61 protein-coding genes (2 of these 61 cut by a window edge) are annotated in these 57,671 nt (G+C 40.4%); 55 read left to right on the top strand and 6 right to left on the bottom strand.

From position 1 onward, the window contains the following. The 8 genes from ACTQX6_RS05620 to ACTQX6_RS05585 all read left to right on the top strand — a co-directional run. Positions 1 to 1,298, top strand: partial view of a sodium/glutamate symporter gene (locus tag ACTQX6_RS05620; RefSeq protein ID WP_320802777.1) — the 3' portion only. The gene continues 25 nt to the left of window position 1, outside the view; only the last 1,298 of its 1,323 coding nucleotides appear in the window; its start codon lies off the left edge, out of view; it ends in the stop codon at positions 1,296 to 1,298. Positions 1,299 to 1,330: 32 nt separating this feature from the next. Beyond that, positions 1,331 to 1,597 carry an HPr family phosphocarrier protein gene (locus tag ACTQX6_RS05615; protein ID WP_294688553.1) on the top strand — a complete coding sequence of 89 codons (267 nt, stop codon included), beginning with the start codon at positions 1,331 to 1,333 and terminating at the stop codon, positions 1,595 to 1,597. A gap of 213 nt (positions 1,598 to 1,810) precedes the next feature. Further along, complete coding sequence (locus ACTQX6_RS05610; protein WP_022789301.1) at positions 1,811 to 2,491, top strand: 5-oxoproline transporter, DUF969 family subunit; 681 nt, start codon at positions 1,811 to 1,813, stop codon at positions 2,489 to 2,491. After that, the gene (locus tag ACTQX6_RS05605; protein WP_229035755.1) at positions 2,491 to 3,447 is read left to right on the top strand and encodes a DUF979 domain-containing protein; all 957 of its coding nucleotides are present in this window, start codon (positions 2,491 to 2,493) and stop codon (positions 3,445 to 3,447) included. The genes ACTQX6_RS05610 and ACTQX6_RS05605 overlap by 1 nt, the downstream gene beginning before the upstream one ends. Before the next feature lie 12 nt (positions 3,448 to 3,459). Next, on the top strand, positions 3,460 to 4,107 hold the full coding sequence (gene pcp / locus ACTQX6_RS05600; RefSeq protein WP_117445181.1) for a pyroglutamyl-peptidase I: 648 nt from the start codon (positions 3,460 to 3,462) through the stop codon (positions 4,105 to 4,107). Next, positions 4,104 to 4,580: a hypothetical protein gene (locus ACTQX6_RS05595; RefSeq protein WP_441657342.1), complete on the top strand. Its 477-nt coding sequence runs from the start codon at positions 4,104 to 4,106 to the stop codon at positions 4,578 to 4,580. Before pcp ends, ACTQX6_RS05595 begins: the two co-directional genes overlap by 4 nt. 1 nt (position 4,581) lies before the next feature. Next, entirely contained in the window at positions 4,582 to 5,025 is a 444-nt protein-coding gene (locus tag ACTQX6_RS05590) for a gamma-glutamylcyclotransferase family protein (protein ID WP_195223070.1), read from the top strand. A 100-nt stretch (positions 5,026 to 5,125) separates the two neighbouring features. Further along, positions 5,126 to 6,826 (top strand): phospho-sugar mutase, encoded by a 1,701-nt coding sequence (locus ACTQX6_RS05585; protein ID WP_414601311.1) that lies wholly within the window; start codon positions 5,126 to 5,128, stop codon positions 6,824 to 6,826. A gap of 28 nt (positions 6,827 to 6,854) precedes the next feature. Here the strand turns inward: ACTQX6_RS05585 and ACTQX6_RS05580 are convergent, their stop codons facing one another. Both ACTQX6_RS05580 and ACTQX6_RS05575 read right to left on the bottom strand, forming a co-directional pair. After that, the gene (locus tag ACTQX6_RS05580) at positions 6,855 to 8,018 is read right to left on the bottom strand and encodes an aminotransferase class I/II-fold pyridoxal phosphate-dependent enzyme (RefSeq protein WP_294687653.1); all 1,164 of its coding nucleotides are present in this window, start codon (positions 8,016 to 8,018) and stop codon (positions 6,855 to 6,857) included. Continuing rightward, entirely contained in the window at positions 8,015 to 8,509 is a 495-nt protein-coding gene (locus ACTQX6_RS05575) for an Lrp/AsnC family transcriptional regulator (RefSeq protein WP_117445185.1), read from the bottom strand. Before ACTQX6_RS05575 ends, ACTQX6_RS05580 begins: the two co-directional genes overlap by 4 nt. A gap of 215 nt (positions 8,510 to 8,724) precedes the next feature. Between ACTQX6_RS05575 and gap the strand changes: the two genes are divergently transcribed. Then, complete coding sequence (gene gap, locus ACTQX6_RS05570) at positions 8,725 to 9,738, top strand: type I glyceraldehyde-3-phosphate dehydrogenase (RefSeq protein ID WP_117445186.1); 1,014 nt, start codon at positions 8,725 to 8,727, stop codon at positions 9,736 to 9,738. A gap of 115 nt (positions 9,739 to 9,853) precedes the next feature. Here gap and ACTQX6_RS05565 read toward each other — a convergent pair whose 3' ends face one another. Together ACTQX6_RS05565 and ACTQX6_RS05560 are read right to left on the bottom strand one after the other, a co-directional pair. After that, positions 9,854 to 10,219: a hypothetical protein gene (locus ACTQX6_RS05565; protein WP_321035172.1), complete on the bottom strand. Its 366-nt coding sequence runs from the start codon at positions 10,217 to 10,219 to the stop codon at positions 9,854 to 9,856. 44 nt (positions 10,220 to 10,263) lie between these two features. After that, positions 10,264 to 10,653, bottom strand: coding sequence for a PD-(D/E)XK nuclease family transposase (locus ACTQX6_RS05560; protein WP_320870153.1), 390 nt, complete (start codon positions 10,651 to 10,653; stop codon positions 10,264 to 10,266). Between the two features lie 337 nt (positions 10,654 to 10,990). On the opposite strand from ACTQX6_RS05560, the gene ACTQX6_RS05555 reads away from it, so the two are divergent. The 37 genes from ACTQX6_RS05555 to ACTQX6_RS05375 all read left to right on the top strand — a co-directional run bounded on the left by ACTQX6_RS05555 (position 10,991) and on the right by ACTQX6_RS05375 (position 47,431). Further along, positions 10,991 to 11,149, top strand: coding sequence for a hypothetical protein (locus ACTQX6_RS05555; protein WP_022789312.1), 159 nt, complete (start codon positions 10,991 to 10,993; stop codon positions 11,147 to 11,149). A gap of 46 nt (positions 11,150 to 11,195) precedes the next feature. Continuing rightward, a complete protein-coding gene (cysS, locus tag ACTQX6_RS05550) occupies positions 11,196 to 12,527 on the top strand; it encodes a cysteine--tRNA ligase (protein ID WP_294688254.1) in 1,332 nt (443 codons plus the stop codon). Next, positions 12,527 to 12,913 (top strand): Mini-ribonuclease 3, encoded by a 387-nt coding sequence (locus tag ACTQX6_RS05545; protein ID WP_117445188.1) that lies wholly within the window; start codon positions 12,527 to 12,529, stop codon positions 12,911 to 12,913. Before cysS ends, ACTQX6_RS05545 begins: the two co-directional genes overlap by 1 nt. Continuing rightward, positions 12,910 to 13,623, top strand: a complete 714-nt coding sequence (gene rlmB, locus ACTQX6_RS05540) for a 23S rRNA (guanosine(2251)-2'-O)-methyltransferase RlmB (protein WP_294688249.1) — start codon at positions 12,910 to 12,912, stop codon at positions 13,621 to 13,623. The genes ACTQX6_RS05545 and rlmB overlap by 4 nt, the downstream gene beginning before the upstream one ends. Positions 13,624 to 13,649: 26 nt before the next feature. After that, positions 13,650 to 14,249, top strand: coding sequence for a sigma-70 family RNA polymerase sigma factor (locus tag ACTQX6_RS05535; protein ID WP_117445190.1), 600 nt, complete (start codon positions 13,650 to 13,652; stop codon positions 14,247 to 14,249). Positions 14,250 to 14,554: 305 nt separating this feature from the next. After that, the gene (locus tag ACTQX6_RS05530) at positions 14,555 to 16,258 is read left to right on the top strand and encodes an ABC transporter substrate-binding protein (RefSeq protein ID WP_294688246.1); all 1,704 of its coding nucleotides are present in this window, start codon (positions 14,555 to 14,557) and stop codon (positions 16,256 to 16,258) included. Between the two features lie 61 nt (positions 16,259 to 16,319). Continuing rightward, positions 16,320 to 17,303: an ABC transporter permease gene (locus tag ACTQX6_RS05525; protein WP_117445192.1), complete on the top strand. Its 984-nt coding sequence runs from the start codon at positions 16,320 to 16,322 to the stop codon at positions 17,301 to 17,303. A 10-nt stretch (positions 17,304 to 17,313) separates the two neighbouring features. After that, positions 17,314 to 18,225: an oligopeptide ABC transporter permease gene (opp4C, locus tag ACTQX6_RS05520; RefSeq protein WP_272007518.1), complete on the top strand. Its 912-nt coding sequence runs from the start codon at positions 17,314 to 17,316 to the stop codon at positions 18,223 to 18,225. 9 nt (positions 18,226 to 18,234) lie between these two features. Continuing rightward, positions 18,235 to 19,248: an ABC transporter ATP-binding protein gene (locus ACTQX6_RS05515; protein WP_168966501.1), complete on the top strand. Its 1,014-nt coding sequence runs from the start codon at positions 18,235 to 18,237 to the stop codon at positions 19,246 to 19,248. Next, on the top strand, positions 19,241 to 20,227 hold the full coding sequence (locus ACTQX6_RS05510; protein WP_294688237.1) for an ABC transporter ATP-binding protein: 987 nt from the start codon (positions 19,241 to 19,243) through the stop codon (positions 20,225 to 20,227). Before ACTQX6_RS05515 ends, ACTQX6_RS05510 begins: the two co-directional genes overlap by 8 nt. Next, entirely contained in the window at positions 20,224 to 20,412 is a 189-nt protein-coding gene (locus ACTQX6_RS05505) for a hypothetical protein (protein WP_117445196.1), read from the top strand. Before ACTQX6_RS05510 ends, ACTQX6_RS05505 begins: the two co-directional genes overlap by 4 nt. 12 nt (positions 20,413 to 20,424) lie before the next feature. Further along, a complete protein-coding gene (locus tag ACTQX6_RS05500; protein ID WP_168966506.1) occupies positions 20,425 to 22,125 on the top strand; it encodes a M3 family oligoendopeptidase in 1,701 nt (566 codons plus the stop codon). A gap of 4 nt (positions 22,126 to 22,129) precedes the next feature. Further along, positions 22,130 to 22,513 (top strand): VOC family protein, encoded by a 384-nt coding sequence (locus ACTQX6_RS05495; protein WP_195222014.1) that lies wholly within the window; start codon positions 22,130 to 22,132, stop codon positions 22,511 to 22,513. Positions 22,514 to 22,780: 267 nt separating this feature from the next. Continuing rightward, positions 22,781 to 22,930, top strand: a complete 150-nt coding sequence (gene rpmG, locus ACTQX6_RS05490) for a 50S ribosomal protein L33 (RefSeq protein WP_022789325.1) — start codon at positions 22,781 to 22,783, stop codon at positions 22,928 to 22,930. A 13-nt stretch (positions 22,931 to 22,943) separates the two neighbouring features. Next, entirely contained in the window at positions 22,944 to 23,147 is a 204-nt protein-coding gene (gene secE / locus ACTQX6_RS05485) for a preprotein translocase subunit SecE (RefSeq protein WP_022789326.1), read from the top strand. Between the two features lie 15 nt (positions 23,148 to 23,162). Then, entirely contained in the window at positions 23,163 to 23,711 is a 549-nt protein-coding gene (nusG, locus tag ACTQX6_RS05480; RefSeq protein ID WP_117445199.1) for a transcription termination/antitermination protein NusG, read from the top strand. 21 nt (positions 23,712 to 23,732) lie between these two features. Beyond that, the gene (locus tag ACTQX6_RS05475) at positions 23,733 to 24,515 is read left to right on the top strand and encodes an HAD-IIA family hydrolase (protein ID WP_117445200.1); all 783 of its coding nucleotides are present in this window, start codon (positions 23,733 to 23,735) and stop codon (positions 24,513 to 24,515) included. A 28-nt stretch (positions 24,516 to 24,543) separates the two neighbouring features. Then, positions 24,544 to 24,774, top strand: a complete 231-nt coding sequence (secG, locus tag ACTQX6_RS05470) for a preprotein translocase subunit SecG (protein ID WP_117445201.1) — start codon at positions 24,544 to 24,546, stop codon at positions 24,772 to 24,774. A 35-nt stretch (positions 24,775 to 24,809) separates the two neighbouring features. Next, positions 24,810 to 26,858: a ribonuclease R gene (gene rnr / locus ACTQX6_RS05465; protein WP_294688222.1), complete on the top strand. Its 2,049-nt coding sequence runs from the start codon at positions 24,810 to 24,812 to the stop codon at positions 26,856 to 26,858. A 93-nt stretch (positions 26,859 to 26,951) separates the two neighbouring features. Then, a complete protein-coding gene (locus ACTQX6_RS05460) occupies positions 26,952 to 27,485 on the top strand; it encodes a TIGR00730 family Rossman fold protein (RefSeq protein WP_168966512.1) in 534 nt (177 codons plus the stop codon). A gap of 225 nt (positions 27,486 to 27,710) precedes the next feature. Further along, positions 27,711 to 28,382, top strand: a complete 672-nt coding sequence (locus ACTQX6_RS05455; protein ID WP_022789949.1) for an ankyrin repeat domain-containing protein — start codon at positions 27,711 to 27,713, stop codon at positions 28,380 to 28,382. A gap of 12 nt (positions 28,383 to 28,394) precedes the next feature. Next, positions 28,395 to 30,470, top strand: a complete 2,076-nt coding sequence (fusA, locus tag ACTQX6_RS05450) for an elongation factor G (protein WP_294688218.1) — start codon at positions 28,395 to 28,397, stop codon at positions 30,468 to 30,470. A 65-nt stretch (positions 30,471 to 30,535) separates the two neighbouring features. After that, positions 30,536 to 32,287, top strand: a complete 1,752-nt coding sequence (locus tag ACTQX6_RS05445; RefSeq protein ID WP_294688216.1) for an ABC transporter ATP-binding protein — start codon at positions 30,536 to 30,538, stop codon at positions 32,285 to 32,287. Positions 32,288 to 32,347: 60 nt separating this feature from the next. Beyond that, complete coding sequence (locus tag ACTQX6_RS05440) at positions 32,348 to 33,313, top strand: GNAT family N-acetyltransferase (protein ID WP_294688215.1); 966 nt, start codon at positions 32,348 to 32,350, stop codon at positions 33,311 to 33,313. 1 nt (position 33,314) lies between these two features. Then, positions 33,315 to 34,445: an Mbeg1-like protein gene (locus ACTQX6_RS05435; RefSeq protein ID WP_441657343.1), complete on the top strand. Its 1,131-nt coding sequence runs from the start codon at positions 33,315 to 33,317 to the stop codon at positions 34,443 to 34,445. 200 nt (positions 34,446 to 34,645) lie between these two features. After that, on the top strand, positions 34,646 to 35,260 hold the full coding sequence (locus ACTQX6_RS05430; protein ID WP_272001101.1) for an ECF transporter S component: 615 nt from the start codon (positions 34,646 to 34,648) through the stop codon (positions 35,258 to 35,260). Between the two features lie 241 nt (positions 35,261 to 35,501). After that, positions 35,502 to 37,667: an ATP-dependent helicase gene (locus tag ACTQX6_RS05425; protein WP_294688209.1), complete on the top strand. Its 2,166-nt coding sequence runs from the start codon at positions 35,502 to 35,504 to the stop codon at positions 37,665 to 37,667. A gap of 17 nt (positions 37,668 to 37,684) precedes the next feature. After that, positions 37,685 to 39,685 (top strand): NAD-dependent DNA ligase LigA, encoded by a 2,001-nt coding sequence (gene ligA / locus ACTQX6_RS05420; RefSeq protein ID WP_294688206.1) that lies wholly within the window; start codon positions 37,685 to 37,687, stop codon positions 39,683 to 39,685. Continuing rightward, on the top strand, positions 39,666 to 40,742 hold the full coding sequence (locus ACTQX6_RS05415; RefSeq protein ID WP_294688204.1) for a CamS family sex pheromone protein: 1,077 nt from the start codon (positions 39,666 to 39,668) through the stop codon (positions 40,740 to 40,742). Before ligA ends, ACTQX6_RS05415 begins: the two co-directional genes overlap by 20 nt. A gap of 4 nt (positions 40,743 to 40,746) precedes the next feature. Continuing rightward, a complete protein-coding gene (gatC, locus tag ACTQX6_RS05410; RefSeq protein WP_117445254.1) occupies positions 40,747 to 41,028 on the top strand; it encodes an Asp-tRNA(Asn)/Glu-tRNA(Gln) amidotransferase subunit GatC in 282 nt (93 codons plus the stop codon). Beyond that, entirely contained in the window at positions 41,029 to 42,342 is a 1,314-nt protein-coding gene (locus ACTQX6_RS05405) for an amidase family protein (protein ID WP_320863146.1), read from the top strand. Next, the gene (gene gatB, locus ACTQX6_RS05400) at positions 42,335 to 43,741 is read left to right on the top strand and encodes an Asp-tRNA(Asn)/Glu-tRNA(Gln) amidotransferase subunit GatB (RefSeq protein WP_294688302.1); all 1,407 of its coding nucleotides are present in this window, start codon (positions 42,335 to 42,337) and stop codon (positions 43,739 to 43,741) included. Before ACTQX6_RS05405 ends, gatB begins: the two co-directional genes overlap by 8 nt. After that, a complete protein-coding gene (locus ACTQX6_RS05395; RefSeq protein ID WP_294688300.1) occupies positions 43,738 to 44,823 on the top strand; it encodes a hypothetical protein in 1,086 nt (361 codons plus the stop codon). The genes gatB and ACTQX6_RS05395 overlap by 4 nt, the downstream gene beginning before the upstream one ends. A gap of 74 nt (positions 44,824 to 44,897) precedes the next feature. Beyond that, positions 44,898 to 45,284, top strand: a complete 387-nt coding sequence (locus tag ACTQX6_RS05390; RefSeq protein ID WP_117445258.1) for a GntR family transcriptional regulator — start codon at positions 44,898 to 44,900, stop codon at positions 45,282 to 45,284. After that, complete coding sequence (locus tag ACTQX6_RS05385) at positions 45,272 to 46,123, top strand: ABC transporter ATP-binding protein (RefSeq protein ID WP_294688297.1); 852 nt, start codon at positions 45,272 to 45,274, stop codon at positions 46,121 to 46,123. Before ACTQX6_RS05390 ends, ACTQX6_RS05385 begins: the two co-directional genes overlap by 13 nt. Continuing rightward, a complete protein-coding gene (locus ACTQX6_RS05380; protein WP_272001114.1) occupies positions 46,120 to 46,782 on the top strand; it encodes an ABC-2 transporter permease in 663 nt (220 codons plus the stop codon). The genes ACTQX6_RS05385 and ACTQX6_RS05380 overlap by 4 nt, the downstream gene beginning before the upstream one ends. A gap of 67 nt (positions 46,783 to 46,849) precedes the next feature. Beyond that, positions 46,850 to 47,431: a hypothetical protein gene (locus ACTQX6_RS05375; protein ID WP_117445261.1), complete on the top strand. Its 582-nt coding sequence runs from the start codon at positions 46,850 to 46,852 to the stop codon at positions 47,429 to 47,431. 52 nt (positions 47,432 to 47,483) lie between these two features. On the opposite strand, the gene ACTQX6_RS05370 is transcribed toward ACTQX6_RS05375, so the two are convergent. Next, positions 47,484 to 48,713 (bottom strand): MFS transporter, encoded by a 1,230-nt coding sequence (locus tag ACTQX6_RS05370; RefSeq protein WP_272001116.1) that lies wholly within the window; start codon positions 48,711 to 48,713, stop codon positions 47,484 to 47,486. A gap of 192 nt (positions 48,714 to 48,905) precedes the next feature. Between ACTQX6_RS05370 and ACTQX6_RS05365 the strand changes: the two genes are divergently transcribed. After that, positions 48,906 to 51,821, top strand: coding sequence for an acyl-CoA dehydratase activase (locus ACTQX6_RS05365; RefSeq protein WP_441657344.1), 2,916 nt, complete (start codon positions 48,906 to 48,908; stop codon positions 51,819 to 51,821). Between the two features lies 1 nt (position 51,822). Further along, entirely contained in the window at positions 51,823 to 53,061 is a 1,239-nt protein-coding gene (locus tag ACTQX6_RS05360) for a 2-hydroxyacyl-CoA dehydratase (protein WP_117445264.1), read from the top strand. A 41-nt stretch (positions 53,062 to 53,102) separates the two neighbouring features. Here the strand turns inward: ACTQX6_RS05360 and ACTQX6_RS05355 are convergent, their stop codons facing one another. Beyond that, positions 53,103 to 53,777 (bottom strand): GTP pyrophosphokinase, encoded by a 675-nt coding sequence (locus ACTQX6_RS05355; protein WP_195221992.1) that lies wholly within the window; start codon positions 53,775 to 53,777, stop codon positions 53,103 to 53,105. Positions 53,778 to 53,883: 106 nt separating this feature from the next. Here ACTQX6_RS05355 and ACTQX6_RS05350 point away from each other — a divergent pair, with 106 nt between their 5' ends. The 7 genes from ACTQX6_RS05350 to ACTQX6_RS05320 form a co-directional block, all read left to right on the top strand. Then, complete coding sequence (locus ACTQX6_RS05350) at positions 53,884 to 54,369, top strand: hypothetical protein (protein WP_272006781.1); 486 nt, start codon at positions 53,884 to 53,886, stop codon at positions 54,367 to 54,369. An 87-nt stretch (positions 54,370 to 54,456) separates the two neighbouring features. Continuing rightward, positions 54,457 to 55,623: a DUF975 family protein gene (locus ACTQX6_RS05345; RefSeq protein ID WP_441657345.1), complete on the top strand. Its 1,167-nt coding sequence runs from the start codon at positions 54,457 to 54,459 to the stop codon at positions 55,621 to 55,623. 10 nt (positions 55,624 to 55,633) lie between these two features. Further along, entirely contained in the window at positions 55,634 to 55,960 is a 327-nt protein-coding gene (locus ACTQX6_RS05340; RefSeq protein ID WP_272001126.1) for a DMT family transporter, read from the top strand. Between the two features lie 119 nt (positions 55,961 to 56,079). Next, a complete protein-coding gene (rpsF, locus tag ACTQX6_RS05335; protein ID WP_022789972.1) occupies positions 56,080 to 56,373 on the top strand; it encodes a 30S ribosomal protein S6 in 294 nt (97 codons plus the stop codon). Between the two features lie 14 nt (positions 56,374 to 56,387). Then, positions 56,388 to 56,879 (top strand): single-stranded DNA-binding protein, encoded by a 492-nt coding sequence (gene ssb / locus ACTQX6_RS05330; protein WP_117445269.1) that lies wholly within the window; start codon positions 56,388 to 56,390, stop codon positions 56,877 to 56,879. A gap of 17 nt (positions 56,880 to 56,896) precedes the next feature. Continuing rightward, positions 56,897 to 57,127 (top strand): 30S ribosomal protein S18, encoded by a 231-nt coding sequence (rpsR, locus tag ACTQX6_RS05325; protein ID WP_003864783.1) that lies wholly within the window; start codon positions 56,897 to 56,899, stop codon positions 57,125 to 57,127. Positions 57,128 to 57,181: 54 nt separating this feature from the next. After that, positions 57,182 to 57,671, top strand: the 5' portion of a protein-coding gene (locus tag ACTQX6_RS05320) for an energy-coupled thiamine transporter ThiT (RefSeq protein WP_205141892.1). Its footprint extends 374 nt past the window's final position; only the first 490 of its 864 coding nucleotides appear in the window; the start codon lies at positions 57,182 to 57,184; its stop codon lies beyond the right edge, outside the window.

Below are 57,671 nucleotides of genomic sequence, written 5' to 3'. Positions count from 1 at the left end.
ATTTTTGTTGGGGAAGTTTCCTTTTATTGTTGGGGTTGTTATTACGTTCAAAAATACGTTTTTTACAACGATTTTTTATACCAGTTTCTGTAATCGCTGGAATTACTGGTCTTCTATTGGGACCCAATGTATTAGGACAATTTTGCCCTTACTATATTCATTGGTCTAAACATGTGAGTGAATATGCGAACCCATTGTTGGCTATATTGTTTATTACCCAATTCCTCGATCTTCATTTTAATAAGAAGATGATAAAAAAGTGCTTGTCTGTTTTTAGTATATCGACAGTTGTAATTGCATCACAAATTTTGATTGCGATGACATTTGTAAAACTATTTCATATTTATGATGGAATTAGCCTATTACCATTTTCAGGATTCTTTGGTGCCCATGGATTGCCGGGTACGGTAGCTGGTGTTTTTCAAAAAGTAGGATATTGGGATTATAATGAAGCGTTTTCAGTAGGAAACTCTTTTGCAACATTTGGAATGTTATGGGGTATCTTTATTGGAATTATCTTAATTAATATTGGAGTTCGTTGCTTATGGTTAGTTGGTGGTAAAGCCGGGAATCTTAGCGAAGAAGAAATGACTGGAATTTTACATGAAAGAAATCGTGGTACTTTTATGAAAAGTTTAACGGCTTCCGTTGCCACCGATTCACTTGCAATCCATGTGGCAATTGTTGGCATCACTCTTTTATTAGGATACGGTTTATTAGATATCATGCATAAAGTTGAGTTATTCTCTACCTTTGCCATCACGATTCCTGCTATGTTTGTTGCATTGTTATTTGGAATCATACTTCGTAAAACTCCACTAGCATCGTTTGTAGATGGTGAAAGTTTGGAACATATCGGATCGACAGCTTTAGAATTTCTAATTGCAATTAGTGTTGCAACTACAGATTTAGTAGTAGTGGTGCAATATATTGTACCTATTCTTGTAATTTCAGTCATTGCTTTATCTATTACAACATTCTTCGTTTTGTTTTTATCCAAAAAATGGATTAAAGATAATTGGTTTGAAAATGCTATGGTTATGTTAGGGTCCTGGTCGGGTTCAACTGCTACCGGAATGATGCTTTTACATGTAGTAGATCCGGATCTTCGATCCGATGCAGCTCGAAATTTAATTGCTGCTACACCTTTTTGGCAATTATCTACACAATCATTTTATTTGACAATTGCACCTTATATAGTCATAACGGCTGCTGGATTTAATCATTTAATGCTAGGTACATTCGTATTGTTTGTCGGTTTTATGCTATTTGGAATAGTCGTAAATAGAAAATCATGATGATGTTTTAAAATCAAATTGGAGGTTAGGATATGAAAAAAGATATAGTTCACATTATTCATATATTAGGATTGCAAGCTCGCCCAGCTGTATCCTTAGTCAATAATTCGGCAAAATATAAAAGTGAATGTAATCTATTATATAAGGGTCGGGAAGCAAATATGAAATCAATTATGGATATTATGTCTTTAAAAATTCCTACACAATCAGATGTCACAATCAGCTGCTCTGGTGAAGACGAAGAAGAAGCAATTGCTGCTATCGAAGAAGTACTTCGCGCACAGAAAATCATTGCTTAATGTATAAAAAAGCCGAAAGGCTTTTTTTTGCCCTTTCTTAGAAGTTTTTATCAAATTGATAATCTTTACATTTATACAAAATTCAATATGTGTACATAAATTGAAATATTATTAAAATTGTATTATAAATTGAAAATATTTTTCAGAAGGGTATAATAAAACTATATTTTGTGGAAATCTTCGCAGAGTGAATAATAAGGAGGGAGAAACTTTATGGAGATTTTGAAATTGCTCGGAATCTTGATCGTAGTAGTTGGTTTTATCTTAAAGCTCGACTCCATACTGATCATTATGGTTGCGGCCATCGTGACAGCACTTGTTTCCGGCATTGATGTTGTTACATTCTTACAGACACTGGGATCCAGTTTTGTATCCAATCGAAGCATGTGTACATTTATCATCGTGCTTGTCTTGACAGGAACTTTGGAACGAAATGGTCTGAAACAGGCAGCGGCCGATTTAATGGCAAAATTTAAAAATGCATCGGCTGGTCTGATCATCGGTATATATGGCATCATTCGTCTGATTTTTGGAGCATTTAATATCAGTGTTGGTGGTGCTGCCAGTTTTATTCGCCCAATCGTAATGCCAATGGCGCAAGCTATCGTGGAAAAAGACGGACATCCGATTGCGGAAGAATACTTGGAACAATTAAAAGGAATGTCGTCTGCCATGGATAATGTGGCATGGTTCTTTGGTCAGGTATTGTTTGTAGGTACAAGTGGTATGTTGTTAGTTCAATCTACATTGGCAGATTTGGGCTATCAGGTTGAATTGATCGATTTGGCCAGTGTTCAGATTCCGGTGGCCTTGATCGCAACGGCATGCGCTATCGTTTACTATTTCTTGAAAGACAAGAAACTGGCTAAGAAATATGCAGGAGGTGCTAAATAATGACAAATCCTATTGAATATTTCATGAGTGCCGAAATTACCATGTCGGATAAACTTTTGGAGATCATGTACTTTGTGATCGGTTTGATTGCTATTTACGTGGCTATTCGAAATTTGAAGGATAAAACGAATGATAAGCGGTATGGTACGTTTGCTTTCTGGTTTTTACTAGGCTTAATGTTTGTGATTGGAAAATGGATTCCGCCGATGTACACGGGAATCTTGATGTTCTTGATGGTTTTAAGCCCAATCTTAAAACAAGTGAAAGCTGGTTCTGAACCAAGTCCTACGGTAGAGGAAATGACAAGAAACTATAACAAGATTGGTTTCAAAGTCTTTATTCCTGCCGTATCTATTGGTGCTTTTGCCTTAATTGCTGCATTGTTTACGAAGATTTCTCCATTGTTTGGTATGGGTGTCGGCGTTGTAGTCGGTATCATCTTATTGATGATCTTCTCAAAAGACAACAAACCTTCTGTTTTCTTGAATGACGGGCGAAGAATGTTGGATATCGTTGGACCTCTAAGTATGTTGCCGACCTTATTAGCTGCCTTAGGTGCTGTCTTTACGACTGCCGGTGTCGGTGATGTAATTTCTAATATTGTATCGAATATCATTCCGGAAGGTAATGTTGCGATCGGCATCATTGTATATGCTGTAGGTATGGCTTTATTTACTATGGTTATGGGAAATGCGTTTGCGGCCATCACCGTTATGACAGTGGGAATCGGCGCACCGTTTGTATTGGCACATGGTGCAGATCCGGTTATCATCGGATCGTTGGCATTGACTTGTGGATACTGCGGAACATTGTGTACACCGATGGCGGCCAACTTTAATATCGTTCCAGTCGCGGTACTGGAGATGAAGGATGACTACGGGGTTATTAAAAACCAGGTTGTCATTGCCGGAATCATGCTTGTTGTTCAGATTATTATGATGATCGTATTATCATAAGGAGTAAAAGTGATGAAAAAGATTTTGATTACAGGTTTTGATCCATTTGGTGGTGAAAGTATCAATCCGGCTTTTGAAGCGGTTAAACTTTTGCCGGATGCAATTGCCGGGGCACAGGTGATCAAATTGGAAGTGCCGACCGTATTTGGTAAGGGGCCACAAAAAACGATCGATGCGATCGAAGAATATAAACCGGATTATGTCCTTTGTATTGGACAGGCTGGCGGTCGTTCCCAATTAACACCGGAATTTGTCGGTATCAACTATGTGCAGGCACGTATTCCGGATAATGAAGGAAATCAGCCGATGAACCAACCTTTGGTTGAAGGGGCTCCTCAGGCTTACTTTGCGACAATACCGGTTCATGCGATGGTAGAAAAAATCAAGGCCAGTGGCATTCCGGCTACTGTTTCTTATACAGCCGGTACATATGTATGTAACGCGATGTTGTATTGTGTCATGCATGCTCTTTATACAAAATATCCGAATGTTAAGGGTGGATTCATGCATGTGCCTTTTGCGACAGAGCAAACGGTCAATCAGCCGGCCGGTACACCGGGAATGAATTTAAAAGATATTGCCAAAGGAATTCAGGCAGCTGTAGAAGCTATTCTGGAAAATGAAGAGGATATCCAGGTCGTAGGAGGAGAAACTCATTGATCTTTGAGCCTGTTACATTGGAAAAAGACTGCTGGATCAGTGGTATAGAAAAAAAGACAAGTCCAGATACATTATATGAAGACTTACCCGTACTTTCCAAAGAATTTGCGAAGATCAAGCCATCGATAAAAAATCCAATCCGACCGCTGATAACTTGTGTTGCGACCGGAAAGGCGAAAATTTTCATGGGTGATTTTGTGGAGCGAAAGGATCCTAACTTTGCATCGATTTCGATAAAAAAAGGACAGCTTTTGGTCAAGGTCAAAGTTTCGTTTCGTTTCCAGGCTTTCTTACCGGCAAAAGTGGCCGGTATTCGCAAGAAGTTTTATCAGAACTGGTTACCGGAAAGTGGTTATGTTTCATCACAATGGCAGGATTTAGAGGTTTATCATTATCGACGTCGTTATTTTCGAAAGTCTCGTAAAATGGTCATGGAGCTTTGGTTTTTATTAGAAAATAAGAAGGAAGATTGAATTGAAAGAACAAGGATTTTTAAAGCTTGCCTATGCGGCTTATGGAAGCAATCTTCATCTAAAACAGATGGAAGTGCGTTGTCCCGATGCAGAATGTATAGGGAAGGGATATCTTGAAGATTATCAGCTGGTATTTGGAAAACGAGGATTTCTGGATGTAGTACCTTGCCAGGGGAAAAGAGTACAAGTTGGTTTATTCAAAGTGACGGATACAGATCTTCAGGCATTGGATGAATACGAGGAATATCCGGAGCTATATGATCGTATTACCGTTTCAATCCAAACAGAATCAAAAGAGCAGGTTCAGGCTTTTGTCTACAAGATGAATCCTTATGATTCGATGGAAAAACCAACAGAAACGTATTGGACTACAATCAATGAAGGGTATGACAATTTTTCCTTTGATAAGAAAGATTTAGAGGATGCCTTATCGAAAATCGACTAAGAGGTCAAAAGACCTCTTTTTCTTTATATCGTCATGAAAACGATATCATTTTAAAGAAAAAATGATATAATAAATCTAGATTTTAGGAGGATTATTGTTTATGTCTATTGTTGAAGAAAGATATGAAAAATGGGTCAGTCACCCTAATTTGGATCCACGTTATAAAGACGAATTGAATAATATGGATGCCCAGGAAAAAAATGATGCCTTTTATACGCTGATTGAATTTGGGACAGCCGGCATGCGTGGCTTATTAGGACCTGGAACGAATCGTATCAACATTCACACGATCCGAAAAGCAACACAGGGATATGCCAACTACATCAAAAAAGCCGGAGAAGCTGCCTGCAAAGCCGGTATTGCCATTGGGTATGACAACCGCCATATGTCAAAAGAATTTGCCTTTGACTGTGCTGATTTGTTGGCAAAGAATAATATCGCATCCTACGTGTTTGAATCTCTTCGTCCAACACCGGAATTAAGTTTTGCGGTACGTCATCTTCATTGTTTTGGCGGCATCATGATCACAGCCAGTCACAATCCAAAGGAATATAACGGATATAAACTCTATGACGATAAAGGATGTCAGTTAGTTCCGGCTTTGGCAGGTCAGGTCATTGATGAGGTTAACGCAATTGAAGATGAATTAGCCATCGATGCCAATTGCACAGACAAACAAAAGAAACTGGTTACTGTAATTGGTAAAGAAGTGGATGAGGAATACTATAAAAATGTATTAAGTATTCAATTGAATCCGGATGTGAAAAAAGATATCAAAATCGTATTCTCTCCAGAACATGGTACAGCAAATATTCCTGTTCAGGAAGTGTATAAACGGGCAGGCTATACATGCATTCCGGTCGTAGAACAATGTACACCGGATCCAGATTTCTCAAATACGCCGACACCAAATCCGGAACAGCCGGGTGCGTATGAACTGGCTTTAAAATATGCCAGAGAAAACGATGCCGATGTGATTTTGGTTTGTGATCCGGATGCCGATCGTATGGGTGTTGGGGTAAAACACAATGGAGACTATGTTGTCTTAACCGGAAACCAGTCTGGCTCAGTTGAAATCGAATATATTTGTTCACAGTTAAAAGAAAAGGGTTTGATGCCGGAAAATCCAGTGATGTTCAATACGGTTGTCACAAGTGATCTTGGTGAAAAGGTTGCGGCTGATTATGGTGTGGAAACCGAAAAGACATTGACCGGATTTAAATTTATTGGGGAAAAAGTTGCCAAATACGAAGTAACTCATGAAAAGAATTATGTCTTTGGATATGAAGAATCGTATGGTTCTTTGATCAAACCATTTGTTCGTGATAAAGATGCACCGCAGGCTTGTTTGATGTTGGCGGAAGCAGCCAGCTTCTATAAGCAGCAGGGAAAAGATCTGGTAGATGTACTTGACAGCTTGTATGAACGTCATGGAACATATGAAGAAAGTCAGGTTGCCTTGACATTGTCAGGGGAAGTCGGTGCCAATCGTATCAAAGAAATTCTTGCGGATTTAAGAAAAGAGGCGCCAACTGAAATCAATGGTTCAAAGGTCGTTCGCAGTGAGGACTATAAAGAATGTACGATCAGGGAAGGTGACATGGTAACAGAATTGACCGGATTTACAAAATCGGATGTTTTGAAATATTATCTGGAAGATGGAAGCTGGATTGCCGTACGTCCAAGTGGTACAGAACCTAAGTGCAAATTCTATTATTGTATCAAAGGAAATTCCAAAGAGGATGCACATGAAAAAACAGTGGCCTACCAGCAGGCTATGAAGGAACTGACAAACAGCTAATGAAAAAGGATCGCAGATTGCGGTCCTTTTACTTTGTCAGATTGTTTAAGAAACGTTCGATTCGATCACAGGCTTCTTTGATATGATCGATACTGTAGGCATAGGAGATACGAATAAATCCTTCTCCATGCTTGCCAAACGCATTGCCGGGAACGCAGGCGACTTTTTCCTGATCCAGCAGTTTTTCACAGAATTCATCGCTGGTCAATCCCGTTTTCTGAATGTTCGGGAAGACATAGAATGTGCCATGAGGCATATTGGTTTTTAACCCCATCCGATTGAGCCGATTGACCAAAAGATTTCTTCGATTCATATAATCTTTTTTCATGGTCAATACATCTTCCAGGCCGTGCTGTAATGCTTCAATGGCTGCATATTGAGCCTGGGTAGGAGCAGACATGATCACATATTGATGGATCTTGGTCATCGCATCACTGACTTCGGCATTGGATAACACATAACCAAGTCGCCAGCCTGTCATCGCAAAAGCTTTTGAAAAGCCATTGATGACAAGGATCTGATCTTTTACTTCATCAAATTGTGCCAACGAAGCAAATTCCTGATCAAAGCTCAGCTCGGCATAAATTTCATCGCTGATGACATAAATGCCGCTTTCTTTTATGATCGGAACGATCTTTTCATAATCCTCTTTGGTCATGACACCGCCGGTTGGATTGCTGGGATAGTTGATGATCATGGCTTTTGTTTTATCCGTGATAGCTTGTTGCAAAACATCCGGCATCAATTTAAATTCATGTTCTTCCTTTAATTCAATGGGAACAGGAATTCCGCCGGCCATTTCAATCGTAGGTGCATAGGCAACATAGTTAGGATCCAGAACGATGACTTCATCGCCCGGTTCTACCAAAGCGCGCATGGCCAGATCAATGGCTTCACTGCCGCCCACGGTCACAAGCGTTTCCTTTTTTGGATCATAGCTTTGATGATAACGAACCTTATGAAATTCACAGATCGCCTGGCGCAGTTCAAGAAGACCGCGATTGGCTGTATAGTGTGTTTTTCCGGTGGACATTGAATGAATGGCGTTTTCACAGATATGCCATGGGGTATCGAAATCCGGTTCTCCCACACCTAAAGAGATGACACCATGCATTGTGTTGGCTAAATCAAAAAATTTACGGATACCGCTGGGTTTAATTCTTTTAACAGTAGAGTTGATTGGCTTTCTCATGGGGTAACCACCAATCTAGGCTCTGAAGTTTCCGGTTCATCCTGCATCAAAAGACCGCTTTGTTTATATTGTTTTAGGACAAACAGTGTTTTGGTCGAAAGAACATTTTCCACACAGGCGATCTTATCAGAAACAAATCGGGCGACTTCAAACATGGTCTTTCCACAGACCAGACAAAGAAAATCGCAGTCACCGCTTAACAGATACATGGTTTCTACTTCCGGGTATTTGGCAATCAACAAAGCGGTCTTATCATAACCTTGATTACGTTGTGGCGTACAGTTGACTTCGATGTAAGCCATGACTTTTTGATCACGTAATGCTTTATTATAATTAATGACTGTATGATATCCGCAGATGATCTTTTCGTTTTCCAGTTTTTGAATTTCCGCTTCTACAGCATCCTTGTCTTCATTTAAAATATCGGCAAGATCCTGACTGGTCAGTCGGGCATTGTTCTCTAACAAGTCTAAAATGGCTGGCTGATTCATAAGCATTCCTCCTTAGTTATAAACCTTATTTTAGCACAGACCTTATTTTAGCACAGAATCATGAGGTTGTCTTTCAAGAATTGAAAGGGATTGAAACAAAAAGAAAACGATATGAAAAATGTGGTAAAATGATGGGAATTGACAGGCGCATACATTGACAAAAAAAGGTTTTGTTTCTATAATGATGTTGTTAATTTAAAGGAGGATTTACTGATATGACAGTAAAAGTTGCAATCAACGGTTTTGGACGTATCGGACGTTTAGCATTCCGTCAGATGTTCGGTGCCGAAGGGTACGATGTTGTTGCTATCAACGATTTAACCAGCCCTAAAATGTTAGCTCATCTATTGAAATATGACTCTACTCAGGGTACATATGAAAAAGCTGACACTGTAAGTGCTGGTGAAAACTCTATCACTGTTGATGGAAAAGAAATCACAATCTATGCAGAAGCAGATGCTTCTAAATTGCCTTGGGGTGACCTGGGTGTAGATGTTGTTTTGGAATGTACAGGATTCTATACTTCTAAAGCAAAAGCTGAAGCTCATATCAAAGCAGGAGCTCGTAAAGTTGTTATCTCTGCTCCAGCTGGAAATGACCTTCCAACAATCGTTTACAACGTAAACCATGAAACTTTGAAACCAGAAGACACAGTTATTTCTGCTGCAAGCTGTACAACAAACTGCTTGGCACCAATGGCTGCTGCTTTGAACAAATTGGCACCAATCGAATCAGGAATCATGACTACAGTTCATGCTTACACTGGTGACCAGATGACTTTGGATGGTCCTCAGCGTAAAGGTGACTTACGTCGTAGCCGTGCTGCTGCCGTAAACATCGTTCCTAACTCTACAGGTGCTGCCAAAGCTATCGGTTTGGTAATCCCTGAATTGAACGGAAAACTGATCGGTTCTGCTCAGCGTGTTCCTACTCCTACAGGATCTACTACAATCTTAGTAGCTGTTGTTAAAGGGAAAGTTACAGTTGACGAAATCAATGCTGCTATGAAAGCTGCTGCTACTGAATCTTTCGGATATACTGAAGAACAGTTAGTATCTAGCGACATCATCGGTATGCGTTACGGATCATTGTTTGATGCTACTCAGACTATGGCTCATGAAATGGAAAACGGAGATACTCAGGTACAGGTTGTATCTTGGTATGACAACGAAAACTCTTACACAAGCCAGATGGTTCGTACAATCAAATACTTCTCTGAATTAGGATAAGATTTGAATTAGTCGTAAAGAGATTCTTTTTGGAATCTCTTTTTTTTATGAAACGATAAAAAAAGCAGGACAATGACAAGAGTTAAACATGCATTTCCTGCTTTTTGATTATCTTCTAGATCGTTTGTAAGAGTTTCTGGATCTCTTTTACGGGCTTTTGTAAGACTTTTGAAATTTCCTCAATAGACATCGATTGTGATAAAGTCTGAATTACTTGTTTTTGTCCTTCAAGAATGCCTTCTTCACGGCCTTTCTCTTTTGCCCGTTTGATTCGTGCATTTTCCATTCGAATGCTGTCATTGATACTCAACTGTTCGAATTCTTCATTGAGCTGATCGATCCATTCCTGGCTCATATACTTGATGATCTTGTCTGCCATGGCGATTCCTTCTTCCTGCTTGATTACTTCTTTGATTATAGACTGTTTTCCTTCGTCTTCAAAGTATTTCAGAAAGAAACTCCACTTTTCAAGTAAGCTCATGTCTTTTACATCCATCAAAGGAACTTTGGGAAGCTGAACAAAGATCAGCTTAACTGTCCGGCATATTTTAAAGCCTGTCCTTTACAGTTTCTTTGTTCAAACTGTTCCACCAGATCTTCATATTCCGGAGAAATGATAAAACCCGTGATCACGATTTGATAAACAGGATGAAAATTCGAATAGGGTTCTCCTTCCTTGAGTACTTGTCTGGATGCTAAGCGAATCTCATAATAGAACATGCGATAAAAGAATTCTTCTGGATCGTAAACCACCTGCATTTCGATATTGGCCAGACGACCATCATCAAAAGAGACAAGAAGATCCATGCGGGGATGTTTCTGATGGGCAATCTCGGAAGTCAGTTCACTGTTCATAACTCTGACAGAAGAAACCGGCTGTTTGAGAATGGAACGGAGCAGGGAACAAAGTGCGATCTGGCTTTCTTTCGTATCGGAGCAAAGACGGATTTAAAAGCCATGTCGTGTTTTAAATTCAATTTCGATGGCATAGAAACCTCCATTCTATCGGCTATCAAAACAAAACAGTAAAAGAAGGCAGGTAAATACAGATTTCACATACTAGCAATAATAGCCTCACTATTAGATACGAAATAAATCAGAAAAACTATTAAAAAAATTTTAATGATGAGTTTATGTACATATCCTTTAAGTTTTCTATCATTTTATAAAGTCATGCTGAAGTTTTATCGTGCCTTTCTTGAAATATCATGGGAAGTAAGGTATCCTAGATATACATTAGAAGGTGAAAGTTATGCCATTAAAAGAACGGTTGACAAATGATGATCGAGACGAATTAAGCGAAGGTGTAGATGATCTGGATGCAGCATATATCCAGATGTTGAAAGATCAGGGAATTGATGCCGATCTGGTCAAACAGTTTCGTGATTTGAGTCTTGAGACAAAAGATTAACACAACATAGACCCTGTCTATGTTTTTTTAGAAAGGAATGATGGAAATGAATTTATATAGCAGCTATACCCAGAAAATCGAAGAATTAAAGCCTATCGAGCCTGGAAAGGTTTCCATGTATGTCTGTGGACCAACTGTATATAATGAGCCGCATGTGGGGAATGCCCGGCCTATTGTCGTGTTTGATACGTTGAAAAAAGCACTGGAATTACAGGGCTTGGATGTTATGTATGTGAGCAACTATACAGATGTTGATGACAAGATCATCAAGACTGCTTTGGAACAAAATGTGAGTGAAAAAGAAATTACAGATAAATATATTGAAGCGTATAATCGTGTACGTAAAAATCTGCATGCGGATCTGCCGGATGTAGCACCGCGGGTTACGGAAACGATGGATCAAATCATTGCGTTCATTCAGAAGCTGATCGAGAATGGTGCGGCTTATCAGGTTGATGGTGATGTGTATTTCCGTGTAAGCAGTGATAAAACCTATGGAGAATTATCGCATCAGAAAATGGAAGATCTGATGGTCGGTGCTCGTATTGATGAAAATGAGAAAAAAGAAAATCCTTTGGATTTTACATTATGGAAAGAAACAGAGCAGGGAATTCAATGGGATTCTCCATGGTCAAAGGGACGTCCGGGATGGCATACGGAGTGTGTTGTCATGATTCATAACGTATTTAAAAAAGCGTTGATCGATATCCATGGCGGTGGTCTGGATCTTAAATTCCCGCATCACGAAAATGAAATGGCACAATGTCAGATGTGCTCTCATACGCATTTAGCAAATATGTGGGTACATAATGGTATGATCAATATTCAAAATGAGAAGATGTCAAAATCGCTGGGAAATGTCTGGTGGGCCAAAGATCTGATTGAAGCGCATGGGGGCAATACCATTCGCTGGATGATGATCTCGGTACACTATCGTTCACCATTAAATCTAAATGAAGAAGCAATCTCTTCTTCCCAAAAAGAATTGAATAAGATTTATACAGCATATAAACAAGCTTGTGTGCAGTTGCAGCTGCAGAATGTAGAAACCGATGCGGTCGATGAAGAAAGCTTGAAGGCTTTTGTAGATGCTTTAAATGATGATCTAAATACGCCAAATGCGATTTCTGTCGTTCATGAAGTAATCAAAAAGATCAACCAGGCATTGCGTGCCCGTCCTTTTGATGGACAAAAGGTCGCAGCCTTAAAAAATGCACTGGAAAAGATGTTGTGGGTATTAGGAATTGAATTAGATTCTATCGTACTGGATGAACAGGATAAAGAAACGTATGCCGCATGGCGAAATGCGGTCAAAGCAAAAGATTTTGAAACTGCCGATGTATATCGTGCTAAATTACAGGAAAAAGGAATCTTGTAATGGAGATCGTAACGCATAATGCGACCAGTCTTGCCTGGATGGGAGATGCCTTAATGACATTAAGAGTTCGTAAGCATCTGCTTGATAAAGGCTATCAAAAGGCAGACATTCTACAAAAAAAGAGTGCTCGTTTGTGCAGCGCTAAAGGACAGGCTGTTATTTTGGATAGGCTGATGCAGGAGGATTTCTTTACCGAAGAGGAAAAACAGATCCTTCATCGAGGAAGAAATGCGAACATTCATTCAAAGGCTAAAAATGCGGATGGACAGACGTATCTAAAAGCAACAGCACTGGAAGCTTTATTGGGCTATCTATATTTATATGATCACCATCAGCGCCTGGCGCAGTGTTTGGATCAAATTGTTGAAAAAGGAGATTCTCTATGATCGTTTATGGAAAGAATGTGTTTACACAGTTGGAAGAAAATCCGGATTCAATCTTAAAAATATATGTGCAAAAAGGGCTTCGTGATAAACGTTTTTTACAGCGCGTAGAACAGCTAAATAAAAAAATGACAGTTGTATCTCGTGATCAGCTGGATGCCTTGACTAAAGGTGCCAGGCATAATGGAATCGTAGTGGAAGTTAAGGAAATACCGACATACGATCTCAAACACATCTTAAATAAGTCCAAACAGCCCGGCTTGATCGTGGCTTTGGATGGCATACAGGATCCCCACAATTTAGGAGCTATTTTACGCAGTTGTGATTGTACCGGTGTTGATGGAGTGATTCTTTGCAAGCACAACAGCGTGGGCTTAACACCATCGGCTATCAAGGCCAGTACAGGAGCGGCTTATACGATTCCGGTCTGCACGGTAACCAATTTAAAAAATGCTCTGCAGGAATGTAAAGAAAACGGGTATTGGGTCGTAGGCAGTGATATGGATCAAGCTCGTGATTATCGTCAGGGTATCTATGATGTACCTCTGGTTCTGGTCATTGGCTCGGAAGGCAAAGGTATTTCCAATCTGGTTAAGAAACAATGTGACTACATGGTTAAATTACCCATGGAAGGAAAAATTTCTTCTTTAAATGCCAGTGTGGCCTGTGCTGTACTCTTGTACCAGATTCATAGTGCCAGACATTCTCTGTAATTTCTTTTTGCTCTGGAAAGGGCGAAATGAGAAGAAAAAATGTCAATTTCTGGATTTATTTGTTTTTCATAAAAGATGAAGAAGCATTTAGCTATCTTCGTAAACATTATCGAGCAATGGTCAACACGATCATTTGTCATGCGAATGTCAGTCGCGATGGCCATCAGCTCAATCGATGGGATATGTTAGCCATTGCCGATACCATCCTGTTAAAATGCCTATATTGGTTTCAAATACGAAGACAGCGTAATTTTACATCATTTTACAAGCAAGTCTTGTTGAATGAGTTTAAAGATACCTACCGCATAAGCTATCGAAACAGAATGCCGGAATATTACCAACATGTTTATTTGGATTCCAAGGTCAATGAAGAAACAAGGGATTATTATGTGGAACAAACCTATGTTTCGCAAGATCCTACGCACGAAGTGGTCATAGGATCCATTATGGCAAAAAATTATCTGGATCAAGTTTTAGCGCAATTGAATCCTATGCAAAAAAAGATCCTTTCCTTACGAATCAAAGGGTATAGAAGAATTGATATTTGTCGTCAATTAAAAATTTCACCACAACGACATGATTATGCGGTACGTAAGATAAAAAAATGTTTACAGGAAATACTCTAAGAATTCCATGACAGGAATTCTTTTTATTTGAAAATGTTTTCTGAAAAATTTTTACAATTTTGACTAGATAATAAAATGAATATGAACTATAATTTAACTATGAATTGAAAATAAGTTTATTTTTTACACATTATTTGACTTGTTTTCAATTTTAATCTTTTATGGATCTGAGAGCTGAAACAGAACAGTGATAAAGTGCGATCTCATTTCTTTTGGATCGGCTTGCGGAACCATACAAATGGATACAGCATGGATTTGTGCCATACCTCTGGTTTTTGACATGCTAATCATTCAAGGAGGAAGTTATGAGAAAAAGAAGAATGATCGCTGGTTTAGCATCTATTGCTATGGCAACGACATTGGTTGCCTGCTCTTCCGGTTCTTCAGACAAAAGCAACACGCTGACGGTCGGTGTTAATCAGGAATTAAATGGGGTGTTTAGCCCGGCCTACTACAGTAGTAGTTATGATGGTTATGCAATTGACTTGGTATATGAACCGTTATTAGGTTATAACGCAGACAATGAGCTTGTGCCGCAGTTGGCTCAGGATATGCCGGAAGTCAGTGATGATGGATTAACGTATACTTTTAAGATTCGTGAAGGAGCTAAGTTCTCCGACGGAACCCCGGTTACCAGCAAGGATGTTAAATACAGCTTTACTCTTTTAGCCGATCCCAGCTATACCGGACGTTTTGCAATCAATGCAGAAAATATCGTAGGATATAAAGAATATAATCAGGGCGATGCCGAAGAGCTGAGCGGTATTGAAACACCGGATGATGAAACAGTTATCTTCCATGCGGCTGAACCACGTATCGACAATTTAGTTACTTTTGGAAATAATATGAAAGTCATGAGTGCAAGTCAGTTCGATTATAAAAAAGGTGATACCAGCGAAATCGAATCCAGCACCAGTGAAATGTTAGGAACTGGACCATATAAATTGAATTCTTATGATAAATCTTCCGGCGCTTCTTTTGTACGTAATGAAAATTATGAAGCAAAAGACGGTGAATACTCCATTGACAAAGTCATCATCAAGACAACGGATGTGCAGACCGAAGTTGACGAGTTAAAATCTGGAAGCGTAGATTTATTACCGCAAACAATCGAACAACAGAAAATCGGTACAGTATCCAAGGAAGATGATTTGACATATAATTCTTACTTCCGTGCAGGTGAAGGATATATCGCATTCAACGCTGTCGATGGTCATACAACGGCCGACAATGCGGTTCGTCAGGCTTTGTCATATGCGACCGATCGTCAATCGTTTGTCGATAGCTACTTTAAATTTGAAGATGCTTCGGATGAAGTTGTAGAAAATACAAAATTAGGTTATGTACCGCAAGTATTCTGGAATCCGGTATCAGAAAACTTAGGTGAATATGTACGTGGTGAAAAACCATTAGATGGATTAACGGTTTATAACTTTGATACCGAAAAGGCAAAAGCTGTTTTGGATGCCGCCGGATGGAAAGTCGGAGAAGATGGCTATCGTTATAAAGATGGAACGAAATTGGAAGTGAAGTGGATGCTGTCAAAAGACAACTCGGTATTGGAGACACTGATTCCAATGGTACAGAAATCCTGGAAAGAAATTGGAGTCGATTTAAAACAGACAACCGTTGATTTCAATACTTTGATCGATACGGTTCAAAATCCTGAAAAATCTTCAGAATGGGATGTCTTCTTTATGGCTATTGGTTATACCGGTCTATCCGATGGCGATGCCAACAGTAACTATGGAAATACACCGGATAATTATCCGCAGATCCATGATGCGCAGTTAGATGAGTATCTGCGTAAAGGTATGTACACGAACGATGCGGAAACTTCAAAAGAAAACTATTTAAAAGCGATGGAAAGAGCTTCTGAAGTAGATGCCTATTTGCCGATCTACGGAAATCAGTATTTTGATCTTTACAATAAACGTGTAAAGAATTTGAAAACGTCCTCCGTACATAGCTGGGCACAGGCAATGGATCAGGCCAGTCTTGAAAATTAATGCAAAAGGAAGAGCAAGCCTTTCGACTTGCTCTTCTATTTATACGTAAGGAGGCAGTCAAATGATTAAATATATACTCAAGCGACTCTTGGTCTTATTACCGGTTTTACTGGTCATCTCCATTGTGATCTTTGGCACGATAAAGGCTATGCCAGGGGATGAAGTGACCGCTTATTTTGGAGCCGGTTCCAGAGCTACCGAAGAACAACGTGAACAAGTTCGTGAAAGATTGGGTTTAGATAAAAGCTTGCCGGAGCAATATGTACGCTGGCTTGGTCGAGTGGTAACCGGCGATTTGGGAAATTCCGTTTCCCTGAAAAAACCGGTAGCGGATGTCATTGGTCCTTATGTGTGGAACACCTTTTATCTAAACGCACTCTCGTTGATTATCGCATTACTGTTCGCAATTCCTATAGGCATACGACAGGCCGTTAAAAAAGGGTCTTTTTTTGATAATTTCTGGTCTGTATTTTCCTTGTTGGGAATTTCCGTACCTACATTCTTTTTCGCTATGCTTCTGATTTTCTTTGTCGGTAATAATGTTCCGGGCATGCCGATTAACGGTATGTATGATCCGATGTTGAAATCCTTTGGATATTCCTCTGTCTTTCAAATGATCGGAGATGTGGCTGTTCATTCCATTTTACCGGTTACGGTACTTGCCTTCAGTAACTTCGCAACTTTCTCTCGTTATGTAAGAAATTCTATGGTTGAAGTCATCAATATGGATTATATCCGTACTGCCAGGTCCAAAGGATTGAAAGAAAAAGTTGTGATTTATCGCCATGCCTTTAAAAATGCGCGTATTCCATTAGTAACATTGTTGGGATTGTACATTCCTTCTCTGTTTTCAGGTGCTGTTATTCTGGAAACGGTATTTGTCTGGCCGGGCATTGGAAAAATCTTGATCGATTCAATCAATAATCGTGATACTTCATTGGCAATGGCCTGTTTGATCTTTAGTGCTTTATTGATGGTCTTGGGAAATTTATTAGCCGATATCGCATATTCCTTTGTCGATCCAAGAATCAAAGTAGAGGATTAGAGGTGTTGATATGAAGAAAAAACAAAATATCGTTTTAGAAAATGGGGAACATATCGATGTCGTTGGTCCTTGGACCCTGGCATGGCGTCGTTTTAAGGCGAATCGTATCGCAATGATCGGACTAATCATCTTCTTAGTGATCTTGGTTTCAGTGATCGTGATTCCTATTGTTATGGGAATCGATGTCAATGATTATGATTTGTCAAATTCGAATTTGGCGCCCAGTGCACAACATTTATTAGGAACGGATAAACAGGGACGCGATGTATTTTTCCGCTTATTCCTGGGTGGAAGAATTTCAATCTTTGTCGGTGTCCTGGCGGCTGCTTTTACAGTGATCTTAGGTTCGATTGTCGGAGGTGTTGCCGGATTCTATGGAGGACGTATCGATAACTTTTTGATGCGTTTTACCGAAGTGGTTTACTCCTTGCCATTTATTCCCATGATTTTGGTAGTTTCTTCTATCATGCTGTGGGTTCCGCAGGAGCAGAAGCTTTTGGTTGTTGCCTTGATCATCGGTGCCCTTTCCTGGCCGGGATTGGCAAGGCTTGTCCGAGGACAGATTTTGACCTTGCGTGAGCAGGAGTTTATGCAGGCATGTGAAGCTTTAGGCTTTTCGGATTTCTCAAAGATCTTTAAACATTTGATGCCAAACGTATTTTCTTTGATTATTGTCAATGCGACTTTAGGGATGGCCAGTGCCATCTTGACAGAAGCCGGACTTTCCTTTTTAGGAATGGGTGTGCAGGCACCGACACCAAGCTGGGGAAATTTGATGAATCTGGCAAGAGAGTCACAGATCTTTTTAAATTATCCATGGCAATGGGCACCGGCCGGAATCATGTGTCTTTTGACGGTCGTTTCCATTAACTTGATCGGAGAAGGAATTCGAGACGCCTTTGATCCAAAGGCATTGCGATAGGAGGTCTGTATGTCAGTAAACAAAAAAGTTTTAAAAGTAGAAGATCTTCGTATCTACTTCCATACAAAAAATGGGGATGCCAAGGCGGTAGATGGCAATCATTTTACCATGTATGAAAATGAAACACTTGCGATTGTCGGAGAATCCGGATGTGGAAAATCGGTTACGGCCATGTCGGTTTTAGGACTGGTGGATAAACCGGGAGAGATCATGCCGGGTTCTAAGATCGTTTATACCGGAAATGTACAGGATGATGCGGCCGGCCTTGATCTGGCACACGCCAGTGATGAGCAGATTCGGGAGATTCGCGGAAACGAGATTTCCATGATCTTTCAAGAGCCAATGTCTTCTTTAAATCCGGTAATCACCGTCGGTGATCAAATTATTGAAAACATTACCACACATGAAGATGTCGATGCCAAAACAGCACGGGATCGTGCCATCGAGCTTTTAAATGAGGTTGGTATCAGTCGTCCGGAAAAAGTGGTCGATAACTATCCGTTCCAGCTATCCGGTGGTATGTGTCAGCGTGTCATGATTGCGATGGCTTTATCGTGTAAACCAAAGCTATTGATTGCCGATGAGCCAACGACCGCTCTTGACGTCACAATTCAGGCACAAATTTTATCTTTGATGAATCGCTTAAAAGAAAAAACCGGAACTTCTATTATGTTGATCACGCATGATCTAGGTGTTGTGGCCCAGGTGGCTGATCATGTCAATGTCATGTATGCCGGTAAGGTGGTAGAAAGTGCACCGGTCAATGAACTGTTTGAAAATCCCAAACATCCTTATACGATCGGTTTGATGAAATCGATGCCAAGTCTGGCGGATAAGGAAGAGCGTTTATCCACAATTGAAGGCTCGGTTCCGAATTCTTTGTATTTACCGAAGGGTTGTTATTTTGCGGATCGTTGTCCTTTTGCCATGGAGAAGTGTAAAGAAGGACAGCCTAGTGATACAAAGATCAAGAGTCGCCATCATGTATGGTGCTTCTTACATGAGGAGGAAGATCATGCCTGAACGTAAGAAAATTTTAGAAGTTAAAAATTTAAAGAAATATTTTCCCATCAAAAAAGGAAAGTACAAAGAAGGTCAACCGGCTGTCAAAGCGGTAGATGATATTACCTTTGATCTGTACGAAGGTGAAACACTTGGCCTGGTTGGAGAATCCGGCTGTGGGAAATCAACCTTAGGGCGTACCATCTTACGGCTGTATGAGCCTACCGGTGGAAAGGTTATGTTTCGAGAAGAAGATATCTCTAAAAAGAATAAAAAAGAGATGCGTAAGCTGCGTGAAGAGATGCAGATCATCTTTCAGGACCCGTATTCATCATTAAACCCACGCATGAATGTGTTTAATATCCTGGCGGAACCTTTGTTGGCGCATGGCATCTTTAAACGAGGACCGGAGCTGGAAACCTATGTCAAAGACTTGATGGATCGATGTGGTCTTCCAAGCTATTATTGTTACCGGTATCCGCATCAGTTTTCCGGCGGACAAAGACAACGTATTGGTATTGCACGCTCTCTGGCATTGAATCCAAGCTTTGTGGTTTGTGATGAGCCGGTCAGTGCTCTGGATGTATCCATACAGTCACAGATCATCAACCTGATGAAAGACATGCAGGAAGAAAAGAAGATTTCTTATATCTTTATCAGTCATGATCTCTCGGTTGTAAAGCATATTTCCGATCGTGTCGGTGTCATGTATTTAGGCTCCATGGTAGAACTGGCTGATAAAGAAGTGCTGTATCAAAATCCGCAACATCCTTATACAAAGGCTTTGATTGCGGCTATTCCGATTCCAGATCCTAAAAAGCGAAAAGAATTAAGTGTTATTCAAGGTGAAATTCCAAGCAATGTCAATATTCCGACAGGTTGTAAATTTCATCCACGATGTCCTTTTGCCAAGGATATCTGTAAACAAAAGGAACCGGAGTATCGAGAAATTCAAAAGAATCATTTCGTGCGTTGTCATTTTGCGGGTGAGTTTGAATGAATGGACGTGAACGCCTCCGTTCGATCTTCAAAAAGAAAGAAATAAAGCCGGATGCCTATACGGATCTGGAAAAGGGAGACAGACTGGCTTTATTCATTGCCGCTTTTAGTGTATTTGGACCTATTCTTTTGATTGGAATAGGAATTCTGGCCTTATTTATATGGGGCTGGAATGCTTTTTTTTAAAAAGGAGGAGCTATGCAGTTTAAAGATTATACATATCAACATATAGATGCGCCCTTATTACAGAAACAATTATCGGACCTTGCCCTTGCGATTCAAGAGTCCAAAACTATAGAACAGGTACAAGATTGTATCAAAAAAGTTGATGAAATTCGCCGGTTTGTGACCACACAAGTTTCTCTGGTGGAAATACGACATACCATCGATACCAAAAATGATTTCTATACCAAAGAACAGGAGTTTTTGGATTCCGTATTACCGGAATTGGAGAAAGATTATGAAAAGATAAACCGTGCGCTTTTAGACAGTGCATTTTTGGCTGATTTAAAACAGGCTTTGCCGGAAACCTTCTTTCTTCAAAAGGAAATGGATATCAAAGCCTTTGATCCTGTCATTGTAGAAGATATGCAGGAAGAAAATCGTTTGATGACAAAATATCAGGCTTTGATCGCCAGTGCAGAGATTCCGTTTGATGGCAAGGTTTATAATTTATCCAGTTTGGAAGTTAAGACTAATTCTTCCGATCGCCAAGTGCGTAAACGTGCATTACAGGCTTATTGGAACTGGTTTGAACAACATGAAGAACAAGTCGCAGAGATTTTTGATCAGATGATCAAAGTTCGTACACGTATGGCACAAAAGATGGGCTATGAGAACTTTATCGAACTAGGCTATGCTCGTATGCGTCGTTATGATTACGATCAAAAAGATGTGGCTAACTATCGTAAACAGGTTTTAAAGGATGTTGTTCCTTTATGCAGTACATTGTATCAGCGCCAACAAAAGCGCTTAGGCTATGATACATTACATGCCTGGGATGAAAAGGTAGAATTTGTGCAGGGGAATCCAACACCTAAGTACGATCGTGCCGAGTTAGTCAAAAGAGCTCAAAAGATGTATCATGAATTATCGAAAGAAACCGGTGTTTTCTTTGACTTTATGGTTGAACATGATCTATTGGATCTTGACAGTAAACCGGGTAAGGCAGCCGGTGGTTATTGTACGTTTATGCCGGATTACAGAAGTCCGTTTATCTTTGCAAACTTCAACCAGACACAACATGATGCCGAAGTGTTAACCCATGAAGCCGGTCATGCCTATCAAATTTTTGAATCGCGAGATATTTATCCAGGCGATTGTGTATGGCCAACTTATGAATCTTGTGAGATTCACTCCATGTCCATGGAATTCTTTACGCATCCGTGGATGAACAGCTTCTTTGAAGAAGATACAAAACGCTATTATTACTCACATATGGCCGGCAGTCTTAAATTCCTGCCCTATGGTGTTTTAGTGGATCATTTCCAACATGAAGTCTATGCGCATCCACAGATGAGTCATAAAGAGCGCATGGATACATGGCGTCGTCTTGAAAAAGAGTATCTGCCACATAAAAACTATGAAGAAGTCGATATACTGGAAAGAGGTGGCTGGTGGATGCGACAGGCCCATATCTTTATGTCACCGTTCTATTACATCGATTATACATTGGCCCAGGTTTGTGCCATGCAGTTTTGGGCACGTATGGAAAACAAGGATCCAAAAGCCTTTGAAGACTACCAGCACATTTGTAAGATCGGTGGAACGCTGCCATTTAGAAAGATCGTAAAAGAAGCCGGTTTGATCGTTCCATTTGAAGAAGGTTGTTTAGCACAAGTGACAAGCTCTGTTTCGCAATGGTTAGATGCAATAAGCGAAGAAGATCTGGCAGCCTGATACGATGCACCACATTGAAATCTATGTTGGCAATTTAGAAAAAACAAGAGCCTTTTACAGCTGGTTATTAAGTATATTAGGCTTTACGTTATTTCAAGATTGGCCACAAGGCTTTTCTTATGCGAAAGATGGCTTTTATTTAGTTTTTGTACAAACACGTGAGAAATATCTTTCAAATGGATACAATCGTTGTCATATTGGACTAAATCATCTGGCCTTTTCCTGTGAGGATAAAGACAAGATCGATCGAATTCGCGAACAATTGATTGTAAAAGGTATAACCCTTTTGTATGATGAAAAATATCCATATGCCGGAGGAATGGATCATTATGCTGTATATTTTGAAGATCCGGATCGTATTAAGTTAGAAATCGCATATCAAAAATAAGGATATAAGATTAACTCCCGCTTGTTAGTGGGAGTGATTTTGTCTGGCAATGGAATACCAGTTTTACAGAATCAAAAGGAAGACTTATGTTTTGATGTTTTTCAACTTCTTAGAGTTGTTCTTAGTGCATAAAAATTATGATTCATTTTCTATGTTTGGTGATAGAATATGGCAGAATTGGATAGAAAATCTAAAAAAAGCACAGTTTCATTTGACTAATGTAGAGAATAAGTGTTAAATTGAATAAGCTGTGGGAGTGTGATTTTTATGGCGGATAAAGTAATTTTAACGTGTAGTGAATGTCTGTCCAGAAATTATGTGACGACAAAGAACAAAAAGACGAATACCCAGCGTTTAGAGGTTAAAAAGTATTGTCCAAAATGTGGTAAACATACTTTACATAAAGAAACAAAGTAGGAAAGGGATCGTTATGGCAAAAGAAAAGAAAGAAAAAAAAGAAAGAACATATTCTCCCAAAGGAATCTGGCGTGAATTAAAACAGGTGGAGTGGCCGGGCTTTAAAGGCTTGATGAAATCCAGTGGGTTGGTCATTCTGTTTACTTTATTATTTGGATTCTATTTCTTTATTTGTGAACTCGTTGCCAGCGGTCTTTTAAAGGTTATCGTTGGATAGTTTAGGAGGGACATCATGGCAGAAGAGTTGAAAAAAGAGTGGTATGTCGTAAATACCTATGCGGGACAGGAAAACCGTGTAAAGGAAAACCTGGAACGTCGTATCAGCACAATGGGCTTGGAAGATTATTTATTCCAGATCGTTGTGGCGGAAGAAAAGGAAATCGAGTATAAAAACGGAAAACCGGTAGAAAAGACAAGAAACTTGTTTTCCGGTTATCTGTTAGTGCAGATGATCATGACTGATGAAGCATGGTATGTTGTACGAAATACACCGGGTGTTACCGGATTTATCGGATCTTCCGGAAAGGGAGCTAAGCCTTTCCCGGTTGCTCAGGAGGAAGTCGATTCCGTGCTTCGTCGTTTAGGTCGTAAAGATATCAACATTCAGGTTGATTTTGGTATTGGTGATACGGTAGAAATCTTAAACGGGGCTTTCAAAAACTCAGAGGGAGTTGTGGAAGCCATGGATGAAGAAAAACAGGAAGCAACCGTATTGTTGATTCTGTTTGGACGTGAAACACCGACAGAAATTCCTTATATGGATTTAAAGAAAGTCGACTAGACTTTCTTTTTTTGGAGGCTTATGAAAACATTACTCTTTGATTTAGATGGAACGATGTACCGGGGCACACAGATCATTGAAAGTGCCAAAACGTTTTTGGAACATTGTCAAAAACAGAACATTCCATATCTGTTTTTGACCAATAATTCGATGCGTACCCGCGAAGAAAACGTTATTCACATGGAGAATATGGGCTATACGGGTATTTCTCCAGATCAGTTTTATAACAGTGCTATGGCCAGTGTGCAGTATGTTCGTTCTCATTATTCAGGAAATACGGCTTACTATATCGGCAAGGAAGGTATGAAACAAGCCTTGTTGGATGAAGGGTTTACAATCACAGATCAAAATCCGGATTTTGTCTTTGTCGGACTGAATAAAGACGCTGATTATGCACAGTATTCCAAAGCACTGCAGTTGTTATTGAATGGAGCAAAGCTGATTGGCACCAATCAAGATCGTATCTTGGCAAAACCCGGTGGTTTTGAAATGGGCAATGGCAGCATCGTAGCCATGTTTGAATATGCATCTTCGCAGAAAAGTCCGAATATCGCAAAGCCACATACGCCAATCTTAGAACTTTGTCTTTCACACTTTCATTTGAAAAAGGAAGATGTGATTTTGATCGGAGACAATTTGGAAACGGATATTTTACTGGGGAAAAATGCGAATGTACAGACGATTTTTGTACAGACGGGTGTTCATACACAAAAAGATGTGGAAAGGCTGAATATTCATCCGGACATCATTGTTCGTGATCTATTGGACTGTTTGGACTTTTCTTTTGATTCGTTTATGTTATAATGAGTCTTGATAAGGAAGAGTGGATAAAATGGAAGATTTTTTAAATGTAATTTTAATGGTACTTTCGGGTATCATCATAATACTTGTACTGCTGCAGAGCGGAAAATCCGATGGATTGAGTGCTGCTTTTACCGGAAGTGGTGATTTGAACTTGTTTGCAGTACAAAAGGAACGCGGACCTGAGAAAGTCATCTCTCGTGCTACTTTGATTTGCGGAATTTTGTATTTCGTACTTGTAATCGCATTACAGATCGTTTAATAAAGGCCGTAAGGTCTTTTTTTGGTGGTGATAAAATGAAAGATCGAATCTTAGAATGTTTTGAAAAGAAAAGACAATGGACAATAAAGGATTTGGAACGAAAGCTGAAATGCCAATCCTCAAAGGATTTTACACAATTGATTCAGGCATTGAATGCACTGGAAGAACAACAGATCCTTTGTAATAACCACAGTGTGTATTTTTATATTGATCAAAAAGAATTTGTAGTTGGAAAAGTAAAAGATCTATCAAAGTATGAATTTATGGTTTCTAATGGAGAAGAGAAGGTGTATGTACCGAAAAAATATGGACGAAATGCTTTTGATAAAGATGAAGTCTTAGTGCATTGTACAAAAAAGAAAAATGAAATCATTCATATTTATTCGCGGGGCATCACAAAAGTAACCGGCACCTTCTATCGAAGAAAAGGACAGTTTGTCTTTTACAGTGATGTGGATCTGCATACGTCTTTTCAAATTCAGAATTTAGATGAATTTAATATTGAACATCGTATGAAGGCTCTGGTTTTGATCACCAAATACACCGATCCCTTACAGTGTCGTATTGAAAAGTTATTAGGATATGAATATGAAAAAGGAATGGATATCACTTCTATCCTTTCAGCCAATAATGTTCGTCAGCATTTTTCTGATAAAGTATTGGCCCAGGCCGATGCTATGCCAAAAGAAGTGCAGGAAGCAGAACTGCAGGGACGAAGCGATTTTCGTGATTTGATGACAGTAACAATCGATGGTGATGATGCCAAAGACTTTGATGATGCGATCTCGATAGAAAAGACACAACAGGGGTATCGCCTGTATGTTCATATTGCGGATGTATCTCATTATGTAAAGGAAGGCAGTCCTATCGATCAGGAGGCTTTTGCCCGTTCTACCAGTATTTACGTGGCAGATCGTGTTGTACCGATGTTGCCGTTTGCCTTAAGTAATGGTATTTGTTCACTCAATCCCAATGTAGATCGCTGTACGTTGAGTTGTGTCATGGATATTGATTTTTCCGGACGCTGTCTGCATCATGAGATTGTCCCAAGTCTGATTCATTCCAATCGTCGTTGTACCTATTCCAAGGTCAATCGGTTTTTACAGGGCGATGCTCAGGCGCAAAAGGAGTATGAAGAGATTCAGGAGCTTTTGTATGCGTTTGAAGCCTGCGCCAAGCTGTTACAGGCACGTTCACACGATCGCGGAACGATTGATTTTAACACCAAAGAACCAAGACTGATCCTGGATGAAGAAGGGAAATGTATCGATGTACAATGCAGAGAGCGTGGCTTTGCCGAGCAGATGATTGAAGAGGCTATGATCCTGGCCAATGTTTGTGTGGCACATACATTAAATACTTGTGAAATTCCGGGTATCTATCGAGTCCATGAAACACCGGACCCCAAAAAAGTTTCGCATTTGACCATGTTGGCCCACTCATTGGGAATTCGAACCTCATTTTATCCAGATTCTGTCACGACCAAGGATATGCAGCAGTTTTTGGAGTCGATTCAAGATCCTGCCCTTTGCGATGTATTAAGCTATGTAGCTTTAAGAGCGATGCAGAAGGCAAGATATGATGCCAACTGTCTGGGACACTTCGGCTTATCTTTAAGCGAATATTGTCATTTTACTTCGCCGATTCGCCGCTATGCGGATCTGGTCGTACACCGGATGTTGCGTAAATATCTATTCTTACAGAATAAACAAGATAAGAATACGGATCTTGCGAAATGTGAACGACAGGCATTCTATATTTCCGGAAAAGAAAAAGATGCCGTGAATGTGGAGCGGCAGGTCAACGACTATAAACGTGCGGAATATATGGAAGATAAAATCGGTCAAATATTTAAAGGGAACATTGTCAGTGTGCATAACTTTGGATTTTTTGTGGAATTACCAAATACGGTAGAGGGACTGGTACCGATTCATTCTTTGGATGACTATTTTGATTTTGATGAAGTCGCCTCACGCCTGGTTTCTCAAAATCGAAAGAAAATATATACAATCGGACAAAAAGTTAAAGTGGTTTGTGAATCTGTGGATAAACTGAAAGGTCAGGTTAGTTTTGTGTTAAAGTAAAGGCTGTGCTCGTCACAGTCTTTTTTTAGAAGTATGCAAGGATACTTTTATGATGCATCATGTTATAGTAGAAGCAGGCAAGGAGGAAGTATTATGAATATTGCCGTTTATTTAGGTTCCAGTACAGGGAAAGATCCAAAGTATTCTGCATTGACTCGATCTATTGGACAATGGATCTGTAAACATCAAAATACATTGGTTTATGGTGCCGGCAGCAAAGGCCAGATGGGATTGTTGGCGGATACAGTCTATCAGGGAAAAGGCAGAATCATCGGTGTGATGCCAAGATTTTTATTAAAGATAGAAAAGCTGTATGCACATCTAGATGAAGAATATATGGTGGATACCATGTCACAGAGAAAACAGAAGATGATCGATTTGGCGCAGGGATTTATTGCCTTACCGGGCGGTCCGGGGACGTTAGAGGAAATTACCGAAATCATTTCTCTGGTTCGTTTAGATCAGTTACCTTATCCTTGTGTGCTCTATAATCTGGATGGCTATTATGACACCTTGAAACAGCAGATGGATGTTATGATCCAAGAAGGATTTTTAGATGAGGAAGGAATCAAAAACGTACATTTTGTCACCAGCCTGGAAGAGCTGGATGCCTTATTTGGCTACTAAGTGGCTTACTTGGTCATAGAATTGGCTTTCTTGGCTCTTGATTTGTCATTTATAGGGATTTTGATATAATCCAATCAAGCAAAGGAAGTGGTGAAGATGACAAAAGTTAGCGTTGTTACAAGCGGAAATGGAATTTCACACTTCTTTTATAGAGGATAAAACTGGGATGGGTGCATTCCAGTTTTTCTGTATTTGATCAAATCATAATAGAAGGAGGAACTTACAATGGATCAGAATTTCAACAAGGTATTTTGGGATGCATGCGCAAATGGTGATTTCCCGATGGTATGTGGGCAGATCAAGGCAGGAGCCGATGTCAACTATCAAAATGGAGATGGAAGAACCGCTTTGATGCGTGCGGCTAAGCGAGATCGTAAGGATGTCGTACAAGTTTTAATTGATAATGGAGCCGATGTCAATTTAGTGGATAATAAAGGAAAAACAGCTTTGATGGGGGCTGCGAAAAAAGGAAACAAAACAATTTGTAAGGCCTTATTAGATGCCGGAGCTGATGTCAATGCCAAAGATGACAGAGGACGTACCGCATTGATGCGTGCCGCTTTATTAGGCCAGGATCGCTGTGTGCAGGTTTTATTGGATGCCGGTGCGGATATCAACGCACAGGATGAAGTAGGACGTACAGCTTTGATGGAAGCCTGCATCGCCTTTAAACGAGATACGATCTCTATTTTATTGGAAAGAAATGCCAATGTGAATTTATTTGATAATAACGGATGTACGGCACTGATGCGTGCTGCTTATGGAGGATACCCAAGCCTTGTTGAAAAATTGTTATCCTATGGTGCTGATAAAGATATGCAGGACAAACAGGGGAATACAGCTTTAGATTACGTCAGAGAACACTGTCGCGCTCAATTGGAGCCGATCTTACGATAGGAGGATTGGACCATGCGAGATTATTTAAGTTCAGAAGTACGCAACGTCAGCGTAATCGGACATAGTGGTGCCGGTAAGACCAGTGTTTTGGAAGCTATGTTGTATTACACCAAAGCGACCGACCGTTTTGGAAAGACCAGCGATGGCAGCAGTATGATCGACTTTGATGCCGAGGAAATCAAACGTGGCATTTCTGTCTATTCATCCATCGTTCCAATCGAATGGGAAGACTGTAAGATCAATTTCATCGATACACCGGGGTATTTGGATTTTGTCGGTGAAAAACAAGCCGGTTTTGCGGTAGGTGACAGCTGCCTGATCGTAGCTAATGCCAAAGATGTATTGGAGTCCGGAACCAAATTAGCTTTTAAACAGGCAAGAGAAGCGAAAAAACCAACGATTTTCTTTATCAATAAACTGGATGAAGAAAATACAAGCTTTAACGATGCTTATACTTTACTTCATGAAGAGTTTGGAAAATCGATCATTCCCTTTGAAGTACCGATCGTAGAAAACGGAGAAGTTGTCGGTTCTGTCAACATCATCAAAAATAAAGCCTGGTATTATAAAGGCGAACATGCCGGAAGCGATACACCGCAGCCGGTTCCGGAAGACATGAAGGATGAAATCAGCATGTACAAAGATCAGATTGCCGAAGCCGTTGCGATGGGCGATGATGATCTGATGGAAAAATTCTTCTCCGGAGAAGAATTCAGCGATGCGGAACTGACAAAGGGTGTTCGTATCGGTGTACGCAATGGAGAGATTTGTCCGGTTTTCTCCGGAAGTGCCATTCAATCCATCGGTATCCAGCGTTTGATGGACTTGATTATTTCCTATTTCCCAACGTATTCGGAGAAAGGAATGTACACAGCTACAACACCAAATGGAGTGAAGGTCGAATTGTTGACATCAGAAACCGAAACATTGACAGCACAGGTCTTTAAAACCATCGTTGACCCATTTGTAGGACGTATTTCTTACTTGAAAGTATTAAGTGGTGTTTTGAATTCCGATTCTACACTTGTCAATGCCAATAACGGAAAACCGGAAAAAATTAGTTCGATCTATATCATTAAAGGAAAGCACCAGACGGCTGCCGGTAAGCTGTTTACCGGAGATATCGGAGCTTTGGTTAAACTGCAGAATACCAAGACAAACGATACCCTTTGTGAAAAAGGTAAGCTGCTGATGGCTGATCCGATTGAATTTGATGAACCAATGTTTGGGCAGGCTATCTTCCCGAAAACAAAGAATGACGAAGATAAGCTTTCCAATGGCTTGGCTCGTTTAGTCGAAGAAGATCCGACATTTAAGGTCATCAATAATACGGAAACCAAGGAAACCGTCGTATATGGCATCGGAGATCAGCATTTGGACGTGATCTTAAATAAATTGAAAAATAAATACAAAGCCGAAGTCACTTTGGCCGATCCAAAGGTTATGTATCGTGAAACCATCACTAAGAGCGCAACCGGTGAAGGTCGTCATAAAAAACAATCCGGTGGGCATGGGCAATTTGGGCATGTATTTGTCGATTTTGCGCCAAATCCGGATGTAGAAGAAATGGAATTTAATGAAAAAGTCTTCGGTGGTGCTGTACCGAAACAATACTTCCCGGCGGTTGAAAATGGATTAAGAGAATGTTGTGAAGAGGGAAGCCTGGCCGGTTATAAAATGGTCAACATCAAGACAACTTTGACGGATGGTAAATACCATGATGTCGATTCCAGTGAAATGGCCTTTAAATTAGCCGCAAGACTTGCCTTTAAGGATGCGATGACAAAGTGCCATCCGATTCTTCTAGAACCGATCATGAATGTTGTCGTGACGGTACCGGATGAATATACCGGAACTGTTATCGGTGATTTGAATAAACGTCGTGGTGCCATTATGGGTATGACACCGGAAGATGGCGATCAGATCATTGAAGCACAGGTTCCAATGGCAGAAATGGCCAGATATTCCATTGAACTTAGAAGCATGACACAAGGTCTGGGTAAATATACGATGGAAATGGATCGTTATGATCCGGTACCGGAGCCACAGGCCAGTCGTATCGTTCAGGCCAGCAAAAAAGAGGATTAGTGGGAAGCCGTGCAAAACGGCTTCTTTTTTCGTGTGGTTCTGTTATAATGATTCCCGGTGATGCTATGAAAACTTTTAAACATTTTATCGGCTATTATAAGCCTTATAAATTTGTCTTCTTTTTTGATTTATTCTGTGCTTTAACAATTTCTTTGATTGATTTGGCTTTCCCATTGATCTTAAACTACTGCACAGATACGATGTTTATTCAAAAAAGCGTGGAGATTTTACAGGGACTCATCTGGTTGCTTGCCGGACTGTTGGTTCTCTATGTGATTCGTGCTTTGTGTCGCTATTATGTGTCCGCCCAAGGACACATCATGGGGGCTCACATGGAAAGAGATATGCGAAAAGAGTTGTTTGATCAGTACCAGAGACTTTCTTTTTCCTATTATGATAAGCACAATACCGGGATCATGATGTCAAGAGTCGTCAGTGACTTATTTGATATTTGTGAATTCGCTCATCATGGACCGGAAAATTTGTTTATTTCTTTGATCAAGATCATCGGCTCCTTTGTGATTTTGTCTTTGATCTACTGGCCTTTGGCTCTGTTGTTGTTTATCGTGACTTTGATCATGCTTATCTTTAGCTATACACAAAACAAATCCATGCGGGCAACTTTTATGGATAACCGAAGAAAGATCGGTGATGTCAATGCTGCATTACAAGACAGCCTGGCCGGGATTCGTGTTGTACAATCTTTTACCAATGAGGATATTGAACGAGAAAAATTTGCCCATTCCAATAATGAGTTTTTAGCTTCCAAGAAACGAAACTATCGTGTGATGGGAACGTATTACGGCATGAATAATTTCTTTCAGGGTTTATTGTATGTGACCGTCTTGGTCGGTGGAGGTTACTTTGTGGCTATGGGAAATTTAAGCCCCTTAACGCTGGCCACCTTTGCACTGTATGTCAATATCTTTGTGGCACCGATCGATATTTTGATCGAATTTACCGAGATGCTTCAAAAAGGATTTTCTGGATTTAAACGTTTTGAAGAAGTGATGAAAGAAGTGCCGGACATTCAGGATGCCAAGAATGCGCATCCTTTAGAGAATGTACATGGTGATATTTCTTTTAAAGATGTTTCTTTTACCTACAACAAGGAAGAATCTGTATTAGAACATGTAAATCTGGATATCCCGGCCGGAAAGAAAGTGGCTTTAGTCGGACCTAGCGGTTCCGGGAAGACGACCTTGTGTTCTTTGATTCCTCGCTTTTATGATGTGCAAAGTGGCCAGATTCTGGTCGATGGACAAGATGTGCGAGATCTGCGGGTAAAGAGTTTAAGACAGGCTATTGGTTTGGTGCAGCAGGATGTCTATCTGTTTACCGGAACGATTGAACAAAATATCGCATACGGAAAACCAGATGCGACACCAGAAGAAATTATAGAGGCGGCCAAGAAGGCAAATATTCATGATTTCATTTTATCTTTGCCGGATGGATATGATACGTTTGTCGGTGAAAGAGGGGCTCGTTTATCCGGCGGACAAAAGCAGCGCATCTCGATTGCCCGTGTGTTCTTAAAGAATCCAAAGATCTTAATTTTAGATGAGGCTACCAGTGCCTTGGACAATGAGAGTGAAAGAATTATTCAAAAATCCTTGGAAGAGCTCAGCAAAGATCGTACCTGCATCACGATTGCTCATCGCTTATCAACGATTAAAAATGCCGATGAGATCGTTGTTATCAATCATGACGGATTGCAGGAAAGAGGAACGCATGAAGAATTGATGAAAAAGGGCGGTACATATGCTCGATATTATAACCTTCAATTTGAGGGATTGGAGCAGATCATGGTTTCATGATCTGTTTTCTTATACAGAAGATCTATTGTTATGTATAATAGATGAAAAGGGGGATGGAGTATGTCTATTCGAGCATTTGAAGCAGCTGATCTATCGGCTCTCTATGATATTTATGCGTATTATGTGAAGACAACAGCCTATAACTTTGACTTGGAGCCGATGTCGTATTCGCAATATAAAGCACAGATTGAGGAAATTGCGAAAGAATACCCAATCTTTGTGGCTTGTCATGATGAGCAGGTAATAGGTTATGCGTATGTGCATCCGGCTTTTTCTAAGGCAGCCTATCGCTTCTGTATGGAGGTTACGATCTATTTTCAGGAAGGCTCTCATTTTGGTTTGGCAGATTCTTTGTTGGAGACATTGGAAAAGGCATGTATTCAAAAAGGATATCGCTGGTTAATTGCATGCATTACCGATACGAATGACAGAAGCATTGCGTTTCATCAACGCCATGGATATCAATGGAGTGGAGCTTTGCCGGAATGTGGTTTTAAATTTGATGCATGGCATGGAGTTGTCTGGTTGATCAAGGATATCCTGAAACCTAAACCATCTTATTACAAAGCACCGAATGCCACAATTACCGGTGATGTGCAGATTGGAAAAGGCTCAAGCATTTGGTTTGGAACTGTTGTTCGAGGCGATAGTGATACGATTCGTATAGGTGAACAGACCAATGTGCAGGATAATGCGGTATTACACTGTTCCAAAGGGCATCCGCTGACAATTGGTAATCGTGTTACGATTGGTCATCATGCGATTGTACATGGGTGTACCATTGAAGATGAAGTATTGATTGGAATGGGTGCAACGATTATGGATGCAGCAAAGATTGGCAAACATTCGATTATCGGAGCCGGTGCTCTGGTACCACCGGGGAAGGTGGTTCCGGAGGGTTCTGTGGTTTTAGGATGTCCGGGCAAAGTTCATCATCTTGTAACACCAAAACAGATCGAACAAATTCTGGACAATGCACAGGAATATGTAGAATACGCTCAACTGTATGAAAAACGAGGTATCTGATATGGAAAATATGTTGAATTATGTGCATTTACGTAAAGATATTCCGTTTTCTTTTCGACCATTAAACTGGGTTGATCTTTTGATCCTGAATGAATTATCGTATGTCGATTGGACCCATATTGTCCAAAAAGAACCCGTTTGTCTACCTCAGGCCTGCCAGTCTTATTTTAAAATGCATACAGAACAGGAAATTGAACAGCGATTCTGTTTTTCCAGGAATATACCCAATCTGGTCATGGATCTGCAAGATACGATACGTTATCAAAATGTTCGCATTACACATTATCAGGAAGTCTATGATGAAGAAAAGATGATTCAGTTTGGAGCCATGTCCTTTTTGATGCCGGATGGTACGATTTTGATCAGCTTTCGTGGTACGGATGGCACCATGACCGGCTGGAAAGAAAATATGCGCATGACTTATACAGATGAACTGCCTTGTCATAAGCTGGCATTGGCATTTTTGGAACAAGTGTTGGACAGTATCCCGGAAACAACTTCTTTTTTTGGTTTGGTTAAAAAGAAAGTCTATCCAAAGATTTATGTAAGCGGTCATTCTAAAGGAGGAAACCTTGCGATGTATGCCGCTTTAAAGACCACACAATATGCGGATGTGATCACCAAAGTGCTTGCCTTTGATGCACCGGGCTTTCGTTCTTCTTTTATTGATTCGGTAAAGGACAATCCTGTTTTGAAGAAGATCACAAACTATAAGCCAAAGGACTCAATCATCGGTTGTCTTTTGGAGCATATGGAAAAAGAAGTCGTGCTGGATGCTGAAGAAAGTGGACTGCTTCAACACGATACATTCAGCTGGAAGATTACGACAGATTCTTATCTTCCGCTTAAAGAACTTTCTATAACCAGTAAGGAAACTTTACAGCTTGTCGATCGACTGCTTTTATCAAAAAGCGATGAAGAAAAAAAGGAGTATATTGAGTTGATTTTCTCTATCATGGATCGATTGGATATTACAAATGTATCGAACTTGAGCGAAATCAGTTTAAAACAAGTCATGTTGGGCTTTCTGGAATTAAAGAATATGTCTAACGATGAAAGAAAGTTTATCTTTGACATTGTGAATTTTATTCGCATGCAGACATATTCATGGATGAAAACACAGAAGAAGTGAAAGCCAAGCTTATTTTTATATAGAAATTTAAGTGTGGAATTGATTATAAATGAAATGACAGGGTTGATTTGTTCCTGTCATTTTTTTATAATTCTTTTAGCTTTGGACAATATAGATCGAAAGACTATAATTGAAGATTCCAAATCGAAGTTTTTGTTTACATCGTATCTTTAAGAACGAGAGTAGGAGGAAAATTGAATATGTCAAAAACATCGAATCAGATCAAAAGTCTGACTATGCTGGCGCTATTTTTAGCGATTGAAGTTGTACTTTTGGTAACGCCGTTAGGCTATTTGCGAATAGGAGTGCTTAGCGCTACGCTGATGCATGTACCAGTTATTGTCTGTGCCTGTACGATGGGTACCAAGTATGGTGTATTGATGGGACTTGTCTTTGGGATCACTTCGGTGATCAATGCGACAATGGCACCTACGGTAACCAGCTTTGCGTTCAGTCCCTTTGTAGAAGTCGGCGGCTTTAGTGGCGGCTTTCAATCTTTGATCGTTGCGATCGGTCCACGTCTTTTACTGGGATGGCTTGCCGGTACTATTTATCATGGATTGATCAAAAAAGGAAAATCTGTTTCTGCAAGTGCTGCCTTGTCTGCTCTGGTTGCTACAGCTTTACATACAGTGGGAGTGCTTGGTCTGATTCTTTTATTCTATGCAGCGCCTTATGCACAAGCTATCGGTGTTGCCCAAGGTGCTTTAATGGCTGCCATGGGAACAGTTATTTTAACGAATGCGATTCCCGAAATCATCGTTGCGATTTTAGCCAACATAGCTTTGACAAAAGCTTTAAGTGCAAGAAGATAAGTAAAATGTCCGTCAAGGGCATTTTTTTCTACTGTTAAAGAAAAGATGCTTAGTCAACAGGAGTCTTAATGAGTTTGTAGTTTTTCAAACTCAGAAAGTGATAAATTGGTTAAATGGCCGATCGTGTCTAAAGAGTTATTTTTAAGGAAATGGACTCTTTTTCACTTTAGTCAAATCCTCTTTTTGGTAACCTTCCTTTTTCTTTTACAGTGTCCATGATAAAATAATCGAGGTGAAGAAAATGAGTATTTTAGAAACATTAAATAGTAAACAAAGAGAAGCGGCTTCGATTACGGATTCGCATGTACGGATCATCGCTGGGGCCGGTAGTGGAAAAACACGTGTATTGATGGCTCGTATCGTTTATTTGGTCAAAGAATGTGGGGTGTTCCCAAATCGGATCATGGCGATTACTTTTACCAATAAGGCAACCAATGAAATGAAGGAACGTCTGATGGCACAGCTGGGTAAAGAGGCATTGGCTGTGCGTATTTCAACGATTCACTCTTTATGTGTACGTATTTTACGTGAAGATGCGGATGCGATCGGATACCCTCGCTCTTTTACAATATTGGATAGCGATGATCAAAAACAGATTCTTCGACCGATTTATAAAGCTATGGATTTGGATATCAAAGAATTGAATATGAACAAAGTTTTAGGTATGATTTCCGGATATAAAAGCGAGGACTTCAGTCCGGTACAGGCTTTGGAAATGGCTTTTACCAAAGAACAGGAAAACATTGCACATATTTATGAGAAATATGAAGAAAAGCGTAAAGAGATGAAGGCCATGGATTTTGATGATCTGCTTAGAGAAGCGCATCATCTGTTACAGAAGGAAGAATCGGTTCGTACCAAGTGGCAAAATCGTTTAGATTATATTCATGTCGATGAGTTTCAGGACGTGGATCCGGTGCAATATTCGATCATTCGTATGTTGACAGGTCCCCATGCGTTCTTATGTGTCGTTGGAGATCCTGATCAGACGATTTATACGTGGCGTGGTGCCAGCGTGGATATTATCCTGCGTTTCGATAAAGATTTTCAACCGTGTAAAAGTGTTATCCTGGATCAGAATTATCGTTCGACCCAACCGATTCTGGATGCCAGTAATGCTTTGATCCAGTACAATGAGGATCGAATCAAAAAGGATTTGTTTACCCAGATTCCGGGGCAGGACAAAATTATATTACATACATGTGTCGATGATAATGAAGAACCTTTATATGTCGCAAAAAAGATACAGGAAGAACATCGAAATGGAATCGATTATAAAGATATGGCAATCTTGTATCGTTCCAATTTCTCCTCTCGTTCCTTTGAACGTGTGCTTCGTACCGTATCGATCCCTTATCGTATATATGGGGGGATTCGCTTCTATGAACGACAGGAAATCAAAGATGCGCTGGCGTATTTAAAGCTATGTACCAAACCGGAAGAAAGTGATCCTAAACAATTATCACTGGATCTTGCCGTGCTTCGTGTAATCAATCAGCCTAGACGTGGTATTGGACAAAAATCGATCGAGAACCTGCGTGAGGAAGCAACGATGCGTGGCATCAATCTCTACGAAGTTTTAAAAGATCCGCAACAAATTTCTGGTGCGATCATCAAAAAATGTGCCCCCTTTGTAAGCTTGATTGAGGATTTAAGAAGACAAAGAGAGAATCTTTCTTTGGAAGATTTTTTAGAGTATGTGCTGGAACAAAGTGGCTATAAGAAGATGCTGCAGGAAGAAAATGAAGAAGAACGTCTGGAAAACTTAAAGGAACTCAAAAGCGATATCGCTCAAAGTCTGCGGGAAGATCCGGAAATGACACTGGAAAGCTATTTACAGGAGGTCAGCCTGTTTACATCACGTGCCAATGAGGAAAGCGGGAATTGTGTATCACTGATGACAGTACACTCGGCTAAAGGATTGGAGTTTGATACTGTGTTTGTGGTCAACTTCAATGATGGTGTATTCCCAAGTACTCGTTCCATGGATGAAGGAGGCCGGAAAGCCTTGGAAGAAGAAAGACGACTTTGTTACGTGGCGATGACAAGAGCCAAACGACATTTGTATATCACATGGAATACAGGCTACAGCTACATGTTGGATAAGTATAAGATACAAAGTCGATTCATCATGGAAATTCCGGAAAAATGCACCTTTCAGGAAGGAAAAGAGAAAGAAGTTAAACGAGAAGAACATCAGATAGCATCGATTGGTATTCCTTCTAAAAAATCAAAAGCGCCTTTCAAGGTCAAAGATCGTGTCACACATGCAGTCTTTGGGGAAGGAATCGTTTTAAAGCTGGAAAACAATATTGCGACGATTGCCTTTAAACATCCTTATGGCATCAAGAAATTAAATGCCTTGCATCCTTCAATCAAGAAGGCAAAGCATAAAGTCGTGTTATAATACAGATGGTGAAATGTATGAATGAACAACAACGTATTGAAGAATTACGAAAACTTTTAGAGAAGTATTCGATTGAATATTATGTGTATGATAAGCCCAGTGTATCTGATCAGGAATACGATCGTTTGATGCAGGAGCTAATGGCACTGGAAGAAAAACATCCGGAGCTCTACGATCCCAATTCACCCAGCCAGCGTATCATCGGTGCGGTATTGGATGGATTTGAAAAGGTGGAGCATCAGACGCAGATGCTTTCGTTAGGAAATGTCTTTAATTATGAAGAAATTCAAGCTTTTGTCGAACGAATTCAAGAAAGCGTCAAGGATGCCGAATTTGTCGTAGAGTGCAAATACGATGGACTGGCCATGGCTTTGTTGTATGACAATGGACGATTTACCCGAGCGATCACACGTGGTGATGGATTTGTCGGAGAAGATGTCTCCAATAATATCCGTACGATTGCCTCGATTCCAATGTATATCGAAGAAACAAGGCATATCGAGATTCGCGGGGAAGTCTATATGCCTAAAAAAAGCTTTGAAGAGCTAAACGAAAAACAGGAAAAAGAAGGAAAAGCTTTATTTGCCAATCCCCGAAATGCGGCAGCCGGTTCCATTCGTCAGTTAGATTCTTCCATTTGTGCGCAAAGAAAACTGGATGCCTACTGGTATTATTTCCAGAATGCAGCTGATTTTGGTATCACCAGTCAGGAAGAAGCGTTGGAAAAGATGGAACAGCTTCATTTTCGTGTCAATCCGTTACGCAAGGTTTGTAGAAATACGGCACAAATCTGGGACTTTATTCAGTCGATTCATGAACAAAGAGAAGAACTGCCTTATGAGATCGATGGGATGGTCATTAAGCTAAACAGTTTACCGGATCAGGCGCGTTTAGGTTCTACCGCAAAAGCGCCACGCTATGCGACTGCTTATAAATTTCCGGCCCAGGAGGTTCAGACACGCTTAAAAGATATTACGATCACGGTTGGACGAACCGGAAAGATCACTCCCAATGCGGTTTTAGAACCGGTAAGAGTGGCCGGAACGACGGTAAGTGCCGCCCAGCTTCACAATGAAGATATGATAGCTTCCAAAGATCTTCGCATCGGTGATATCGTCGTGGTGCGAAAGGCCGGAGAAATCATTCCGGAAGTCGTCAGCAGTATTAAAGAACGAAGAGATGGTACCCAAAAACCATATGTGTTCCCTAAAGAGTGTCCGGTCTGTGGATCTAAACTGGTACGTTTAGAAGGAGAGTCGGCGCATTACTGCATCAATCAGGATTGCCCGGCACGTGTTGTCGAAAGTATGATTCACTTTGCCTCCCGCGATGCGATGGATATCGATTCTTTAGGCGATAAAAAGATCGAACAGCTGCATGAATTTGGCTTTTTAAATTCGATTGAGGATATTTACTTTTTAAAGAATCATCGTGAAGCGCTTTTAGAAAAGCGAGGATATCAGGTCAAATCGGTCGATCATATGTTGGAGACGATCGAAGAAAGTAAAAAACAGCCGTTAGGTGTCTTATTGTATGGGCTGGGTATCCGTCAGGTCGGCAAAAAGGCGGCCATGATCCTGGCACATCATTTTGGCACGATGGAAAATTTAAGAAACGCAACTTTGGAAGAGCTGGTCCAAATTCGTGATATCGGACAAATTACGGCCGAAAGTATTCTGGCGTTCTTTCAGGAAGAGAAAAACAGACATCTGATTCAGGTCTTACAGGAGCAGGGCTTGAATATGGAACAGGAAAAAGAAAAGATCCATGCGTCTGGTTTCAGTAACAAAACAGTGGTTTTAACGGGAACCTTAGAGCATTATACACGCACGGAAGCTAAAAAAATATTAGAGTCATTAGGAGCCAATGTAGCCGGTTCGGTATCGAAAAAGACAGATTATGTCATTTATGGAACGGCGGCAGGCTCTAAGTTGGAAAAGGCTCGTAATTTAGGCGTTGCCTTAATGAGCGAGGAAGAATTCGTACAGGAGGTGTCAAATGCATTGGAGGAAAACTAGTCTTTGTATATTGATGTCTTTGTTGGTGCTTTGTGGATGTAGTACGGTATCCAATTCGAATCAGCTCAATCCGATCGGGGAAGAAGAGTACGCGGCCATACAGCCTTATGAAAGTAGTGATGCACGTATCAAGCATGCCGCTCTTATGGGGGATACAGAAGCGCGGTTTCGCATGGAACAGGGATTGATGGATCTATCAAAGACGTATTTTTCACCCACGAAAGTCGCCTATAAAACACAGGAATTTTTGGATTATGATGAATTGGATGCCACCGATGGCTCCAGAGGTTTGTTAGGAACAAATCGAGATGAAAATCCCAATGGGTTAAATCCCAGTCCGGATGAAGGCTTTAATACCGGAAATGGTACAGTCAGCGGGGCTGTGATCTTAGTGGATCTCTATGAGCTGGACTGGTATGCCGATGATGAGCTGCAAGGCATTTCCATCGCAATGGTCGTCAATGATGCCTTAGAGGATAAAAATGGAAAAACAGTGGAGATCACCAAAGATCGTATGCAGAATTACTTAGAGGTAACTTCCGGTCATTTGGTCAGCTATATGCGTGAGCGTTTTAACTCCATTACTTCTAATGTGCCGATTTATGTAGCATGTTTCTCTTTGGATCATGCATCAGATACCCTGGGTTCTTATATTTATCAAGGATATTTTGAAGGGGCACAGGGAGATTTTTCAGAACTGGATTTGACTTGGGCAGAGGTTCCCGGTGCTGCCTTCAGCAAGGCAGATGCCGATATGGCAGCGCAGTTTGCGGAATATCAAAATGAACTAAGTCATGTTCTTGTCGATTATTCGTATCTGGTTGGAAAAGCCACTCTGCAAGATGGGAAGGTTATTCAGTTGAATATCACATTGACAGCGCATGGAAAGACTGCCAGCGAGATTTTGGCCATCACACAGGCCGCCAGTGAACAAATGGTCGTCTTTACCAATTCTTCCTGTACCTATAAGGTAGAAGTTATCACCGATGTCGGTACGTATGCCATTGTATCCAAAGATGCCGGCAGTGAAGATGTCAATGTGATGACCATGCAGTAAGTGTATGAATAAAGAAAGAATAAAAGCACTCCAAAACGAAGTTCGTATTCAAATTGATGATTCTCAATATGAAGAAATCGAAAACGAACTGTGTAAAATGGAAGAAATTGCCAAGGCTTTTTCAAAAATGGATACAGGGAATGTGGAACCCATGGTTCGCTGTTTTGAAACAGAAGCTGTTTTTCGAAAAGAGGATTCGATTTACACCTTGACCAAAGAAGAAGCTTTGATCAATGCCAATTCTACAAAAGATGGGTATATAGAAATCAGCAGGGTGGTGAAATAAATGCCCTTAACCAAAGAATATATCAGAAAACAATGTGAATTTGCGCAACAAAAGACACAGGCCATTGTGTCTTTTGTTGTACCTGAGATACAAGACAAAGGAAGGCTTAAGAATGTACGAATAGCCCTTAAAGATAACATTTCCTTAAAAGGTTATCCGCTGCAGGCCGGGTCTAAAATTTTGGAAGGTTATCAATGCCCTTATGATGCGACCATTGTAGAAAAGATCAAACAGGCAGGCGGCTGTATTGTCGCAAAGACAGCCATGGATGAGTTAGGAATGGGAGGCTCCGGCAACAATGATATTCATGGGCCGGTCACTTATCCATGGGATGTAAACCGAATACCGGGAGGAAGCAGCAGTGGTTGTGCTGCTTTGGTGGCAGTCGATGGTGCTGATGTAGCTGTGGGAACGGATACCGGTGACAGCATTCGTAAGCCGGCCAGCTATATGGGGCTGGTTGGGTTGAAACCAACATATGGAAGAATTTCCCGTTTTGGCATTGTCCCTTATGCCAGTTCGATGGACACCGTCGGTATTTTAGCTCGATCTATAGAACAGGTAGAATGTGTATATGATGTTTTAAAAGGGCAGGATGAAAGAGATTTGATGACATTTTTGCCAAAATCACTTGAAGAAGCATCCCAAAAGAAAGAAGGGTTGTTACGACTGGCTGTTTTTGATTCAATATCGGAAGATGCCTATCCTGTTTTAAAAGCTCGACTACAAAAATTGATCGAGCAACTGGAAACAAAACAAACGATCAAACACGTACAAATGCCACAATCTCTATTAGCGTTGATCGATCCTGTCTATACCGTGATTGCCAATGCCGAAGCCTGCAGCAATCATGCCAATTTGGATGGTCTTCGCTTTGGCTTGTCATCCAAAGATCAAAGCGTGGAAAACATTCGCTCTAGAGGGTTTTCCTGGGAAGTCAAAAAACGCTTTTTATGTGGCGCTTATGCACTGCATAAAGAAAATCAGGAGCGATTGTTTATCAAGGCACAGAAGATACGCCGAAAACTGGTGGATGCGTATGCTTCAATGTTTACAGAAGCAGACATTGTTTTTTCTTTGACCACGCCGGATGTGGCACCTTTGATCTCAGAATATAAAGAGGATGCATCGATCGGACTTTCGTATTTAAAGCTATCCAATTTTTCCGGTTATCCTTCCATTTCCATTCCTTTTGGACATAAGGAGGGTCTTCCTTTTGGCCTTCATTTAGCTGCTAAGCCTTGCCGGGAAGATTTGTTGTTGGAAGCCGCAAAATTGTTTTCTCAAGTGATACAGGAGATGGATCATGTATAAGGTACATATAGGAATTGAAATTCATTGTGCATTGCGAACCAAGACAAAGATGTTTTCCTCGGCTTTGGTTACACAAAATCAAGATCCCAATACTTCTTTGGATATCATTGATCTGGCGTTGCCGGGCTATTTGCCGACAATTAATAAAAAAGCGGTAGAGTATGGCATTTTGGTTTGTGATGCACTGCATTGTACAATCGATCCGGTTTTACGCTTTGATCGCAAAAACTATGCCTATCCTGATCTTCCAAAAGGCTTTCAGATTACGCAGCAGTTTTATCCACTGGGAAAAAATGGCTATATAATGATCGAAGGACAAAAAATCGGTATTGAACGAGTGCATCTGGAAGAAGATACCGCAAAGATGATCCATCATTCGCAAAGTACCTTGTTGGATTTTAATCGTTGTGGTACTCCTTTACTGGAAATTGTCAGCGCGGCGCAAATTCATTCAGTGGATCAGGCTTGTGCTTATGTGAAATCTCTTCAACAAAAGCTGATTTATCTGGGTGTAACCCAGGGGCGCATGGATAAAGGACAGCTTCGTTGTGATATCAATGTTTCGTTAAGTCAAAATCCATCACAATTGGGAGATAAAGTGGAATTAAAAAATCTCAATTCGATTTCACATATCCGTCAGGCTTTGGATTATGAAATTCAAAGACAGTCTTTACTTTTGGATCAACATAAAAAAATAGAAATGCAGACACGTCGTTTTGACGAAAAGACAAAAACGACAATCTTATTGCGGAAAAAAGAAACACAAAAAGATTATCGATATTTTCCGGAACCGAATTTGCCAATTATTCATTTGGACAAAAGTTGGATTCAGGAAATCATCGCAAGACAGCCACATGATCCTAAAGAAATTTTGGATATTTTAAAGAAGCAGGGAATCGATGAGAAAGAGGCGCAGAGCCTTCTGGCACAAAAAGATTTGACGGATTTCTATTTTGCCGTTATAAAATATACAGAGCGAAATAGGGATGTTCTTCATCTGTTGTTGAATGATGTTCGAAATCAGATGAAGAGTCATGCGATTTCTTTGTCCGATGTCGATCCAAGACGATTCGCATGGATCGTTGATCAAAAAGAAGAAAATTTTTCGACAAACAGGATTCGTCAGTGGATTCTTGCGTTTTTAAACGGTAAAAATGTAGAGGATCAAATACAGAAGGCCAAAGACGAACAGCCCCATGTTAGTCGAATTGAAGAATGGATCAGGCAGGTATGTGATGCCAACCAACAAAGCATTGATGATTATCGCCAGGGTAAAAAACGCGCCCTGTCTTATTTAGTCGGACAGGTGTTAAAAGTTTCCAGAGGACAGGCAGATCCGGCACTTGTACAAAAAAAGCTGCAGGAAAGACTGAACCGGGAAAAGGAGGAAGCAGAATGAAAAAAGCAAATGCACCAAGCAAGATAAAGTGGGTATTTATCATATTATTGATATTGATCATACTGGCTGCGGCCGGTTATGGGGCTTATTATTTCTACTTTACACCGTCCAATCAGGGACAGTTGATGGAAGGCATCCTTGGTTTAGTTTATGTAAACTATGTGCAGATTTTGATTTCGGTGGCCGCTTTGATCATCATGTGCTTTATTGCCGGTGCCATCTTATCGCATCATAAAGAAGAAAAGAAACTTTTACGGTTTTTAACCGTCTTGATCTGTCTGGTTCCGGCCTTTCTAGTCGTGTTCTTTTTGTTGAAGGATCCGTTGATGGATATCGCATCCATTCAAAATCCACGAACAGTCTTGTTATCCAATGTGGTTTTGGAACAGAAAAAAGGGCAGTATGATGTATCCGGTACCGATCAAAACGGTCATCTTCAAACGTACCGCTTAAACAAAACAAGCTGGCAGACACTTGATGATACATGGGATGAAGATTCTAAAGACGTCTTTGCCCAGGTAGAAATCTTTCCACGCACACAGATCGTTTGCTCGATCAAGGTAGAAAAAGGATTACCACAGTCTTTGATCAATAAGCTTTCCATGAACGATCGTCTATCGGATTCCTGGCAGGACATGCAGCTGCAGGTTGATAATCAAGTTTATGTTTTAAACGATCCGCTTTCTTCTTTAACTCAAAGTGGATGGACCATTCAACAGACCGAATTTGAGGCCAAAAAACATGAGAATCTGGATGCCGGCAAAAGCATTGAATTAGATTTGGAAAACAAAAATGGAATGCAGATGCATATAACTGTTACCAATACGACCGATCAAACCATAGAAACCAGTCAGGCTTCCATCACACAGATCGTTGTCCATCGTATGAATTCAGGAATGCATATGATGTTAGCTCAAAAAATCGTATTGGGATGGAGTCAGCAGGATACTGTAGAAGAACTGTATGGAAAACCGACTTCTTCAGAAGAGAATCAGCTGCAATACCAGGAAGAGAATGAAACCTTGAATCTAGTCTTTAGTGATCAGGGCATCTTAGACCAGATTCATATGTCAGTGAAGTAAACCTGTTTCGACAGGTTTTTTCTTTACATCTGTATTATACTGTTATATACTGTTTATAGAAAGAGAGCGACGTCATGCATCTTATCATCAATCATTCATCTATGGTTCCTATTTATGAACAAATCGTAGAACAGACCAAAGAAGGAATCTTGAAACAGGAGTTAAAGGAAAACCAGCCTTTACCTTCGGTTCGTGCTTTGTCAAAAGAATTGAAAATCAGTGCGCTCACAGTCAAAAAAGCGTATGACGCACTGGAAAGTGAAGGCTTTATTTGTACAGTCCATGGCAAAGGCAGCTATATTGCCCCTGTGAATCCACAGCTGGTTTTAGAAGAACAAAGAAAAGAGCTGGAACAGGATTTGGAAGGCATTCTTCAAAAGGCAAAGCGGTTTGATATCACAAAGGAGGAACTCAAGGATTTGTTTTTACTCTTACTGGAGGAATCGTCATGTTGGAAGTAAAAGAGGTACAAAAACGATATGGTACATTTGAATTAGAGTGTTCTTTGACAATTTTGGATGGACAGATCACAGGATTGATCGGACAAAACGGCGCTGGAAAGTCAACTCTTTTTAAAGCCATTCTGGATTTGATCACATTGGATTCTGGAAGTATTCAAATTTTTGGACAAGAACATCACAAACTTAGTGGAAAAGAAAAAGAGAAGTTAGGTGTGGTCTTGTCCGATTCTGGATTTAGTGCATACTTAACGGTGCGTGATATCATCACGATATTAAAAAACATGTATTCAAACTTTGATCTTTCTTACTTTCAGAAACAAATGCAACGTTTCCAGCTTCCATACGATCAAAAGATCAAAGAGTTTTCGACAGGAATGAAAGCCAAATTAAAAGTCTTGATTGCCTTATCTCATCACGCCCAGTTGTTGATTCTGGATGAGCCGACAGCTGGCTTGGATGTAATCGCAAGAGATGAGATCTTGGACTTGTTGCGAGATTATATGGAAGATGAAAAAGATGCTTCGATCTTGATCAGTTCCCATATCGCCGAGGACCTGGAAAGCTTATGTGATGATCTATATATGATTCATGAAGGAAAAATGATCTTCCATGAAGATACCGATGTACTTTTAAGTGATTATGCCATCTTAAAGATGAGTGAAGAACAATTTAAGAAATTGGATACACAGTATATCCTAAAAGTTTGTAAAGAAGTATATGGCTATGCATGTTTAACCAATCAGAAACAATATTATATGGAAAATGAACCGGGGATCACAATAGAAAAAGGAACGATCGATGCGGTAATCACGATGATGATTCGGGGGTATTCACTATGAAAGGCTTATGGATCAAAGATGTAAAGTTAATGGCTGCACAAAAGTATTTTTTCTTACTGATTCTTTTGATTGCGATCGGTATGTCGATATCGGCAGAAGATGTTTCCATGATGACATTTCCATTGGGATTTGTCCCCTTTGTGGTATCGCTATTTGGTTTAAGTACGATCAGCTATGATGAATTTGATAATGGTAATGCGTTTTTATTCACCCTTCCGATCACACGTAAAGAATATGTATTTGAAAAATATGCTTTATCCTTTGTGTTGGCGTTTGTTTCCTTAGTGGTGATGTTTCTATTCACGATTTTTATGGCCGTACAAAAAGGAATGTCATTGGCCTTTGATGGATGGATGATTCTTTTTGGATTGTTTGCGTTTATTCTTCTTTTACAGGCTATCATGATTCCATTTCATTTAAAGTTTGGTCAGGAAAGAGGAAGAATTGCCATTATTTTATTGAATGGCGCATTACTGTTGATCGCAACGTTCATTCAGAAATGCCTGGAGTTTATCGGTATCGACTGGATGCAGGTTCTTCAAAGCATGCCCATCTTAGGACAGCAAACGATGCTTGTATTGTTGTATGGTGTCAGTTTTGTGCTTTTGATAATTTCTTTAAAGGTTAGTATTCATATTGTATCGAAGAAAGAGTTTTGATGAAGTGTCTTGTTAAAATATACAAAAATAAAAACTATGGTATAATACTTTCTAGGAGGCAGAAAGTATGGCCATAAATTTGAAGAATAGACCGAAAAAAGAGAAGAAGACAGCACCGAAACAAGGACATAAAATTGTTTGGTTTACGCTGATCGTCATATTGATTCCTTTTTTGATCATAGGATATGTAATTTTAACCAGTTTGGGTGGACAAAATGAACCGGTTGTGGGCAATCGTTTTGATTCCAAGGATTTAAATCCAGCCATCACAAATGACCAGATTTCTCAGGTACAAACGGCAATCGCATCCATTGGCGGTGTTGAAAATGTTGAAGTGAATTTAAAGAGTGCGACATTGCGTATTTCTATTGATGTATCCGATGATGCGAATGCTGATACGTGCAATGCCGTAGCGCAGGAAGCCTATAATCAGGTCAATGGTATTTTACCGGTCGATACATACTTTACTAATACCGAAGAGGCAAAGATGTATGATCTGGAGATTGATGCCTATAACTTCTTATTGGATGATACACATACAGAAGGTCAGGTCGATATCAAGGTGTATAAATCCGGCGCCGGCCAGGTTGTTACGCAAAATATGACAGAGGCAAAGGATCCGGAATTGGCAGGACAGCTGGTTCGCTAAACGTGTGAATATAAAGAAAGCTTTAACACTGGATGAAAGTGTTAAAGCTTTTTTACAGCTTGGTAACTTTATTAAAGAAATAGAGTCCAATCAAAAACATGATAGAGATAGCGGCAACGCCTAAATTTTGATGGCCTGTCAGCTGTGTCACAAAGCCAATCAGGAAGGTTCCTAAGAAACTGGCTCCTTTTCCACAGATATCAAATAATCCAAAGTATTCACCACTTGCGTTTTCCGGAATGATCTTGGCAAAGTAGCTTCTGGAAAGGGCCTGAATTCCACCCTGGAAGCATCCAACCGCAACAGCTAATAACCAGAATTCCCATTGTTTATCCAGTTGTATCGCAAATACCGCAATGCAGAAATAGGCAACGATACAAATTTTGATCAGCTTGCCGGCATCCTGTTTTTTGGAAAGAATCGCAAATGTCAGACTGGCCGGAAAGGCAACGATCTGCGTCACCAACAAAGCCAACAACAAGCCGGTCGTATCCAAACCAAGACTGGTTCCATAAGCGGTTGCCATATCGATGATCGTATAAACCCCATCGATAAAGAAGAAAAAGGCCAGTAGGAATAAGAAAACTTTCTTTTGTTGACGGGCATCCTTTAATGTTTTATACAAACGCACAAAGGTATCCTTGACGGGATGAGCTTTCGGTTCGATATAATATTTTTGTTTATAATGAAAAGCTAAAGGTAAAGTGAAACCGATCCACCATAAGGCATTGATCACAAAGGCAATCATCATAGCCATACTTAAAGAAATGCCCAATGTTTCATAAAGTAAGACAAAAACCAGTGAGATCAAAAAGGGAATACAGCTTCCGATATAACCCCAGGCATAGCCTTTTGAGGATACATTGTCCATTCGATCTTCTGTCGTGATATCTACAAGCATGGAATCATAGAAGATCAAAGACAGAGAATAACAGATCTTTGCGACAATAAATAAGATCAGAAAGCTTAACCAGTACGATGGAACCCAGAAACAGGCTAAAGCCAGGGCACCGCAGAGTGCTGAAAGAAGAAATACTTTTTTCTTTTTACCCTGATAATCTGCCAGTGTTCCCAGAATCGGCCCTAAGATCGCAACGGCCAGTGTGGAAATGGAGGTTGCATACGACCAATAGCTCAGATAGCTGGATTCGGGAATCCCCTGTGCACTGGAAATACTGTTGAAATAAATGGGGAGGATCGTGGAAACCAGAAGAATAAAAGCGGAGTTTCCTATGTCATAAACAACCCACCGTATTTCCTGACGGTTTAATTTAATTTTCATAGAATCAAAATCCTTTCATATCCTTATATTTATATAGAAAACTAGAAGGCGCTTTCTAAAAGCCATTTTATCATGAAATTAAAAAACAATCGTTAAAAAAAAGTAAATTAAAATTTAAGGTACTTACTTTTTTGAGCATTTTTTGATGATTTTTTCTTTGAAATGGTTATAATAATGGACAGGTGATTGAAAATGACAATTCGAATAGGGTTTGATATAGGAAGTACCACGATCAAAGCTGTGGTTTTAGATGAACAAAACAATATTTTATATAAGTCGTATGAACGACATATGGCCAAGGTTCGTCAAAAGGCATTAGAGAAGATCAAGGAATTAAAAGACTTCTGTAACGAGCCTTTTTCCTTTGCGATTTCCGGTTCCGGTGCTTTAGGTCTTTGTGAAGCCGGTCATCTTCCTTTTGTACAGGAGGTTTTTGCCTCGGCAGCAGCTATCAGGAAGTTTTACCCACAAACAGATTGTGCTATCGAGCTGGGAGGAGAAGATGCCAAGATCTTGTTCTTTAAAGGAAGTCTGGAGCAGAGAATGAATTCGACTTGTGCCGGAGGAACCGGTGCGTTTATCGATCAGATGGCCTCTCTTTTAGATATGTCACTGGAACAGATGAACGAAGCCAGCTTCCAATGCCATAAGATTTATCCAATCGCCAGCCGATGCGGTGTTTTTGCGAAAACAGATATTCAGCCATTGATCAATCAAGGTGTGGATAAAGCGGATCTTTGCGCCAGCATTTTTCAGGCTGTGGTCAATCAGACAGTGACTTCTTTGGCACAAGGACGAAAAATTGAAGGGAATATTTTGTTCTTAGGGGGACCTTTATACTTTATGAGCGGTTTGCGCAAGCGTTTTGAAGAAACGCTGCAGCTTTCACCCGAACAAAGTACATGTCCTCAAACAGCTATTCATTTTGTGGCTTTGGGAACAGCACTTTGTGCGCAGGAGACCTTTACCTATGACAATCTTGTGGAACGTCTGGATCAGCTGGTTCATATGCCGATGCAGATGGAATCCGGACAGCCGCTTTTTGAAAATGAGAAAGAGTATGAGGATTTCATCGCTCGTCACAAGATGCATGATGTGCAATACGACCAGCTGGAAACGTATCAGGGAAAAGCGTATCTGGGTATTGATTCCGGTTCTACCACAACAAAGCTGGTCTTGTTGAGTGAAGAACATAAGATTTTATATGAAAGCTATACTTCCAATAAGGGAAATCCTTTAGATGTCGTTTTACAGGATCTAAAAGAAATTTATCAAAAGAATCCGAATATTCGGATTTTTGGTGCGTATTCGACAGGTTATGGGGAAGAATTGATGCGTGTGGCCTTCCATTTGGACGGTGGTATCGTAGAAACAATGGCGCATTATGTGGCTGCCCGTTATTTTAATCCGCAGGTCGATTACATCTTAGATATTGGAGGACAGGATATCAAGTGCTTTAAGATACGGGATGGACATATCGATGACATCGTATTAAATGAAGCATGTTCCTCCGGCTGTGGTTCTTTTATTGAAACCTTTGCGAAGTCTTTAGACTACGATGCCAAAGAGTTTGCGAAATTAGGCTTGAAGTCTAAGCATCCGGTTGATTTAGGAACGCGTTGTACGGTCTTTATGAATTCCGGTGTTAAACAGGCCCAAAAGAATGGTGCTACGATTGAAGATATCAGTGCCGGTCTTTGTAAGTCGGTCGTAAAAAATGCACTATATAAGGTCATTCGTGCCAGAAATAAAGAGGATATCGGTAAACATATCGTAGTTCAGGGGGGAACCTTCCAGAACGATGCGATCTTACGAAGCTTTGAGCAAGAATTGGGCTATGAAGTTATTCGTCCAAGCATTGCTCATTTGATGGGTGCTTTTGGGGCAGCTTTGTATGCACAGAAGTTACATCGTACCAAGAGTTCAGTATTAGATGCCAAAGCGCTGGAGCAGTTTTCTCATAACTCTAAGTCTGTTGCCTGCAATGGATGTACCAATCACTGTTCCTTGACGATCAATATCTTTAATGATGGTACGCGTCTTGTCGCAGGGAATAAATGTGACAAGATGATCAAAACGATAGAGAAAAAAGAAGAACTGCCGGATCTTTATAAAGAAAAGATGCAGATGTTGGACGAGCAGAAGCTGAAATACAAGCATGATCAAAAGATCGCCATGCCACTTGTTTTAAATAATTATGATATGCTTCCATTCTGGACCAAATTTTTTGACTGCCTGCAGATCGAAGTGGTATGGACGACACCGACAACGCAGAAGATGTATTACGATGGACAACAATCGATCCCCAGTGATATCGCCTGCTTCCCGGCCAAGGTCGTTCATGGACATATCGTACAGATGATTAACGGACAAGAAAAGATCTTATTTTATCCGTGTATGACATACAACGTGGATGAGCATCAAAGTGACAATCATTTTAACTGTCCTTTAGTTGCCTACTATCCGGAAAATATTGCGGCCAACATGGAATTTGAAGATAAGTTCTTCTTATATCCGTATATCAGCTTGGATGATGAAAACAGCTTTGCGAAAACGATGAAAAAAACGTTGGAGGAAGCTAATCTTCATTATACGAAAAAGCAGTTAAAAACCGCTTTACAGGAAGGTTTACTGGAACGTCAGCTGTTTCATGAAAAGTTAGTACAGAAGCATTTGGATGCGGTCAGCTATGCCAGAGCGCATCATCATCCGATGGTTGTATTATGTGGAAGACCTTACCATCTGGATCCTTTGATCAACCATCAGCTCCACCAGCTTTTAACGCAACTGGGCTTTGTGGTCTTAAGTGAAGAAAGCGTGCCGCGTCAAGATCGTCAGAAAGTCTATGTTTTAAATCAATGGACCTATCATGCGCGTTTGTATCAGGCGGCAAAATATGTCTGCGAAAATCCGGATATGGAGCTGGTGCAACTGGTAAGCTTTGGCTGTGGTATCGATGCGATCACCAGTGATGAAGTCAAAGATATCTTAAAAGATGCGGATAAATTCTATACCCAGATCAAGATCGATGAAATCGACAACCTGGGAGCGGCCAGAATTCGTCTGCGTTCCTTAAAAGAAGCGATCGAAGAAGGAAAGGAGGACTAAAATGGCTACGCACTATACGAAGTTTGATAATGCGAAAAAAGATCAATATACCATTTTGGTTCCCGGCATGCTGCCGATCCACTTTCGTCTGTTGAAACCAACCTTTGAACAAAGCGGCTATCATTTGGAAGTCCTGTCCAATGAAAGCGAACAAGTCAAAGAGGAAGGTCTGGCTCATGTCCATAACGATACGTGTTATCCAGCGTTGCTGGTCATCGGACAGTTTATCGATGCCTTAAAAAGCGGAAAATACGATCTGAATAAAGTGGCCTTAGTCATTACGCAGACAGCAGGAGGGTGTCGTGCCAGTAACTATCTTTCCTTGTTGCGAAAAGCGTTGCAGATGGAAGGCTGGGAGCATATTCCTTGTCTTTCGGTCAATTTTTCCGGTCTGGAAAAAGACAGTGGCTTAAAGTTCACGATGCCGATGTTGTTAAGGGTATTATATTGCGTCTTATATGGAGATGCTTTGATGTGGCTGAAAAACCAGGTCATGCCTTATGAGCTGCATGCCGGAGATACAGAAAAGGTCATTGACGAAATTGTTGAATACTTGAAAAAAGAGCTGGAAGGGCAGGGCTATCGTAAGTCAAAGAAGATTTATAAGATGATGATCGAGCGCATGAAAGCCATTCCGCGAAGCACAGAACCTAAGATTCAAGTAGGCATCGTGGGGGAAATCTATATGAAGTATTCACCTTTAGGCAATCATCATTTAGAGGATTATCTGATGCAGGAAGGCTTTGAACCGGTAGTGACCGGAGTGATGGACTTTGGTTTATACTGTATTGAAAATGGTATCATTGATTATGAATACTATCACCGTCATGCCAAAACACATACCTTCTTTTCGTTAGCTAAATCGTTGATCATGCGCATGCAGAAGACCTTTGAAGAAGCGGTGAAAAAAGATGGAACCTTCAGGGCACCGGAAGATTTTAATCAGGTGATCCGTGATGGAAAAGGGTTTATCGATCAAGGTGTAAAAATGGGAGAAGGCTGGCTTTTGACCAGTGAAGTTGTCTCGCTTGTCAAAAACGGTGTCAATAATATCATTTCGGCACAGCCTTTTGGTTGTCTGCCCAATCATATCGTGGCCAAGGGTATGGTTCGAAGGATTAAGGAAGCGTATCCGCATGCCAATATCGTAGCCATCGATTATGATCCAAGTGCCAGCAAGGTCAATCAGGAAAATCGTATTCGTTTGATGTTGGCCAATGCGAAATTAAATGCCCAATAAATAAAAGAAGCTGTCATGCAGATGCTTTGCGCATCGAATCATTACAGCTTTTTTTTCATACTTTGTTGATGGACTTTTTCCATTTTTTCATCCAGTCTGGCACTTAGTAAAGCACATTCGAGCAGGTCGTCATTGATCGTTTTCAAGGTTTGCTCATCCAGTTCCTTTTTATAACGAATCTTATGCTCCAAAGAAGCCCAGGAATCCATGGCTATGGTTCGAAACTGCACTTCAACATTCATGGAGCGCTTTTCTTCATGAAGAAAGATCGGCACTCTGACAATCAGATGCAGGCTTCGATAGCCGTTTTTTTTCGGAGATTTGATATAGTCTTTGATCTCTACCAGTTCTATATCATCCTGAGATAAAAGATATTCGGCTAATAAATAAATATCATTTTGAAACGAACAGATGACACGGATACCGGCAATATCAAACAGATTGGTTTCAATGGATTGCACGGTAAGCGGAAGATTTCGACTCTGCAGCTTATTGATGATACTTTCCGGACTTTTTAAACGCGATTTGATTGTTTCAATCGGATTGTGTTCCCGTTCAATGGAAAACTCTTCATTGAGCACTCTGAATTTGGTTTCCACTTCCATAATAGCGCAGCGATAGTACGCCATCAATGTACGTAAAGGAATGGAATCTTCCTGAATTTGTTTAAAGAGCAATACTTTAGCATCTTCAATGAGACAAGCATTATTTTCCATAATCGATCCTCCTGTATCAAAGTATCACAGAATGAAAGGGATTTCTATAAAGAAAGTTGAAATCTTTTAAAAATACAATATACTAAAAATCCAGAGGGAGAGCATTATGAAGCGAAAAGAGATCAAACAAAAGGCAAAGAAAGTGATGAAACGACATTATGGCCTACTGATTGTCATCTGTTTATTATCGGCCCTTTTGGCCGGTGAGCTGTCCAGTACATTCAGTACCGTGCAGACCAGCAATGAAAGTGCATCTTTGCCTTCGCGGTTAAGTGCAAATGAAGTATTACAAAATCTGATTGAAGAGGATTTGGATGCCGGCAAAGTCATTGCGCATCAGATTCAACAGGAAGAAATTCAATCAAATTCCAGTGCTGTATTTGGCAGAACCAACGGTGTGATGGCCGCATTGGTGAATTCGATCAGTTCCGGATCGATTTATGTCACATTGACAGCCGGAATTCATACCATCATCGGTTCGGAGAATCTCTCGATCTGGTGCCTGGTATTCTCAGTCATGGCTTTTTTCTTTCTGGCCTGGTTTTTTATTCAAAATATCTTTGCGGTCATCGTACAAAGAATGATTTTGTAAGCCAGAACGTATAAGTATGTGGCTCTGGATCGGTTTTTATTTTTAAGTCGGGTTCGCAAATGGAGACATGTCGCCTGGGTACGATTTGTGGAATATGTCTATGGAAGCTTATGGTCTTTAACGATCATCGGTGGTTTTATCAAACATTATTCTTATTATATGATACCTTTTATCCTGGCGGAGAACCCAACCTTAAAAGCCAATGAAACGATTCGATTATCCAGAATGATGATGAAAGGGCATAAATGGGAGTGTTGTAAGCTGGAATTGTCTTTTCTTGGCTGGGATATGTTATCGGTGTTGACTCTGGGGTTGACCGGTATTTTTTACAGCGCACCGTATAAGGCTTGTGCTATGGCTGAATACTATGTCTATGTGCGTCAATGCAGCCTGGAAGCAGATTTATCATATCAGAAGTTTTTTAAGGATACCTATTTGTATAGACCGGCCATACCATCGCTTTTACAACAAGCCTATCCGGAAGGTATTCGCATGCATCAAAAGCCAAAGTCACTGGCTGGGATACGGGGCTTTCTGGTAAACTGGTTTGGAATTTTATTGAAGAATGGAAAAGAAGAAAGGGAATATGAAAGAGCCAATCATCGCTTTTTACAATATGCGTCTTTAAAAAGGGAAATTGAAGGCCTGCAGTATCCGACAAGATTGTTTCATATTCCGGAAATGGAAAAACGAAGCCGACTGGCATTGCTTGATCCCTTACGTGATTATAGTATCTGGTCTTTGATTTTGATGTTTTTTATTTTTTCTGGAATTGGATGGCTCTGGGAAGTCAGTCTGCATCTAATCACCGATGGTGTTTTTGTCAATCGCGGTGCTTTATATGGCCCATGGCTGCCAATTTATGGCTCCGGCGGTTTACTGATCTTAACTTTATTAAAGAAGTTTAGAACCAAACCGGCGTTGACATTCGTACTGATCCTTGTCGTATGTGGTATCTTGGAATACATGACCTCTTATGTCATGGAAATGAATACAGGCTTAAAATGGTGGGATTACACCGGTTATTTTCTCAATGTGAACGGTCGTATCTGTGCCGAAGGTTTACTGGTTTTTGGTATAGGCGGCATGGCCTTTATTTATGTGCTGGCGCCGGTATTTGATGGCTGGATTCAGAAAATCAGACCGCTTGTCTTAAAAGCCATCTGCAGCTTATTATTGTTTGTGTTTATCTGTGATTCTGTTTATGCCCATTTTGTTCCCAATGCCGGCGAAGGAATCACGGATTATGAATAGGAGTTATTGCATGGAATATTTATTGTTGGGGATTGCGATCGTTTTTGAAATCTTAGCCAGTTCGATGCTGCAGTCATCGGCCGGCTTTACCAAGTTAGGACCATCGCTTGCCTGTATCTTGTTTTACTCGATTTGTTTTTATGCGTTTTCCAAAGCGCTGTTAAAGATAAATCTATCAATTGCCTATGCTTCCTGGTGTGCCATTGGCATTGTCGCAACTACGATCATTTCCATCTGTATCTTTAATCAGAAAATAAGTGCTGTCGGCTTTTTAGGGATTGTATTGATCATCATCGGCTGTGTTTTATTGAATTTATATGGAAATCCGCATGGATAAGACAATTTTAAAATTATTTGCTTGCATGCGATGACTTGACATGCTATTATGACAAAGCAAGTTTGTGCTTGCCCTGTATCTGTTTGACAGATACCGTAGTCCAAAGGGAGGTGTACAGAATGAAAAAATACGAAATCATGTACATTGTAAACGCATCTTTAGATGAAGAACAGTTCAAGGCTGTTCAGGATCGTCTGCACGCTACGATCACTTCTAACGAAGGTACGATCGATAAGGTAGATGACTGGGGAATCAAAGATTTTGCGTACGAAATTGACCACATGAAAAAAGGTCACTATGTCGTAATCAATGTTACTTGTGGAAATGAAGGAATTTTTGAATTCCAGCGTTTAGCTCGTATCAGCAACAACGTTATTCGTATCATGGTCGTTAAGACACAAGGCGAAGAATAAAAGAGGAAATCGATATGATCAATCGTGTCGTTTTAGTAGGAAGACTTACAAAAGATCCGGAATTGAGAAAAACACAGAGCGGAACCAGCGTTGTCAGCTTTTCACTGGCTGTCAATCGCCGCGTACAGACGCCGGGACAACCGGATGCAGATTTTATCAACTGTGTCGCATGGAACCGTTTAGCGGATCTGATGTGTCAGTATCTTCATCGTGGTTCTTTGATTGGTGTGGAGGGTCGTATCCAGACACGTAACTATGAAAACAATCAGGGACAAAGAGTATATGTAACGGAAGTCGTTGCGGATAATGTTCAGTTCTTGGAACCGAAAAATACGCAGCATGCACAATCCAATGCTTATGGAGCCAATACATATGCACAACCGCAGGCTGCCATGGATCCATATGGGCAAGCGGCATCTTCTATGCCGGCTGCACAAGATCCATTTGGTGCCGATTTTGACGCAAATGATACACTGGATATTTCCAGTGATGATTTACCATTCTAATAGAAAGGAAATGAGTTATGGCTTTTAAAAAACAACGCATGGGTCGTAAAAAAGTTTGTTACTTCACAAAGAACAAAATCAAAGAAATCGACTATAAAGATGTTGAATTATTAAAACGTTTTATCAACGCAAACGGAAAGATCATTCCTAGACGTGTAACAGGAACACGTGCCAAATACCAGAGAATGCTGGCTACGGCTATCAAACGTGCACGTCAGATGGCTTTATTACCATATGTAGTTGACTAAGGGCTTTGTTTAAAGTCCTTTTTTTTATTGGCATAATAGATTAAAATAAGCTATATGAAAACTTCATCAATTACAAAAGGTGCGATGTGTGTCGCTATTTACGGATTGCTATTGCTTTTAAATCAACAAACCGGACTGATGATCGAAGCCAGTTTGAGCTGGGTCTTTATCATGCCAATCCTATTGTACAGTGCCTCGCAAGGTGTTCGTGCCGGTCTTGTCACCGGAATATCCATGGGTCTTTTAAGCTTTTTGTTTGGCTCCTTTACGACCTGGTTTTACAGTTGGAGCGCTCTTTTGATCGGCTATTTGTATGGTGTCGGTGTTCATCAACAGTTTCGCCATCGCACCAACTTTTTTCTATGTTTTATCTTTTCTACCGCAACCTATATTGCCATGGTGTATCTATGGGCTGCCTTGTTTGGTTTAGATTTACATGCGGATTTTGATGCCATTGCTTCCTGGATCTCCTTTATTGATTTTCAGGCATTCTGTGCTTTGTTTGTACTGTTTATGGGCTTTTTACAGGCACTTTGTGTACATT

The organism is Faecalicoccus sp. LCP19S3_E2 (genome assembly GCF_052121255.1).
Lineage (GTDB): Bacteria > Bacillota_I > Bacilli_A > Erysipelotrichales > Erysipelotrichaceae > Faecalicoccus.
The sequence above is the reverse complement of the archived record's forward strand: the minus strand, read 5'-3'. Positions and strand labels throughout refer to the sequence as shown.

Bases quoted from the DNA above. Each gene is read 5' to 3' on its own strand.
- cysS (WP_294688254.1), top strand. From the start codon at position 11,196: ATGAATTTATATAGCAGCTATACCCAGAAAATCGAAGAATTAAAGCCT.
- ACTQX6_RS05510 (WP_294688237.1), top strand. From the start codon at position 19,241: ATGCCTGAACGTAAGAAAATTTTAGAAGTTAAAAATTTAAAGAAATAT.
- ACTQX6_RS05475 (WP_117445200.1), top strand. From the start codon at position 23,733: ATGAAAACATTACTCTTTGATTTAGATGGAACGATGTACCGGGGCACA.
- ACTQX6_RS05535 (WP_117445190.1), top strand. From the start codon at position 13,650: ATGAGAAGAAAAAATGTCAATTTCTGGATTTATTTGTTTTTCATAAAA.
- ACTQX6_RS05615 (WP_294688553.1), top strand. From the start codon at position 1,331: ATGAAAAAAGATATAGTTCACATTATTCATATATTAGGATTGCAAGCT.
- ACTQX6_RS05455 (WP_022789949.1), top strand. From the start codon at position 27,711: ATGGATCAGAATTTCAACAAGGTATTTTGGGATGCATGCGCAAATGGT.
- ACTQX6_RS05585 (WP_414601311.1), top strand. From the start codon at position 5,126: ATGTCTATTGTTGAAGAAAGATATGAAAAATGGGTCAGTCACCCTAAT.
- ACTQX6_RS05395 (WP_294688300.1), top strand. From the start codon at position 43,738: ATGAAAAAAGCAAATGCACCAAGCAAGATAAAGTGGGTATTTATCATA.
- ACTQX6_RS05350 (WP_272006781.1), top strand. From the start codon at position 53,884: ATGAAGCGAAAAGAGATCAAACAAAAGGCAAAGAAAGTGATGAAACGA.
- ACTQX6_RS05610 (WP_022789301.1), top strand. From the start codon at position 1,811: ATGGAGATTTTGAAATTGCTCGGAATCTTGATCGTAGTAGTTGGTTTT.
- ACTQX6_RS05385 (WP_294688297.1), top strand. From the start codon at position 45,272: ATGTTGGAAGTAAAAGAGGTACAAAAACGATATGGTACATTTGAATTA.
- ACTQX6_RS05390 (WP_117445258.1), top strand. From the start codon at position 44,898: ATGCATCTTATCATCAATCATTCATCTATGGTTCCTATTTATGAACAA.
- ACTQX6_RS05430 (WP_272001101.1), top strand. From the start codon at position 34,646: ATGTCAAAAACATCGAATCAGATCAAAAGTCTGACTATGCTGGCGCTA.
- opp4C (WP_272007518.1), top strand. From the start codon at position 17,314: ATGAAGAAAAAACAAAATATCGTTTTAGAAAATGGGGAACATATCGAT.
- ACTQX6_RS05380 (WP_272001114.1), top strand. From the start codon at position 46,120: ATGAAAGGCTTATGGATCAAAGATGTAAAGTTAATGGCTGCACAAAAG.
- ACTQX6_RS05575 (WP_117445185.1), bottom strand. From the start codon at position 8,509: ATGAATCAGCCAGCCATTTTAGACTTGTTAGAGAACAATGCCCGACTG.
- ACTQX6_RS05495 (WP_195222014.1), top strand. From the start codon at position 22,130: ATGCACCACATTGAAATCTATGTTGGCAATTTAGAAAAAACAAGAGCC.
- ACTQX6_RS05530 (WP_294688246.1), top strand. From the start codon at position 14,555: ATGAGAAAAAGAAGAATGATCGCTGGTTTAGCATCTATTGCTATGGCA.
- ACTQX6_RS05460 (WP_168966512.1), top strand. From the start codon at position 26,952: ATGAATATTGCCGTTTATTTAGGTTCCAGTACAGGGAAAGATCCAAAG.
- gap (WP_117445186.1), top strand. From the start codon at position 8,725: ATGACAGTAAAAGTTGCAATCAACGGTTTTGGACGTATCGGACGTTTA.
- gatB (WP_294688302.1), top strand. From the start codon at position 42,335: ATGTATAAGGTACATATAGGAATTGAAATTCATTGTGCATTGCGAACC.
- fusA (WP_294688218.1), top strand. From the start codon at position 28,395: ATGCGAGATTATTTAAGTTCAGAAGTACGCAACGTCAGCGTAATCGGA.
- secE (WP_022789326.1), top strand. From the start codon at position 22,944: ATGGCAAAAGAAAAGAAAGAAAAAAAAGAAAGAACATATTCTCCCAAA.
- rlmB (WP_294688249.1), top strand. From the start codon at position 12,910: ATGATCGTTTATGGAAAGAATGTGTTTACACAGTTGGAAGAAAATCCG.
- ACTQX6_RS05445 (WP_294688216.1), top strand. From the start codon at position 30,536: ATGAAAACTTTTAAACATTTTATCGGCTATTATAAGCCTTATAAATTT.
- ACTQX6_RS05525 (WP_117445192.1), top strand. From the start codon at position 16,320: ATGATTAAATATATACTCAAGCGACTCTTGGTCTTATTACCGGTTTTA.
- nusG (WP_117445199.1), top strand. From the start codon at position 23,163: ATGGCAGAAGAGTTGAAAAAAGAGTGGTATGTCGTAAATACCTATGCG.
- rnr (WP_294688222.1), top strand. From the start codon at position 24,810: ATGAAAGATCGAATCTTAGAATGTTTTGAAAAGAAAAGACAATGGACA.
- ACTQX6_RS05605 (WP_229035755.1), top strand. From the start codon at position 2,491: ATGACAAATCCTATTGAATATTTCATGAGTGCCGAAATTACCATGTCG.
- ACTQX6_RS05340 (WP_272001126.1), top strand. From the start codon at position 55,634: ATGGAATATTTATTGTTGGGGATTGCGATCGTTTTTGAAATCTTAGCC.
- ACTQX6_RS05375 (WP_117445261.1), top strand. From the start codon at position 46,850: ATGGCCATAAATTTGAAGAATAGACCGAAAAAAGAGAAGAAGACAGCA.
- ACTQX6_RS05370 (WP_272001116.1), bottom strand. From the start codon at position 48,713: ATGAAAATTAAATTAAACCGTCAGGAAATACGGTGGGTTGTTTATGAC.
- ACTQX6_RS05425 (WP_294688209.1), top strand. From the start codon at position 35,502: ATGAGTATTTTAGAAACATTAAATAGTAAACAAAGAGAAGCGGCTTCG.
- ACTQX6_RS05545 (WP_117445188.1), top strand. From the start codon at position 12,527: ATGGAGATCGTAACGCATAATGCGACCAGTCTTGCCTGGATGGGAGAT.
- ACTQX6_RS05405 (WP_320863146.1), top strand. From the start codon at position 41,029: ATGCCCTTAACCAAAGAATATATCAGAAAACAATGTGAATTTGCGCAA.
- secG (WP_117445201.1), top strand. From the start codon at position 24,544: ATGGAAGATTTTTTAAATGTAATTTTAATGGTACTTTCGGGTATCATC.
- rpmG (WP_022789325.1), top strand. From the start codon at position 22,781: ATGGCGGATAAAGTAATTTTAACGTGTAGTGAATGTCTGTCCAGAAAT.
- ACTQX6_RS05365 (WP_441657344.1), top strand. From the start codon at position 48,906: ATGACAATTCGAATAGGGTTTGATATAGGAAGTACCACGATCAAAGCT.
- ACTQX6_RS05440 (WP_294688215.1), top strand. From the start codon at position 32,348: ATGTCTATTCGAGCATTTGAAGCAGCTGATCTATCGGCTCTCTATGAT.
- ACTQX6_RS05415 (WP_294688204.1), top strand. From the start codon at position 39,666: ATGCATTGGAGGAAAACTAGTCTTTGTATATTGATGTCTTTGTTGGTG.
- ACTQX6_RS05505 (WP_117445196.1), top strand. From the start codon at position 20,224: ATGAATGGACGTGAACGCCTCCGTTCGATCTTCAAAAAGAAAGAAATA.
- ligA (WP_294688206.1), top strand. From the start codon at position 37,685: ATGAATGAACAACAACGTATTGAAGAATTACGAAAACTTTTAGAGAAG.
- ACTQX6_RS05355 (WP_195221992.1), bottom strand. From the start codon at position 53,777: ATGGAAAATAATGCTTGTCTCATTGAAGATGCTAAAGTATTGCTCTTT.
- ACTQX6_RS05435 (WP_441657343.1), top strand. From the start codon at position 33,315: ATGGAAAATATGTTGAATTATGTGCATTTACGTAAAGATATTCCGTTT.
- ACTQX6_RS05360 (WP_117445264.1), top strand. From the start codon at position 51,823: ATGGCTACGCACTATACGAAGTTTGATAATGCGAAAAAAGATCAATAT.
- ACTQX6_RS05555 (WP_022789312.1), top strand. From the start codon at position 10,991: ATGCCATTAAAAGAACGGTTGACAAATGATGATCGAGACGAATTAAGC.
- ACTQX6_RS05500 (WP_168966506.1), top strand. From the start codon at position 20,425: ATGCAGTTTAAAGATTATACATATCAACATATAGATGCGCCCTTATTA.
- ACTQX6_RS05580 (WP_294687653.1), bottom strand. From the start codon at position 8,018: ATGAGAAAGCCAATCAACTCTACTGTTAAAAGAATTAAACCCAGCGGT.
- pcp (WP_117445181.1), top strand. From the start codon at position 3,460: ATGAAAAAGATTTTGATTACAGGTTTTGATCCATTTGGTGGTGAAAGT.
- rpsR (WP_003864783.1), top strand. From the start codon at position 56,897: ATGGCTTTTAAAAAACAACGCATGGGTCGTAAAAAAGTTTGTTACTTC.
- ssb (WP_117445269.1), top strand. From the start codon at position 56,388: ATGATCAATCGTGTCGTTTTAGTAGGAAGACTTACAAAAGATCCGGAA.
- ACTQX6_RS05565 (WP_321035172.1), bottom strand. From the start codon at position 10,219: ATGAGCTTACTTGAAAAGTGGAGTTTCTTTCTGAAATACTTTGAAGAC.
- gatC (WP_117445254.1), top strand. From the start codon at position 40,747: ATGAATAAAGAAAGAATAAAAGCACTCCAAAACGAAGTTCGTATTCAA.
- ACTQX6_RS05515 (WP_168966501.1), top strand. From the start codon at position 18,235: ATGTCAGTAAACAAAAAAGTTTTAAAAGTAGAAGATCTTCGTATCTAC.
- rpsF (WP_022789972.1), top strand. From the start codon at position 56,080: ATGAAAAAATACGAAATCATGTACATTGTAAACGCATCTTTAGATGAA.